Source organism: Actinomycetota bacterium, assembly GCA_005888325.1.
GTDB lineage: Bacteria > Actinomycetota > Acidimicrobiia > Acidimicrobiales > AC-14 > AC-14.
The window spans coordinates 1-56,324 of sequence record VAWU01000031.1 but is presented as its reverse complement, the minus strand read 5'-3'; the positions used below and the strand labels follow the sequence as shown (position 1 = coordinate 56,324).

The window sequence follows — 56,324 nt, the reverse complement described above, 5'->3', positions numbered from 1 at the left end:
GTCGTTGTCGCCCTGGGCGTCGCGCTCCTGCCCCTGCTGCGTCCGAAGGGGCCGGGGCACGTGAGCCCCGACGATCTCGTCATGGCCGCCGGCGTGCTGGCGACGCTTCTCTGGGCGAGCGCGACCCGAGCCAAGTTGCATCTGCCATACGTCATCCCGGTCGGGATCATGGTGGTGGCGGGATGCGTGTCCGCCCTGTTCGGCATCGCGCCGGGCACCGGCACCGTTGCCGTCCTGCAGGACGTGTTCCTGCTTTGCTGGTGTGCGGCGGTGATGAGCGCCTGTCGGAAGCCGGCGTCGCTCGGGGTCGTCCTGCGCACCTGGTCGTGGAGCGCCGTCGGATGGGCCGCGTTCCTGCTCGTCGCGGTGCTCACGCACCGCCACGGGCTCGCGGGAATCAGTCACGCCAACGGCGGGCGCGCCGCGCTGACGTTCGATCACCCGAACATGGCCGCGAACTACTTCTTCATCTCCCTCTTCGTCGTGGTCCTGTCCCGGTCGCCGCGCAACCGCTGGGCGAGGGTGGCCGCGTGCGTGCTGCTGCTCGGTGCTCTGGTCGTCACGGGCTCGAACGCCGCCCTGCTGGGGCTTCCGATCGCCGCCGGGGTCGCGGGGTACGTCGCGATCCGGCGGTACGCCGATTCGGTGACGGCACTGGCGGTGGTGATGGTCGTCGTGCTGGCGGGCGGTCTCGGCGTGATGTTCGTCCAGCAGCGGGTGGTCGAGAGCATCCACCGGAGCAACAACAAGCTCGTTCACTTCTCGGTCGCGCGCAGCTCGAAGAGCGCCTCAGCTCGGGAGCAGCTCTTCGCGCAGGAATACGACTTGTTCCGCACCGGCAACATCCTCGGCCGCGGGCCCGCGAGCACGAGGTTGACGCTCGGTACCTCCACGGCGGCGACGGTGAAGGAGGCGCACGACGACTACCTCGCCACCCTGGTCGAACGGGGCGCCCTGGGCGTCGTCGGTCTCATGCTGCTGATCGGGACGATCATCATCCGTGCCAGCAACATCGCTCCCCGACGATTGTCGCCTGAGTTCCGGCGGGTGGTCCCATCGACCGCGCCCCTCATCGGCGCGCTGGTCGGGATGGCCGTGTCCGCGTTCACACATGAGGTGCTTCACTACCGTCACTTCTGGGCGCTGCTCGGCATTCTCGCCGCGATCTATCTGTTCGGCAGAGAAGACGAGTCGGCCCCCTCAGCTCCGGTGTGGGCCAGGCGATGAATGCGCTCGTGACCGGCGCGGCGGGGTTCGTCGGTTCCCATCTCTGTGGGGAGCTGCTCGATCACGGCTACGCGGTTCGTGGCGTCGACTGCTTCACCGACTACTACCCGCGTGCGCGGAAGTGCCAGAACGTCGAGCCGCTGCTCGGACGGCGCGGTTTTCGGTTCACCGAATGCGACCTGCACGACGTCGAGCTCGGAGAGCTCCTCGACGACATCGACGTCGTCTTCCACCTGGCGGGCCAGCCCGGCGTGCGCCCGTCGTGGGGAAGGGACTTCGGGCACTACGTCCGGCAGAACATCTCCGTCACGCAGCGGCTGCTCGAGGCGGTCAAGCCGCGACCGATCCGCAAGCTCGTCTACGCGTCCAGCTCCTCTGTGTACGGAGACGCGGAATGCTTCCCGACGCCCGAGTCCGTCCGGCCTGCCCCCGTCTCCCCCTACGGTGTCACCAAGCTGGCAGCCGAGCACCTCTGCGAGCTCTACCGCGTGAACTTCGGCATTCCGACGGTGTCGCTACGCCTGTTCACGGTCTACGGGCCGCGGCAGCGTCCCGACATGGCCTTCTCCCGGCTCGTCGAAGCCGCGCTCCGGCAGCGGACCTTCGAGCTGTACGGCGACGGCAGTCAGACCCGGGACTTCACCTACGTGGCAGACGTCGTGAGCGCCATGCGTGATGCGGCTCTCAGCGACTGGTGTGGCGTCGCGAACATCGGCGGTGGCTCTCGTACGTCGATGAAACAGGTGATCGCGGCCGTGGAGGCCCTGTGCGGGCCGGTCGACATCACCGTCGGACGCACTCAGCAGGGCGACGTGCGACACACTGCGGCAGACACGCGTGTCGCCGCGACAAGCTTCGGCTACGCGCCCCGGACGTCGATCACCGACGGCATCCGGGCGATGGTCGCATGGGCGCGCGACGCGCCGCCGTGGGGCAACCAGCCGTCGGGCGAGCAGAAGGAGCAGCGGATCGGCGGCTCACCCGTCATTGCGAGCCACGCCCGTTCTGATGGCTCGTAGACCCGTGGCCGTGATGGAAGGGACGCCGCGTTCGTCCTCGCGGACGGTCGCGGCCAACTCGGTCTGGCAGCTCTTGACGTTCGCAGCTCGGGCGATCTCCGGGCTCGGCGTCGTCGTGATGGTGGCGAGGTCCGGCGGTCCTCGTTCCCTCGGCGTGTTCCAGTTCGCGATGACGTTCACGGCCATGCTGCCCTTCTATTACGGGATACCGAGCCTGCTGGCGCGCGAGGTGGCGCGCCGGCCGGGTGAGAGCAGAAAGTGGGTCGAGGTCGGGACCCTCATCGCACTGCTCGCCGGTGCGCTGTTCACGGCCCTGTTCGTCGTCGGCACACGCGTGGTGGGTGCTTCCTCCCAGACGGCGGTCGCACTCTCGATCGCATCGGTGGGGATGGCGTTCGACGGCGTGGCGAGAGTGCAGTTCGCGGCCTTCTGGGCGTGGGAGCGGTTCCGTCTCGAAACCATCGCGACTGCGCTTCAGGAGCTGGCGTTCCTGGTGGCCACCGCTCTCATTCTCGCGACCGGCGGCGGCGTGCGTGGAGCCCTCATCGCGTTCACCGTCTCTCGTGCGCTCGGTGCTCTCGCGGGCTGGGTGGTGGTCGGTCGACGTCTGGGCGCGATACCCATCCCTCGAGCGCACGTCTCCTTCCTGCGGGAAACCGCCCGCCGCTGCACACCGTTCGCCATAAGCGACACGCTCACGCTGACGTACATGCGCGCCGATTCGGTCATGCTCGGCATCTTTCAGGGCCCCGTGGCGGTCGGCCTGTATCAGGCCGGCACCAATCTCGTGCTCTACATGAACGTGCTCGCTCGCTGCATCAACTACGCGCTCTACCCGCGGATGAGCAAGGCGTGGCCCGGTCGTCGGGACGACTTCGGCAGGTTGCGTGACGCGTCCTTCCGAATCATCGGCCTCATCTCGATGCCGATCACGGTCGCGAGCCTGCTGCTTGCTCCGCAGATCTTTCGCTTCCTGTACGGCCAGAAGTTCGACCGCGCCGTGCTGACCTACCAGCTCCTCGTGCTCGTGATCCCGGTCCGGATGCTGAGCCACACGTTCAGCCTTGCGCTCGCCGCGATGGACCGTCAGACCCGCCGCACGGTGGCCGTCACCACCGCCGCCGCGACCAACGTCGCCCTCAACCTCTATTTCATCCCGCGTTGGTCGTATCTGGGAGCGGCGATCACCACGATCATCTGCGAGACGGGTCTCCTGGCGGTCTACGCCTACATCCTGCGGCGATCCGTCGGCAGTTCCGCGCTGGGTGAGGCGATCGCGGTGCCGGCGCTCGCGACGCTCCCGATGGGAGTCGCCATCCTCCTGACCATCCACCAGCAGCTCTTCGTCTCGATGACCGCCGGCATGATCGCCTTCGGCCTCGCCACGATCGCGGCGACGCGAGTCGCTCCGGAGGAACGTCGCGCACCGAAGGCGATGTGGATGGGCCTCGTCAAGGGCATGACATGACGTCCGACGCCCGCCTCATGAACTGGCGCTTCGTCGTGCCGCCCGCCCAATCGCGCCTGCTCCTCCTGTCCGTGGACCACGAGTCCGTGCCGGATGCAGTCGTACCCACGCGAACCGCGACGGACCTGGCGTTCGCGCTGCAGGAAGGCCCGTACACCGGCATCGTCGTCGGGGACCTCGCGGCCTGGCAGGCCATCCACGCCGACGGCGACCCGAGCTCAGAGCTGCTCCCGTTACTGGTCGCGTCCTTGACCCGCGATGGCTGGCTCTACGCGGCCTTCCCCAACCGGTGGGCGCCCGGCGCCCTGCGGCGACGGACTCGGCTCACCTCGCGCGCTCTCACCCAGGGCCTGCGCGCGGCCGGGTTCACCGGGATACACACGTACTTCGCGCTGCCGAGCCAGCGATGCCCTGCGTACCTCGTGTCCGCCGACCGCCGCGCCGAGTTCGACTACTTCCTCACGCGCCTCTTCTTTCCCTATGTCGGCAGCTCGAGCCCTCGTACCGCGCGACTTCGACAGCGAGTCCTCGACTGGGGACGCTGGATCGCGCTTCGGGTGCCACACCGGCTGCGCGTCGCGCTCAGCCCGGGGATGGCGATCGTGGCGACGAGGTCGGCATGATCGACGCCCTCCTCGCCTGGCTGAACGACGGGTGCACGGAGCCGGGAAACGAACGACCTCGGCTCACGGGCGGCATCGTCGCCGGCCTCTACCGCAACTCGAGCAAGGTGACGTTGATCCTGTTCGACGCGCGCGGAGAGCTCGGAGCGGTGGTGAAGGCGACCCGTCGACCGAGCGCGGAGGCTTCGCTCATGGCGGAGTACGCCGCCCTCAAGGAGCTGACGCACATGGCTCCGGAGGCAATGCGCGGTGCGCCCCGGCCCATCGCGCTGGAGCGCGTCGACGGTCACCTCGTGCTGGTCGAGTCCCCGGTCGTGGGCGAGCCCATGACGGCTCGCTACTACTCCCCGGGCCACACGAGCGACCCGGGTCGGGTCGCCCTCGACTTTCGGGCGGCCGCGTCCTGGCTGGAGCGGTTCCAGCAGACGACGGCAACCGGCGAGGTGCTCGTCGACAGCGTGTCGATCGATGCGTGCGTCGACGGTGTCCGGACCCGATACCAGCGCGAGATCGGCTGGAACCGCGTCGAGGAGGAGCTCTTCGACAGCCTCACGCGTCGAGGGCTCGACTTCGAAGGGACGCGGCTGCCGCTCGTCGGTGTGCACGGCGACTTCTGGATGGGGAACCTCCTCATGGGCGAGGAGGGGATCGAGGGCGTCGTCGATTGGGAGCTGGCCGGGCTGAACGGCCTGCCCTTCCAGGACATCTTCAAGTTCCCGACGTCGTACGGCTTCTACCTGGACCGTGCGTATCCGGGCAACGACGGAGTGGTCCCGGGGCACGTGGGCTGGGGCCGCGGTCACGAGCGATGGGCGCAGTACGGCGACTGGTCGAACCTCGTCGGGTTCAGGTACTCATACTTTGAAGCGGGCTGGTTCCCCGACCTGGTGCGCCAGTTCATCGAACTGCAGTTGAAGCGGGCGGGAGTGCCGGTCGGGCTCGTCGCGGTCTTCTTCCCGTTGTTCCTCGCCGAGCAGGCCATGACGCTCGACGACCCCGAGTTCCGCAATGGCTACCGCGCCGCGCTCAGGGCCTTCTGGCGGGAGCGGGAATCGACGTGGCTGTGGAACGAAGACAAGGCCGGACTCAACGCAAAGACCCCGGGCGGAAAGGACTCGTAGTGGAGAGCAGAAGCATCGGACCTGGCGCCATGCGGCGCCTCCTCGACCTCGTCGTTGCGAGCGTCGCCCTTCTCGTGCTCGCGGTGCCGATGTTGCTCGTCGCGCTCGCAGTCCGGCTGACCAGCCGCGGTCCCGCCCTGTACCGCCAGTCCCGAATCGGCCAAGGCGGCGAGCTGTTCTCGATTTACAAGTTCCGGACCATGGTCGCCGGCGCCGCGGGCTCGACGCTGACTGTCCCCGGAGACCGCAGGGTGACACCGTTGGGCCGATTTCTGCGCGCGACATGCGTCGATGAGCTGCCGCAGCTGATCAACGTCCTCTTCGGGGAGATGACGCTCGTCGGACCCCGTCCGCAGACGCCCGCGCTCGCTGACCGGTACCCGGCGACCCTCGGTACGGTGTTCCGGTACCGCCCCGGGCTGACGGGCCCGGGCGTGCTGCTCCTGAACGACGAGGACGTGCTCTGGGGGGAGCGGGACGATGTCGACGAGTACTACCTCCGCGAGGTCGCGCCGGCAAGGGTGGCGGTCGACCTCGACTACCTGGAGGATCCTGCGCTCGGACGAACGATCGCCATCCTCCTCGAGACTGCCCGTCGCGTCCCCGCCCGCGTCTTCCTCCGCCGGCCGCCGCTCGTGCCGCCCTCGTGTCAGGTCGATGCGGATTGGGAGACGATGGATTCGTCCGCGTCGTCGCCGCGGGTCGGCGTGACCGACGGGTTCACGGACGACTTCCCCCTCGCCGCCGCGGGCGGTGACTGACTTGACCGACGTTCCCTGTGTCCGGGAGGGCCTGCCCAACTTCGTCGTCGTGGGCGCGATGAAGGCGGGGACGACGAGCCTCTATCACTACCTGCGCCCCCATCCGCAGGTGTTCATGCCGAAGATCAAGGAGCTCGACTTCTTCACGGAGGGGATGAATTGGGAGCGGGGGCTCGACTGGTATCGCCACCAGTTCGCGGCCGCCCCCCGCGAAGCGACTGCACTGGGCGAGGCCTCCACCGTCTACACGAAGTTCCCGCGCTATCAGGGCGTCGCGGAGCGGATGGCGAAAGTGGTCCCCCATGCGCGCCTGATCTACGTGGTGCGGCATCCCATCGATCGGATCCGGTCGCACTACGAGCACCGCGTGGCGTCCGGCGCGGAGACGGCTGCGATGGAGGACGCCGTCTTCGACAATCCGATCTACATCGATTACAGCCGCTACGCGCTCCAGGTCGAGCAGTACCTCGAGCACTTTCCCCGTGAGCAGCTCCTCATCATCAGCTCCGAGGAGCTGCGCCACGACCGAGAATCGACCATGCGACGCGTCTATGGCTTTCTCGCGGTCGATGCCGAGTACGTCGCGCCCACCCTGGGCCAGGAGTTCTACCGGACGGGGCAACGGCGAACGTACCCTCCCGTCGTCTGGTCGATCCGCCGAGCGCTCAAGCGCCGCTTTCCTCAGACCAAACGCGCCAAGGAGCTGGTGGACTCGCTCGCGTCGAGGCGCAAGCGTGTGCCCGTTCGCTCAGCCGCGATGATCGACGAGGGTGCGCTGTCGTCGCCGTCCACCGGTGGCAGCCACGATCTGTCCGACGAGGCCAGGTCGAGGCTCGACGACGCGCTCCGCGACGACGTCGCTCGTCTGCGCAACTACATGAGCGACACGTTCGACGGATGGGGCATCGCCTGACGCGTTCGCCCGGCCAGCGGCGGAGACAGGGCCGGCGGCTCGATCAGCCTCGTGCGTCGCGGACGGCACGTGACTCGGGCTCGTCAGCCGGCAGCGGGAGCACGCGCAGGTTCCGCGAGGACTGGCCGAGACCGGTCTGGCGCATGCGGGAGTCCATCAGCCCGTCCTGGTAGGCGATCGCGATCGCCTGCGCCCGGCTGCGGGCGCCCAGCTTCCCGAGGATGTGCTCGATGTGCGTCCCGACCGTCTTGGGGCTGATCAGGAGAGCGTCGGAGATGTCCCGCTGCTCGAGGCCGTCCGCGAGCAGGCAGAGGATCTCGCGTTCCCGGGGCGTCAGCGTCGCCATGATCGGTGACTCGCTGGGAAGGGATCGCTCGATCAGCTTCCTGGTGCGAATGAGGAGCTCGTCCAGGTCGAACGGCTTGGCGAGATAGTCGTCGGCCCCGATCAGGAGCCCGGCCACCCGGTCCAGCGGGTCGGTCCGTCGAGCCGACATCAGGATGACGGGAACCCGCTTCGCGGTGCTCTGCTTGATCTCGTGGCACACCTCGTAACCCGAGATGTCGTCGAGGCACACCTCGAGGAGGGCCAGCAGCGGCGACTCCTGAGCGACCGCTCGCAGCGCCTCGACGCCCGTTTCCGCCTCCCGCGTCCGTATGCCGACGCGGGCAAAGATCGTGCAGATCGCCCGACGCAGCCCCGCGTCCGAGTCGACGACCAACACCGTCCCCGCCGTCTTCGTCTGCTTCATGTCCCCCCCGGGCGCGGTCTTCCACCACAGAGAAGCTGTCAGCGGGAATGCGGAAACCGGCGCTTGCGCTGCCGGCTGCCCTACGTCGTCGATGCGCCTGGGCCGCTTGCGCGACCAATCACATCCTTGACGGACTCCCCCCCGACGCCACCCCTTCCGCTGCGGCGATGCCCAGGCGAAATGTAGATCGATCGACTCCACTGTGTCAATGCTTCAGCACTCAGTGAATACGGGCCGCGTCGCCGTCCGGGCCTCAGCCCGTTGGGGTCCAGGAGGGCCGTGCACGAGGTGAAGGAGGCGCATCAGGAATTGCTTGCGCTGGCTTCGGTGGGCCGATGCCATCGAACACACGTTCGCCTCCCCGTGAGCAGTCGGTTGGGCGTGGAGTCCGTCAATGCGTCTGCAGGAGATGGAAGCGGCGTTGCGTGACTTCGTGGCCGGCCTCGACCCCGAGGCGCTGTAGGTCGACGCGGCTGTCGCATTCGTCGACGCGTTCGTGTCCATGGAGAAGCTGGTGGCTGCGGGCAAGGCGCTGGCCGCCCGAAGGGTGGCCGAGTCCGACCACTGGCGAGGTGCGGGTGAGCGATCCGCCGCGCACTGGCTGGCCCGGCGCAGCGGCACCTCCACCGGCAGCGCGATGGCGACGCTCGAGACCGCGGCCCGCCTGCCCGAGCTGCCCGCGGTGGACCGCGCGGTGCGCGCCGGTGAGCTGTCCGCGGCGCAGGCGAACGAGATCGCGTCGGCTGCCGGCGCCGACCCAGGCGCTCAGGCGGAGCTGGTGCGGGTCGCGCGTCGCGATGGGTTCACGGGCCTGCGCGACAAGTGCCGGCAGGTGCGGGCGGCCGCGCCCGACGAGATGGCGCGTCACCGCGCCATTCATGCCTCGCGGTCGCTCCGACATTGGAGCGACCCCGATGGTGCCGGGCGCCTCGAGGGGCGCTTCACCCCCGACGTGCTGGCCGAGCTGTTGGTGGCGCTCGAGCCCTTCGAGGCCGAGGCGTTCCGTGAGGCCCGCGCCGAGGGCCGGCGTGAGACGTTCGACGCTTATCGCGCCGACGCCCTGCTGGCGCTGGCGCGAGCCAGGCGCGACGGCACCGGCCGTTCGTCCGTGCGAGGCAAGGCAGAAGCGGGTGAGCGCTGTGAGGTGGCGGGCGGGGGTCCGGTCCCGGTGCACATCGTGCGCTCGATGATGGACGACGCCTTCGTCACCGCGGTGGTGAGCGACGGGGTCGACGTCTCCACCGTCGCCCACTTGGGGCGAAGGCCCACCGCGCACCAGCGCAGCGCGCTCGAGGTGCGCGACCCCGAGTGCGTGGTGCCGAGCTGTCACGTGCGGGTGGGGCTCGAGATCGACCACGTCGAGCCGTGGAGCGCGACGCGCGTCACCAAGCTCGACGCGCTGGCCCGGCTGTGTCGGTTCCACCACGCGTTGAAGACGCACGAGGGCTACCGATTGGAGGGCGGGCCCGGGCACTGGCGCTGGCTGAAGCCCGACGGCACCGACGTTGACCCGCGACCACCGCCACCGACGCGATCAGCTGACGACGACACGGGCACGATCGCGGAACGACAGGCGCGGATCTGCGACGCCGCCATCGCAGCCTCGAAAGGCTCGGGTGGTGATGCGGGCGACGTTGAATCGTTCGAGCGCGACCCGTCTGGTCCACTCAGGGACCGTGACTCACGACGAAGCTCGCAGTCTCTCGGTCATCCCCGGGTGATTCGCCGCGCCGATTTCTGCACCGGTAGCTCATGGCTTCGACGAGAGTGGTCGATGCAACCCTTCCGGAACTTCGCGGAAGCGCCCGACGGACGCTCGTCAGAGAGGCCACACGGACTGCCATGTCGAAGATCGCATCGCGCCTGCCGGCGATCCCCTTTCACACATCACCTGCGCGGTGGGCCGACGCGCTCGCGAACCGGCGGCGCTTCGCGCTCGTTGCCCTCGGCGTTCTCGCGGCGCTGATCGGCGTCCAGCTCGCGCTCTCGCCGTGGACGCGCTCGGCGACGACGCGCACCCTCATTCCCCAGGCCGACGCGTTCGTGACCGCGGAAGCGCCGCTGGCGAACTTCGGCGCGCGGCCGCGACTGCGCACCGACGGCTATCCGTTCGAGACCCGCAGTTACATACGCTTCGACGTCTCGACGCTCGCGGGGACCGTCCGGTCGGCCAAGCTTCGTCTCTTCGCCAACCGCACGAATGACACCGGCATTGCCGTGCGCGCAGTCGACGACAACCGCTGGACCGAGAGCGGCATCTCCTACAGCAACGCCCCCGCGATGACACGCTTCGTCCGCCATTCGGCACCGACCACTGACAACCAGTGGGTCGAGATCGATGTGACGGAGGCGCTGCGCAATCAGCCCCGCCGGATCGGTGAGTTGACGCTCGGGCTCACCCGTTCCCCGTACACGCTCCTCGGCCAACACGACTTCAAGCACGCGCATCACGCGCAGGCCAACTTCGCCAGTCGGGAGAACGCCACGGACGCGCCTCAGCTGGTAGTCGTGACCGATGACGGGCCGGCGGTCGTCACCACGACGCCCCCGTCGAGCACGCCCACGACGGCGCCGAACCTGACGTCGACCACCACACCGGCGGTGACCGTCCCACTTTCCGTTCCGCCGCCTCCCGCGCCGGGCCCCGGCTCGAGCTGTAGCGGACCCGTGCTGCACGTGACCGGTCGGACCACTCAGGCCTATGAGCAGGGATCGCCCCCCGCGGGTGTCACCTTCGACCTGTCGGGCTGGTACTCCGATTCCGTGGGCCAGGGCACCAACCACGCCTTCATGGCGGGTGACCAAACCGCTCCGACGGGTGTCTGCGTCCTCGGTGGCGTCGTCAACGGCCACATCCCCCTGAGCTCCGACTGGACGGCGACCCACAGCTACGGCGGTTTCGGCTACCGGACGACGTCGAGCGGTCTCGCGATGATCGACGGGGCACGGGTGCACAACGTCGAGGACGGTTGGAAGCCACGGGAGGGCGCAGCCACGCGGGACGTCAGCGCCAACTACCCGAATGTCGGCACCATGTCGATGCGCGACGTGTACATGACCGGGATTCGTGATGACGCCATCGAAGACGACGAGTTCATGCCGGGTGACATCCAGGACAGCCTGTTCGACGGCGTCTGGTGCTTCTTGTCCGAGCAGAACCAGACGGGCGGGAGCCCCGTGACGATCGGGGCCGGCGAGGACCGGAACATCCGCATCACCCGTGACTACGTCCGGCTCTCCGTCACCAACGGAGGCGAGACCGGCGCGGGGCATTGGTTCAAGTGGCAGGGGCGGGGCAGCGAGAACCACACACTGGTGATCACCGACTCCGTCTTCGCAGTCGACAGCCAGCCCCGGCTCGGTTGGAGCAGCCTCAGCATCCCGGCGGGCACGGTCTGGCGGGGAAGCAACTTCATCCTCTGGCTCGGCGCGCCCGGTGGCTACGGCGGTCCGAGGCCGCCGGGAGTCGGCTTCCTCGAGGGTCAGGCGGCCAAGGACAAGTGGAACCAGGTGCGCAACGGCTGGCTGAGCGCCCACGGGTACGCACCCCGGCCGGCCGATGACTTCGATTCCATGGACGACCCCGTCGTCGCACCCGCGGTGCGGTGAGGACGGGGCACCTCGGATCCGTCGAGGTCAGGTCGCGCGACCGGCGCCGCCCCCGTGGCGAGGCCGCCGACGGCCGACCGGCCGCGCCCGAAGCACGCGGTCGGGTTGGGCTGGCTGCGGCTCCATGGCCACGCTCGCCAGGTCGAGGGTGGCGCCCGTGCGGGACAGCTCTTCACCGGCGAGATCGCCACTGGCCGGCGCCGGCAGCCCGAGCAGCCGGCTGTAGGTGTCGTCCAGCACCGCGCACATGTGTTCGGGCTTGAACACCTCGACCGCCGCGGCGCGGCCCTGCCGGCCCATGCGCTTGGCTTCGACCGGGTGATCCAGCAGCCACAGCACGCACCGCGCCACGGCTTCGGGATCGCCCGGCTCCGCGAGGAGACCGGTTTCCCCCGGGCGCACCAGATCGGGCACACCGTTCACCGCGGACGCCACCACCGGGCGGGCCGAGGCGAGCGCCTCGGTGAGGGCGCGTCCCAGACCCTCGTAGAGCGACGGCATCACGAACACGTCGCATGCGCAGGTGATCCGCGGCGCGTCGTCGCGAAAGCCGGTCAGGATCAGGTCGATGCCGGCCCGCTCTGCCGCGGCCCGGACCTCACCCGTCATGGGCCCGTCGCCGACCATGATGAATCGCGCGTCCGGCCGACGCTCCGCGACGAGCGCCGCCATGCGCACGAAGTCGAGCGGAGCCTTCTGGTACATGATGCGGCCGACGGTGCCGATCAACGGGGCGGTGGGCGGGATCGCGAACTCCCGACGCAATGATCCGTCCGGCTCGAATGGGAGGTCGGAGAGCTCCACTGCAGACGGTGCAACGGACACCCGCCCCGGACGGGCCAGACGATATTCGACCGCCTGCCGTGCCACTCGCGGCGCCACCGCAAGGAACTCATCGGTGAAGGGTCGCATCAGGCGCTCGAGAAGCATGTATGTCCGCCGAACTCGGGCGTCCATGAAGTCATGGAAGCTGAAGGCGTGGAAGGTGTGGACGACGACCGGTGTACCGCACAGACGGGCCGCCACCCGACCGAGAAAACCGGCCTTCGTCGTGTGCGTATGAACGATGCTGAAGCGCTCTCGACGGATCAATCGGATGAGCTGAAAGAGAACGGAAAGGTCCTTCAGCGGCGCGATCTCACGGACAAAGCCGACCAGCCGCCGGGTCTTGACGCCCGCAGCCTCGGCACGATCCCAGAACTCGCCGCCGGGCGAAGACGCGATGAAGACCTCGTAGCGATCGACGTCCATGCCCATCGCCGATAGCAGGGTGTTTCCACCGGCACCGGTCGTGAAGTTCGTGATGACGTGGAGGACCTTGATTCGGTCCGGGACCGGCTGCGGGGGAAGCGCGATGGACGAGACGACGCGGGGCATTCGAGGAAGCCACGCCGCCGTCACAGGGTGCCTTCCTGCTTGCGACACACCGGAAATGTTGCGTGACGTTCAACACCTCGCGGCACGCGTTCTTTGAGCTCCAACAAGCGCACCCTCTGTGGTGACCAGACCCGTAAAGGTCGAAAAGGCATGGTCGGTTCGACGGCGACCGTACAGGTGCATTCGTTACACGAACAGCGGAGTAGACCCGAGACGTCATAGGGGATTTACCCGAGAGCCGGGGGCTCGCCTTCGCGGCGGCGGTGCGGGTCGGATGGTGCTGCCGGTGGAGAGAAGCCCACCTACAGCGGTTGGCTGCCCCCGGGAAACGGACCGCCCAACCCGTCGCCGTCGACCGGGCTCTGGCGAATCCGTCTCGTGGAGCTCGCGATGGCGTCGGCCCGCGCGCGCGCTCCGCTCCGGTGCGGCTTCGGTGCGGTCGCGTCGTCGAGGACGTCGGCGTCGAGCGAATACCGTTTCACCGCCTCGATGCCCTTCATGGCCGACGCCCTGGAGCTGTAGGGCTCGCTCGTCGCGATGATCTTCCCGTTCGTCCCGACCAGGTTGAACCGGAACTTCCCCGTGCTGGCCTTGCGGACCACGAACTTCGCCTTGGCCATCGTGGCGTCTCCTCTCGCCGTGGCTCTCTCGACCCTTCACCGTAGGCCCCTGGAGGCCGGCCGTTCCCGCCGGGGCGAGGTCAGTCGACGAGGGCCTGGTAGACGAGCTGCTTCAGCTGCGATCGGATCGGATGGGTGCTCGACGGGAGGAGCTGGGTGAAGAACAGCATGGTGAGCTCCTCGGCGGGGTCGACCAGCGACGCGGTGCTGGCGGCGCCGCCCCATCCGAACTCACCGACCGTCGAGAGCACCCGGTTGGCGACGTTGTCCTCGACGACCGAGAACCCGAGCCCGAAGCCGACACCCTCGAACGTCGTCTCCGCGAACAGCGGGCGCCCGAACGCCTCGAGGTCGACGCCGCCCGGCAGGTGGTTGCGGGTCATGTAGCGCACGGTGCGTGTGCCGAGCAGGCGGGCGCCGTCGAGCTCACCGCCGCGGAGCAGCATCTGGGTGAAGCGGTGGTAGTCGGCCGCGGTCGAGACCAGGCCGCCACCCCCCGACAGCAGCGCGGGCCGCGTCTTCGCCGTGTCTCCCATGGCGTCCATGCGCACCGGATCGGCGCGGCCCGGGAAGGCCACGTAGAGCGCCGCCAGCCGGTCGTGGTCGGCCTCGGGCGCCCAGAACGCGGTGTCGGTCATGCCGAGCGGCCGGAAGATGCGCTCCGCGAAGAACCGGTCGAGCGTCTGACCGGACGCGATCTCGACCACCCGGCCGAGCACGTCGGTCGACACCCCGTAGTTCCACTCGGTCCCGGGCTGGAACAGGAGGGGCAGCGCGGCCCATGCGTCACAGCACGCCGTCAGTTCGGCGCCGGGCGGGCTGCCCCACTCGAAGCCTGCGGCCCGGTACATCGCATCGACGGGGTGCGCGTGATGGAAGCCGTACGTGAGCCCCGACGTGTGGGTGAGCAGGTGCCAGATGCGCACCGGCTCGCGCGCCGGCTCCGTCACCGGGTTGAGCGCAGACCCGGCGCGGTACACGCGAACGTCCTCGAACGCGGGCACGAATCGACTGACGGGGTCTTTCAGCTCGAAGCGCCCTTCCTCGTAGAGCATCATCGCCGCGACCGACGCGATCGGCTTCGTCATCGAGTAGATGCGAAAGAGCGTGTCGACCTCGACGGGCAGCGCGGCTTCGACGTCGCGCTGACCGTACGTGCTCAGGTGCACGATCCGGCCTCGGCGGGACACGAGTATCAGCCACCCCGGCAGGCGCCCGTCGTCGACGTAGCGTGCGAAGTGGCTGTCGAGTCGTGCGAGCCTTCTCCCGTCGAACCCGGCGTCGTCTGGCTCGATCTCGACCTGAAGCTCTCCCACCGCAGATCTCCTCCGACGAGGTGCGTGCGGAGGCTAGCGGTGATCCCTTGACGCCGCCGGGGCCCACGCGGGACCATCGCCGTCCACCTCTGGAGGTCCGATGCGACGCCTGCTCGTCCTCGTCACTGTCTCGCTCGCGCTCGCCACCACTGGCTGCTATCTGATCACGCCGCCCGGTCCCGCTCCGCTGCGCTACCGCGACGCGGTCTTCAGCACCGTCAACACCACGAGCAACGTGACGTACGGCAGCGCCGTCGACCAGACGGGTCAGACCGTCACGCTCAAGCTCGACGTGTACAGCCCGGCCGGCGACCCCGTGACGAGCCGTCCCGCGATCGTCTGGGTGCACGGTGGCTCCTTCAGCGGTGGCGACAAGACCTCGCCGGAGCTCGTCGACGAGGCGAACACGTTCGCCAAGAAGGGCTATGTCAACGTGTCCATCAACTACCGGCTCGTCGCGGGCGGATGTTCGGCCAGCAGCCCCACCGGCGCTTGCGTGCAGGCCATCATCGACGCGATGCACGACGCGCAGGCGGCAGTGCGCTTCTTGCGCGCGAATGCCGCGACCTACGGCGTGGACGGCAGCCGGATCGCGATCGGTGGCACCTCGGCCGGCGCGATCACCGCGCTGAACGTCGGCTTCAACCCCGACGATGTCGGCAACAGCGGGAACCCGGGCGAATCCTCGGCGGTCAGAGGCGCCGTCTCGCTGTCGGGGGCAAAGATCCTCGGGAGTGCAGGCGCGGGTGACTCTTCGAGCCTGCTGTTCCACGGCACCGCCGATCCGCTCGTGCCGTACCAGTGGGCCGTCAACACGGTCAACGAGGCGCGCGGCGCCGGGCTCACCTCCTACCTCACGACCTGGGAGGGCGCGGGACACGTGCCCTACACGCAGCACCGCACCGAGATCCTCGACCAGACCAGGAACTTCCTGTACTTCGAGCTCGACCTCGCCAACGCGCCTCAGACCCTGCCCCCGCCGGCCGCGCAGCTCGCGGCCTGAAGCGACCCGCTAGGACTCCGCGTCGATCCTGGCTGCTGCTTCGCGGTACTCCGCGGTGAGTGGGCGGCTGAGCTCGAACCGGTTGCCGTCCGGGTCGCAGAACCAGAAGAACTCGTTGTTCGCGCTGCGCCGGAGCTCCCCGACCTCGACGCCGCGGGATTCGAGGGCCCGGCGCGGCGCCTCGAGGTCGCCGTTCACCACCGCGGCGACGTAGGTGTTGTGGTCGGCATCCGCTCGGGGCCGTCGCGATCCCGGCGGGAGCTGCCACAGGGAGATGACGCTTCCCGCGATCGCGAAGGCGGCGATGGGATGGTCGCGACCGTCCGATCCGACGTGCAACGGGTCGAGATCGAGCTTGTCGCGGTACCACTCGACCGAAGCGGCGACGTCGTGCACGCGAATGACGGTCGCCATCATCTCGGCTTGCTCGAACACCCTGGCTCTCATGAGGGTCTCCCGTTCACCTCGAGTACGCCACATCTTGCCCTCCGAGCGCTCGGACGTCATCACCGGTCAGGCCGTGAGCACGACCTGACGCAGGACCCACCGGACCGAGCCGGCACCGGGGTGTGACCGGAGTGTCGCGAGGCCCTCCGCGATCCGATCGAGCTCATCCGGACCGGCCAGCCCGCGCTCTCGCGCGTCCTCCCTCCAGGTCTCCAGGTTCATCGCGTACATCCGAGCGGCAACGGCCGTGTCGACGTGCACGTCGACACACCGCCCACCCCGCGGGGCCAGCAACGGGCCCGCGTACATCGAGCCACCCTCGGCCGCGACGAGGCGCGCGACGAGCGATTCATACTCGCGGAGCACCCCGTCCGGCGCCTCGATCGCCTCAACCTCTTCGAGCACGAGCACACCACCGGCGCGGAGCTGGGTCATCCAGCTCTCGACCCGCGCCAGAGGGTCGCGCAGATGCGCGAGCAGCAGCCTCGCGTAGAGCGCGTCGACCGGCGCTTCGGGGAGGGGCATTGCCGTGACGTCGTGGACGCCGAACGCCACGCCGGGCTCATTCGTGAGCTCGCGGGCGAGATCCAGGAAGCGCGCCGAGCTGTCGAGGCCGAGCACTCGGTGCGGGCGGCTCACCTGGGCGATGAGTCGAGTGGTGTAGCCCGGGCCGCAGCCGAGGTCGAGGGCGATGCGCATGCCGGCGGGCATCGACGACGCGATCAGCCGGCGCGAGGTGGCCTCGAACACCTCTGCGACGGTCGCCAGGCGGCACGCGGCAAGCTCGCTGTCACCGAAGGTGTACCGACCGGTCTCGACCACGATCAGGCCGCGGACGAGCGTGCGTCGCGCCCGAAGTCGGGGGAAGGCAACCGGTGCAAGTCCTCATGTTCCATGGTGGGTGCGCCCGCGTCCAGCAGGCGCCGGCGACGCCGGCCTCAGGGCGCGGCGGCCAGTCTCACTGCATGTGCGTTGGCGCCGTCCGCGTAGGCCGAGTCCATCGCGTTCGGCCGCTCCACCTTCAACAACGCGATCGTCCCGCCGTCGTCGTGGCGGACCACGCACGCGAGGCCCTCGGGCGTTCCCATCGGCCCGACGTCGCGCGACCATCCGGCTTCCTCGAGCGTCTCCAACGAGCTGTCGAGGTCGTCGACCGCGTAGATCGGAAGGATGGATCCCGGCGGACGGTGGTCGGCGAGGAGCACGACGGGAGCCGAGCCGACGTCGATGGCGGCGACGTCGGCTCCGAAGTGGCGGAACCGCCAGCGGGCCTTCGCGCCCGGCACCCTCAGCCAGGCGGCGACGGCCCGCCCGACGTCGGGTGATCCGACATAGAGGTATCGGAGCTCCACGGGCGCGAGGGTCGCGTCAGCCCGGATCGAGCTCGTGGCCCGCGGGCCGAAGCCCGCGGTAGGCGTCGACCGCGCGCATCTCGCCCGTCACCACGCGGTTGATGACATGACAGATCGGCATCTCGACGTCGTGCCGCTCGGCCAGCTGCATGACCGTCACCGCGGTCTTCACACCCTCCGCGACCATGTTCATCTCGGCGAGGATCTCGCCGAGCGGTCGACCGAGGCCCAGCTGCTCACCGACGTAGCGGTTTCGGCTCTGGGGGCTGACGCACGTCGCGATGAGGTCGCCCATGCCCGCGAGACCGGCGAACGTGGGTGCCTCGCCTCCCATGGCCACACCGAGACGCGTCAGCTCGGCGACGCCGCGCGAGATCACCGCGGCGCGCGTGTTGTCGCCGACGCTCACGCCCTGGGCGATGCCCGCCGCGATCGCGATCACGTTCTTGAGCGCGCCGGCCACCTCGCAGCCGATCACGTCGTGGTTCATGTAGATGCGGAACACCCCGCGGCGCAACACCGCCTGGAGGGCCGCCGCCACCGACAGGTCCTCGGTGGCGATGACGCTGGCGGCGGCCTGGCCGGCCATGATCTCCTTCGCCAGGTTGGGCCCGGTCAGCGCGGCCGCCGGGTGACCCGGGAGCAGGTCCTTGATGACCTCGGTCATACGCAGCAGGGTTCCCGCCTCGAAGCCCTTGGTCAGGCTCACGATCGGGATCCACGGACGGACGTGAGGAACGGCCTGCTCGAGCACCTCCCGGAAGCCGTGCGACGGCACGCCCGCGATCAGCACGTCCGCGTCGCGGACGACTTCCTCCAGGTCCGACGACGCATGTAGCTGCTTCGGCAGCTCGAACCCCGGCAGGTACGCGGCGTTCGTGTGCTCGTCCCGGATCTCGGCGGCCACGTCGGGCCCGCGGGCCCAGAGGGTTGTCTCGTTCCTCGCAGCCGCGAGCGACGCGACCGTCGTTCCCCATGAACCGGCTCCCAGCACCGCCACGCGCATCGCAGTCCTCCTCCGTCTGTCGACCAGTCTGGCCGTGACCACGGCGCCACGTCAGCCCAACGTCTTGCCCGGGCCGACGTGCGTAGCGGTGTGATCGCCGCGAATGCGAGAGTAAGGCCGTGACCTCCATGTTCCCGTCGACCGAGGCGATGCTCGGTCGATCTCCCTTTCCGCCGATCGCCGACTACGGGTTCCTGTCCGACTGCGAGACCACCGCGCTGGTGGCGCCCAGCGGCAACGTCGAGTGGCTGTGCCTCCCGCGCATGGACTCGCCGAGCGTGTTCGGGGCGATCCTCGACCGTCACGCCGGTGGCTTCAGGCTCGGTCCGGCGGACGAGACGGTGCCCGCCGCCCGGCGCTACCTCCCCGGCACGATGGTGCTCGAGACGAGCTGGGGGACCGCGACGGGGTGGATCATCGTGCGCGACCTGCTGGTCATCGGCCCGTGGCACCACGAGGACGAGCTCTCGGGCACACACCGGCGCGCGCCGACCGACTACGACGCCGACCACCTGCTGCTGCGCACGGTTCGCTGCGTCAACGGCGAGGTCCAGGTGATGCTCGACTGCGAGCCCATGTTCGACTACGGCCGTCGGCCGGCAACGTGGTCGCACACCGACCGGGGCTATCACGAGGCCGTGGCGCGTTGTGCCGACGTCGATCTGGAGCTGCGACTCACGACCGACCTGCGCGTCGGCTTCGAGGGTGGACGGGCGACGGCCCGGACGTTGCTCAAGGAGGGCGACCACCGGTTCTGCGCGCTCACATGGAGTCAGCACGAACCGCCCTACGACTACGCGGCGGCGTACGAGCGGTTGGTGTGGACCGCGCACCACTGGCAGCACTGGCTGGCCCGCGGCGATTTCCCTGATCATCCATGGCGCAACCATCTCCTACGCAGCGCGCTGACGCTCAAGGGTCTGACGTTCACCCCCACCGGCGCGCTGATCGCGGCGGCGACGACCTCGCTGCCGGAGGCACCTGGCGGCGAGCGCAACTGGGACTACCGCTACAGCTGGATACGCGACTCCGCCTTCGCGCTGTGGAGCCTTCACACCCTCGGCTTCGACTGGGAGGCGGAGGACTTCTTCTGCTTCATCTCCGACGTCGCCGAACGCGACGAGGCGCTTCAGGTGATGTACGGCGTGGACGGTGAGACGAACCTCGACGAGCAGGTCCTCGATCACCTGCACGGCTACGACGGCGCCCGGCCCGTGCGCGTCGGCAATGCGGCCTACAAGCAGTACCAGCACGATGTCTGGGGGGCGGTGCTCGACTCCTTCTACATCCACATCCGTTCCCAGGACCGCCTCGACGATCGCCTGTGGCCGATCCTGCAGCGCCAGGTCGAGTCCGCCCTGACGTACTGGCGGGAGCCCGATCAGGGCATCTGGGAGGTGCGGGGCGAGCCCAAGCACTTCACGTCGTCGAAGCTGATGTGCTGGGTCGCGGCAGACCGGGGCGCGCGCCTGGCTCGGCTCCGCGAGGACGCCACGCGGGCCGGGTCGTGGCAGGCCGCGGCGGACGAGATACACGCGGACATCTGCGCGCACGGTGTCGACGGGCGCGGTGTCTTCGTCCAGCACTACGACACCGACGCGCTCGACGCATCGCTGTTGCTCATGCCCCTGGTGCGCTTCCTTCCACCGGAGGACCCACGCGTGCGGGCGACCGTGCTCGCCATCGCCGACGAGCTCACGGTCGACGGACTGGTCCTGCGGTACCGGGTGAAGGAGACCGACGACGGCCTGTCGGGCGAGGAAGGCAGCTTCACGATCTGCTCGTTCTGGCTCGTCTCGGCGCTGGCCGAGATCGGCGAGCGGCTGCGCGCGCGCCACCTGTGCGAGAAGCTGCTGTCGTTCGCGAGCCCGCTCGACCTCTACGCGGAGGAGCTCGATCCTCGCAGCGGGCGCCACCTGGGCAACTTCCCGCAGGCCTTCACCCACCTCGCCCTCATCAACGCGGTGATGCACGTCATCCGCGACGAGGAGGGTCAGCTGGTCAGCCCGTTCGGGCACTGACCGCCGTCGGGCTCAGGCCGCCTCGGCGTCCCGCAGCGCGATGTGCTCGAGGAAGATGCGCAGGTTGGAGTCGGGCGCGAGGTCGGCCAGCTCGTCGAGGATGCGGTACAGGCTCCTCACCGCCGCCGTGAGCTGCACCGTCGCGCCGACGAGCTCGGCCCGCGAGGCGCCGTGCGCGAGGTCGTTGACGAGCGTCGCCTCGTCGTGCACCCAGGCGCCGAGCAGCGCGGTCATGAGGGAGTGGTCTTCGGCACCTTGCGCACTCATCGTGGGGTCAGGCTACAAAATGTGGTCGACGGCGCCAATGGGCCGAAGGACTCAAAATGGACGGTCAGCGGCAGGTGCCGGCGCCCGCGTCGCTGAACGTGCCACCGGGCACCGGGAGGAAGCGCCAGTCGTAGCCCGCGGGGTGCAGCGTGAGCCGGAGCAGCCCGTCGGTCGAGTTGTCGCGCACCTCGGAGAGCGATGCCGTCTGCGCGAAGCCGTAGTGGGAGTCGCGCCCGCCCGTCCCGACGATGAACGCCCGGATCCCGTCGCGGGGTGCGAAGCGCTCGTAGTTGTGGACGTGGCCGTTGAGCACCACGTCGGCACCTCCCTCGACCAGCGCGTTCCAGATGGCCGTCATGGGCTCGCCGTCGTGACGGTGGGTGTTGCCCGACGTCCAGATCGGCTTGTGCCAGTACGCGAGCGTGCACCGGCTGTGATTGACGGCGAGGTCGGCTTTTACCCATCCGAGCTGCGCGTCGATGTTCGCCTCGCTGTTCAGGCTCAACAGGTGCCATGTGCCGATGTCATAGCTGTAGTAGCCCTTGCCCGGCGGGCCGGCGCGCGAGCCGAAGTAGGCGTAGTAGCCGGCTCCGTTCGCGTCGTGATAGTCGTGGTTGCCCGGGCTCGGGTAGGTCTTGTCCTTCACGCGGCCCCAGGTGGGGTCGTACGAGCGCGTGTACTCCGACAGCCGGCCATCCTCGTACTGGTTGTCGCCGAGCGTGAGCACCGCCGTGTAGTTGCCTTCGACGAGCATGTCGCCGACCGTCTTCGTCGACGTGCACGAGCTCGGGCACGCGATGTCGCCGGCCGCCGCGATCACGGGATCGGGGCCCGCAACGGCCGTCGAGTCGGGGGCGCTCCGGCCGGGGCTCGGCGGCGCGGTCGTGGCGGGCCTCGGGCGAGGCGAGCCGCCGTCCGCGCCCGTCTTGCTGTCGCTCCCGCACGCGACGAGCACGAACGAGACCGCCAGCACCGCGACGACGACTCTTGGGACAGTCCGCGCTACGCGCGACCCGGGCTCACGCATCGAGCTCGTCGAGCTCCTCGAGCTCCTCCCGCGACAGCGTCCACGCCCCGGCGGCCACGTTGGCACGTACCTGGTCGGCCTGCGTGGCCCCGGCGATGACCGACGCCACCGCGGGTTGGCCCGCGAGCCAGGCGAACGCGAGGTCGAGGACGGTGTGGTCGCGCGCTACGGCGAAGGCGGCGAGTCGCGCGAGCCGCTCGAAGTTGCGATTCGACAGGATCCTCGCGGCGCGGTCTTCGGGCATCGTGGAAAGGCGCGTGCCCGCGGGCGGCGGCTCGCCCCGGTCGTACTTGCCGGTCAGCAGACCGCTCGCCAGTGGGAAGTAGGGCAGCATCCCGAGGCCGTTGCGCACGCATGCCGGAACGACGTCGTCGAGCGGCTCGCGGTGCAGCACGTTGAAGTGGTTCTGCGCGCTGACGAAGCGTGCCCAGCCTTTCGTCGCAGACGCCGCCTCGGCCGCGTCGATCTGCTCTCCCGAGAAGTTCGAGTTGCCGATCTCGCGCACCTTGCCGACACGTACGAGCGCGTCGAGCGCCTCGAGGGTCTCCTCGATCGGCACCGCGGGATCGGGCATGTGCTGCTGGTAGAGGTCGATGCGGTCGGTGCCGAGACGCCGCAGGCTGCCATCGACCGCCTCGCGCACCCAGCGCGCGCTCGCTCCCGCATGCTGGGGGTCGTCGTCGATGGGAGCTGCGAACTTGGTGGCCACCACCACCTCGTCGCGGTTGCGTCCGAGCGCCCGGCCGAGCAGCTCCTCCGAGCGCGTGCCGCCGTAGATGTCGGCGGTGTCGAAGAAGTTGATCCCCGCGTCGAGGGCGGCGTGCACGACCTTGGGGGACCGCTCCTCGTCGCAACGCATCCCGAAGTTGTTGCACCCGAGCCCCACCACGGTGACCTCGAGCGACCCGAGCTTGCGCATCTCCACTGGCGTCTCCCTCGTCGTCGGGCTGGCGGTGCGATTCGGGACCGGTCAGGGCCGCCAGGTGACGCGGACCCACGCACGGCGCTCGCACGCAGGGCACCTCATCAGCCGCGAGAAGTGGCGGCCCGGCAACCAGAGCCACATCGGGAGATGACGGCGCACGAACTCGATGTACGACACCTGCGACCGGGCACGGCACGCCGAGCACTCGAGCGTGATCGCGCCGGGCTGGCGGTCGGGTGCCGAGAAGAGCGCGCGCTTGCCGGGAACCGGCCCCTTCGACTCGAAGGGCTTCGGATCGGCGCGCTCGCCGGGCACCCAGAACAGCGCATGTTTGCCGAGCGGATCGCGCGAGCTCGGCATCAGGTCGCGTCGTCGGCGTTCGTGAGATCGCCGTGCAGCGTGCGCGCGATGGCGCGGTAGGCCTCCGCGCCGGCCGAGCCCGACGCATGCCGGAGGATCGAGTGGCCCTGCGCGGGAGCCTCCGCGAACCGAACCGACTTGGGCACCGGTGGCTCGAGCACGTTCAACGCGTAGCGGCTGCGGACGTCGTCGAGGATGGCGCGGCTGTGGCGGGTGCGGCCGTCGTACATGGTCGCGATGATCCCCCGGACGCTCAGCGCAGGGTTCGCGAACAGACGCACGTCGTCGATCGTCTCGAGGAGCTGCGCGACGCCGCGATGGCTCAATGCCTCACACTGGAGCGGCACGAGCACCTGCTCCGCGACCGTGAGCCCGTTGATGGTGAGGACACCGAGCGACGGCGGGCAGTCGATGATCACGGTGTCGTACATCGGCCCGAGTGGCGCGATCGCCCGCGCGAGCGCGTGCTCTCGCCCGGTTCGCGTGAGCAGGTGCACCTCCGACCCGGCCAGGTCGATCGTGGCCGGCAGCAGGTCGACCCCCTCGACGTGCTGGATCACCTTCGCGGCCGGCGTTCCCCGCACGAACACGTCGTGCACCGACGCGTCGAGTGAGTCGGGGTCGAGTCCCATCGAGAACGTCAGGCAGGCCTGCGGGTCGAGGTCGACGACCAGCACGCTCTCACCCAGTTCGGCCAAGGCGACGGCGAGTGCGTGCACGGTCGTGGTCTTGGCCACGCCGCCCTTCTGGTTCGCCACGGCCAGGACACGCCCCATCGCGGCGCAGTGTAGGCCCGCTCCGCCCTCCGTCCAGGGGTAGCGTGCGGCGACCACGGAGGGAGCGCGATGCGGCGAAGCGGGGCGACGGTGCGGGCGCGGGCCGCGGCCGGGCTGGCGGTGCTCGCGCTGGTGGCCGCCGCGGGCCCCGCGACCGCCACCGCGGAGCGCCGAGGGGCGGTCGCCGCGAGCTGGGGGGTGCACCCGGGGGTCGAGCAGGTCACGGTCACCGGGGCGAGCCCGGGCCAGCCCTTGACCCTCTACCACGACGGGCACAGGCGCCTCACCTACCGCGCCGATGCGTACGGCCAGGTGAACTTCGCCTACCTGCCTGCCAGGCACGCGGTGCTCCAAGCCGGTCCCGACGCGGCGATCCCCGAGGTCAGGGGAGGCGGGGTGGTCGAGCCCGGCCGCTACGTGATCCGCGACGACAGCGCCCGTCCGCCGCTCACCACCGCGTCGTTCCGGGTGCTGGGGCGCGACGACGTCCCCGACCAGTCGCTGTACGCGCGCCAGCACCTCGACGGCGCCCGGCTCGACGTCCTCGGCAACGTCCTGCCGGGCTCGTCCCTCGAGAACGGCTTCCGGTATCTCGAGATGCGTGACGGGGTGACGCTCTCCGCGATGATTCGCTTCCCCGACCCCGCGTTCTACGGCAGCGGGCCCTACCCGACCGTGATCGAATACTCCGGCTACTCGCCGTCGAACCCCGCGTCGGAAGAGCCGGGGGTCCGGCTCGCGCGCGCCTTCGGTTACGCCACTGTCGCGGTGAACATGCGGGGCAGCGCCTGCGCGGGCGGCGTCTTCGACATCTTCAACCCCGCGCAGCAGGCCGACGGCTACGACATCGTCGAGACCGTCGCCCGCCAGCCGTGGGTGCTGCACAACCACGTGGGCATGGTGGGGCTCTCCTACTCGGGGATCTCGCAGCTCTACGTGGCGTCGACGCGCCCACCTCACCTCGCGGCCGTGTTGCCCCAGTCGGTGATCGCCGACCCCTATCTCGAGCAGTGGCCCGGCGGTATCTACAACAGCGGGTTCGCCAAGCAGTGGCTGGCCGAGCGCGACCGCGCTGCGGCACCGGGAGGTTCGAGCTGGGTGGCGGATCGCATCGCCGGCGGCGACACGACCTGTGCGTCCAACCAGCGCGCCCACAACCTCAACCCCAACTTCGAGAAGTTCGGGCGCGCCATCGAGTTCTACCCCGAGACCCTGGAGGCGCGCGATCTGCGCCGGCTCGTGCGCGACATCGACGTGCCCGTGTACCTCACCGGTGCGTTCCAGGACGAGCAGACGGGAGCGCAGTTCAACACCATGGTCGACAACTTCGACCGTGCGCCGGTGCTCCGCGTCGCCCTCTGGAACGGTCGACACCCCGACGGGTACGCGCCGTCGAACATCAACCGGTGGTTCGAGTTCCTCGAGTTCTATGTGGCCGAACGCGTGCCCAAGATGAACCCGATCATCCGGGTCGCAGCCGCGCCCGTCCTGGCAGCCGCCTTCAACCTGCGCGACACGGTGATCGAGCGAGATCGCTGGCCCTTCTGGTTCGGCAACGACTACCAGGCGGCGCGGCGCGGCTACGAGGCCGAGCAGCCGGTGCGCGTGATCTTCGAGAGCGGCATCGGGGGCAACGAGCGGGGCGAGCCGATCGGTACCTTCGAGTTGACGTTCCCCACGTGGCCGCCGCCCCACCAGCAGGCCGATCGCCGGACTTGGTTCTTCGGGCCTGCGGAGAGCCTCACCGATGACCGGCCCCCGAGATCGGGCCCCTCCGAGCGGGGCGGTGTCGATGCGTTCCAATTCGATCCCGCCGCGGGCGACAAGACGATCTTCGAGAACAAGCCCTACGGGCTGCTCGACCGCCTCTGGGACTTCGACTGGACCCGTTTCGACGAAGGCAAGCAGCTCTCCTACCTCACCCCTCCGCTGCCCGACGACCTCGTGGTCGCCGGCCCGGGCTACGTCGATCTCCATGTCGCGAGCGACGCCACGGCCGCCGACGTGCAGGTGTCGATCTCCGAGGTGCGACCCGACGGCATCGAGTACCTCGTGCAGAACGGGTGGCTCCGGCTCGGCCACCGCAAGATCGACGAGAGCCGCACGAAGGGCTTGGAGATCGGTCACTCGTTCGAAGAGGACGACTTCGAGCCGTTGGTGCCGGGGAAGTTCGTCCGCGCCAAGATCGAGATCCCCGCGTTCGCCCACGCGTTCCGCGCCGGCTCCCGACTCCGGTTGACGGTTGCCACACCGGGCCGCAACCACGCGACCTGGGAGTTCGAGGCCCCGGACTACCACGGGGCGATACCGACGCACCGGGTGGCGCGCACGCACGACATGGCCTCCGCGCTCGTGCTGTCGGTCGTTCCCAACTACCACGTGGGGCCCCGACGGCTCCCGCCCTGCCCTTCGCTGCGCGGGATGCCCTGCCGTCCGTTCGTGCCGGTCCACAACCTGCCGGGGTAGACGGCAGGTTGCCCTTCTCGTCGCGCGCAACCACCGTCGCGGTGGATGAGCGCACCAAGAAGCCGTGACGGCAGGGAGGTGACATGGCCGTCCGCATCACGGGTACCTACACCGACTGGCGCTGGCCGGACGCGCCCGACGGCTATGCGAGCTTCGAGTGGGAGCTCACGCCGCACACCGACCCGACGCCCGACGGCTACTTCTGGAGCCACCAGTTCTGGCTGGTCGGCGGCGAGGCGGGCTACGTGGGTCTGCAGACCCTCGGCTCGGAGCCGACCGGAAAGATCGCCATCTTCTCCATCTGGGACGCGGTGACCGCAGGCGGGCCCGTCTACATGTCGCGGTTCGACGGCGAAGGTGAGGGCTACAGCGTCCGCATCCCCTTCGAGTGGGAGGTCGGATCGACCTACGAGCTGCGGGTGGTCACCGGCGGGCCCCACCTGTGGGAGGCGTTCGTCGGCGGGCGTCTCATCGGCCGCATCGAGGTGCCGCCGCGGTGGAAGGGCCTCCGCGACGTGTCGATCATGTGGACCGAGCGCTACCCGGGACGAGTCTCCACGTGCGCGGACCTCGCGCACGCGGTCGCGCGCTTCGGCGTGCCAACCGCCGACGGGGGGACGGTCGCCCCTGTCGGACGCCGGCATCACCTCAGCGAGCCACCCGGCTGCCCGGGCTCCTCGGTCGGGGATGTGCCCGACGGCGTCCTCCACGTGATGGGCGGGCCGTGACGGCAGGGAGGTGACATGGCCGTCGCCGTGCTTGACGCACCCGACCTCGTCCTCCTATTCTGCACCTATTCTATAGGAAAGCTTCATAAAGGGAGCGTGACCGAGCCTGACGGAGGGCGTACCGACGATGACTTCCGATCCCATCCGACGACCCTCGTGGCGGCGCCTCACGTCGCTGCTGGCATTGGCGCTGACGCTGGTGCTCCTGGCCGCCGGTTGCGGCGACAGCAAGAACAAGACCGCCGCGAAGTCGACCGGCACGACCGCCGCGGGATCCGCGGCGAAGGCGCTCCCGGCGGCGCAGCTGACGCTCGTGGCGTACTCGACGCCCCAGGAGGCCTACGACAAGCTCACGGAGGCCTTCCGCCAGACGCCCCAGGGCAAGAACATCACGTTCACCAAGTCGTTCGGGGCCTCCGGTGACCAGAGCCGGGCCGTGGAGTCGGGCCTGACCGCCGACGTCGTCGCCTTCGCGCTCGAGCCCGACATCACCCGGTTGGTGAAAGCCAACCTGGTGGCCGCGGACTGGAACAGCGGTCCCGAGAAGGGGATGATCACCGACTCGGTCGTGGCGTTCGTCACCCGCAAGGGCAACCCCAAGCACATCAAGACCTGGTCCGACCTGACCAAGCCCGGAGTCGAGGTCATCACGCCGAACCCGTTCACGTCCGGCGGTGCCCGGTGGAACGTGATGGCAGGTTGGGGCGCGCAGTTGAAGCAGGGCAGGTCCGAGGCCGACGCCAAGGCGTACCTCGAGGCGCTCTTCAGGAACGTGCCCGTGCAGGACGACAGCGCCCGCAAGGCGCTGCAGACCTTCACCTCGGGCAAGGGCGACGTGATGCTCGCCTACGAGAACGAGGCGATCTTCGCCCAGCTCAAGGGCCAGGCCATCGACTACACGATCCCCGACCAGACGATCCTCATCGAGAACCCGATCGCGGTTACGTCGAACTCGAAGTACCCGGAGCAGGCCAAGGCGTTCATCGAGTACCTGCGCACACCGGCGGCCCAGGCGATCTTCGCCGAGAACGGCTACCGGCCCACGACCCAGGGCGTGACCAAGGCGCGGAAGTTCGAGACTCCCAAGACGCTCTTCACCATCGCCGATGTCGGCGGGTGGGCCGACGTGAGCAAGAAGTTCTTCGACCCCACGACCGGCATCGTCGCCGGCATCGAGCGCGGGCTCGGAGTGTCGATTGACAAGAAGTAGCGACGCCGTCCTGCTGGGCCCGCTTCACGCACCGGCGGGCCCCGCGGCACGCCGGCCTCACGCACCGGCGGGCCCCGCCGCACGCCGCCGGAGACTGTCACCGGGCGTGGGCATGGGCGTGGGACTGGCGATGGTGTACCTCAGCCTCATCGTGCTCATCCCGCTGGCCGCCGTGGTCTGGAAGTCGACCGACGGCGGCCTGTCCGGCTTCTGGCGCTCGGTCTCCAACCCCGAGGCGTGGGCCGCGCTCCGGCTCACCGTGGTGGCGTCGCTGCTCGTGGCCGTCATCAACGTCGTGTTCGGCACGCTGATCGCGTGGGTGCTGGTGCGCGACGACTTCCCGGGCAAGCGGGTGGTGAACGGCCTGATCGACCTGCCGTTCGCGCTCCCGACGATCGTGGCGGGTCTCGTGCTCCTCGCGCTCTACGGACCACAGACGCCGATCGGGATCAACCTGGCGTACACCCGCCTCGCTGTGCTGGTCGCGCTGTTGTTCGTGACCCTGCCGTTCGTGGTCCGCACGGTGCAACCGGTGCTCATGGAGCTCGACCGCGACATGGAAGAAGCCGCGGCGTCGCTGGGCGCCGGCAACCTGACGATCTTCCGCCGCGTCGTGCTGCCCAACCTGGTGCCCGCCATCCTGGCGGGAACCGCGCTGTCGTTCGCGCGTGCGATCGCCGAGTTCGGCTCCACCGTGCTCATCTCGGGGAACATCCCGCTCAAAACGCAGGTCTCGGCCGTTCAGATCTTCGGCCAGATCGAGAGCGACAACCGCACCGGTGCCGCGGCGGTGGCCACGGTCCTCCTCGTGGTGGCTCTGGCCGTGATCGTGGCGCTCGACGTGATCAAGCGCTGGAGCGCGCGCCGTGGCTAAGTGGGGACTGCGACTGGCGGCGCTCGCGTACCTGCTGTTCCTGCTCGTGCTGCCCGTCGGGCTGGTCTTCTGGCGCACCTTCCAGCACGGGCTCAGCCCGGTGTGGCACCAGTTGACGGAGCCCGACGCGCTGCATGCCTTTCAGGTCACGCTGAAGGTCGCCATCCTCGCGGTGATCCTCAACACGGTGTTCGGGGTGCTCGTCGCCGTCCTGGTGGTCCGGCACGAGTTCCCGGGGAAGCGTCTCCTCAACGCATTCATCGACCTGCCCCTGGCCGTGTCGCCGGTGGTCGTGGGGCTGGCGTTGATCCTCGTCTACGGCAAGTTCTCCAGCTTCGGCGGCTGGCTCGCCGATCGCGGCATCCAGGTGATCTTCTCGCTTCCCGGCATGGTGATGGCCACCATCTTCGTGTCGCTGCCCCTCGTCGTGCGCGAGGTCGCGCCGGTGCTCGAGGAGATCGGCATCGAGCAGGAACAGGCCGCGTGGACGCTGGGCGCGGGGCCGGTACAGACCTTTCGCAGGGTGACCCTGCCCGCCATCCGCTGGGCGCTCGCCTACGGAGTGGTGCTCACGTTGGCGCGCTCCCTGGGCGAGTTCGGCGCCATCGCCGTGGTGTCGGGCCGCTTCGTCGGCAAGACCCAAACCCTGACGCTCTATGTCGAACAGCAGTTCCAGAACTTCAACGTGGCCGGTGCGTACGCCGCCTCGTTCGTCCTGGCGTTCATCGCCGTCGTGATCCTGGTCGTGATGAACGTGCTCCGGCCCAAGGAAGAGGAGGCCTGATGGCCATCACCGCGCGCAACGTGACGAAGCGCTTCGGCGACTTCGTCGCGCTCGAGGACGTGTCCGTCGATGTTCCGTCGGGGTCGCTGACCGCTCTGCTCGGCCCGAGCGGCGGTGGCAAGTCGACCCTGCTGCGCATCATCGCCGGGCTCGAGCAGCCCGACTCGGGGGTGGTCGAGATCGCCGGCACCGATGCCACCCGGCTCCCTCCGCAGAGCCGCAACGTGGGTTTCGTGTTCCAGCACTACGCCGCGTTCAAGCACATGAGCGTGTACCGCAACGTCGCCTTCGGCCTCGAGATCCGCAAGCGGCCCAAGGACGAGATCAAGCGCAAGGTCGACGAGCTGCTCGAGCTCGTGCACCTCGAGCAGTTCGCGCACCGTCGCCCGGCGCAGCTGTCGGGCGGCCAGCGTCAGCGCATGGCGCTCGCCCGGGCGCTCGCGGTCGAGCCGCAGGTGTTGCTGCTCGACGAGCCGTTCGGCGCACTCGACGCCCAGGTGCGCAAGGAGCTCCGCAAGTGGCTGCGCCGCCTGCACGACGAGGTGCACGTCACGACCGTCTTCGTCACCCACGATCAGGAGGAGGCGATGGAGGTGGCCGACAGCATCGTCGTGATCGCGGGTGGCCGGATCGAGCAGACGGGGTCGCCGAGTGAGCTGTACGAGCAACCCGCGAACGACTTCGTGATGAGCTTCCTCGGGCCGGTGACGCAGCTGGGCGACCGGCTGGTCCGTCCGCACGACCTCGAGCTGCACGAGGAGCCCGACGCGACGACGGTCGAGGCCACGGTCGTGAGGGTGCTGCGACTGGGCTTCGAGGTCCGCGTCGAGGTGGTGGTCGACGGGGTCGATGTGTGGGTGCAGCTCACTCGCGAGCAGGTGGACGGCCTGAACCTGGCGCCGGGCAGCGTCGTCCACGTCGGCCCCGTCCGCCGGACGCCGGAACGGACGGTCGTGCCCGCCGCCAACGCCGGCCCCTGACGGACGGGCGGCACGCGACTTTCGGCGCCGACCACGTGCACGATGTGGTGAACCTCGGTGACGAGCCGGCCCTCAGCATCCACGTCTACGCTCCGCGGCTGGTGTCGATGACCTTCTACGACGACCGACCGGCTTGCTTCCTCGACGTGGTCCGCCACGAGACGCTGGATGGCACGGCCTCCAGCGCCCACCCGTGAGTATTGAGCGCGTGCTCGCGGCGGCGCGGGCACGACTCGAGCGGGTGGGCCCGGCCGAGGCGGCGCGGCTCATGGCCGAGGGCGGCCTGCTCGTCGACACCCGGCCCGAGGCGCAGCGCGTGCGCGACGGCGCGGTGCCGGGGGCGTTGGTGATCGAGCGCAACGTGCTGGAGTGGCGACTCGACCCCGCGAGCGACCATCGCATCCCCGAGGTGACCGGCTACGACCAGGCGATCGTCGTCATGTGCTCCGAGGGCTACAGCTCGAGCCTGGCGGCCGCCGCGCTCCAGGACGTCGGGCTCGTCCGGGCAACCGACCTCGAGGGTGGGTTCCAGGCATGGGCAGCGAGCGGGCTGCCGGTCAGGCGCGGCGCGCGCTGACGATCGGCTCAGCTGGTCGTGCGTTGCTCGTCGAACCAGCCCGCGGCGCTGCGGATCGTGTCGAGAGCGGTGCGCATCTTGCCCGTGAGGGCGCGGTTCTCGGCCGAGGACCTCAGGAAGTCGGCGAACGCGCAGACGGCCTTGGGATCGTGCCAGTTGTGCGAGTGGACGAACTCCGGGAACTCGGCGAACGAGATGCCCGGCCGGAAGTCGTCGACCTCTTGCTGCTCCGACTCCTCCAGGCGCTCGAGCACCCGCATGGCTCCGGCCAGCCCATCCGCTTCGAAGCCGAGCAGCTCGTCGGAGCAGGGGATTGCGCTGGAAGAGGTCGCAGGAGCAGGCGAGCGCCTCCGCGATGGCGTCGACCGCCTTGGTCTGCGAGGACACGTCCACCTCCCTTTCGTCGAGCCCGCCCCCTCAGATGTCGGCACGCCAAGCGCCCGCTTGAAGCGAGTCGTGGGACTTCGCGGCGCGGACGTGCCCAGCCGTCCGTGCCTTCTTGGTGCGCTCAGCCACCGTGACGATGGGTCAGTGCACCAAGAAGCGAAGGGTGTCAGGCCGCGAGCAGCGGTTTCAGCACCGACCCGGCGAGCGCCACCGACTCGAGATCGTGGGCGTCGGGGAGGTTGAAGATGAGCCCGTCGAGGCCGGCGTCGAGCAGCCCGTGCACCTGCTCGGCGATCTCGTCGGGGCCGCCCACGTGGAACATGCCCGCGATCGCGTTGCGGCTGGTCTCGTCCATCGACGCGAGGTCCATGCCTCGCTCGGCGAGCTGGGCGCCGAGCTTCGCCTCGGCTGCCTCCTGCGACTTGGCGATGAAGAGCGTGCCGAGTCGCGTCTTGTTGATCGACTTCGGATCGCGGCCGACGGCCTCGCAATGGCGCGCGAGCACGTCGAGCTTGTGGCGCACCTCGTCGGGCTGGCCGAACAGGTTGCACGCGTCAGCGAAGGCGGCGACGATCCGCAGCGTGCGCTTCTCGCCCCCGCCTCCGATCATGATCGGGATGCCATCGGGTCGGATGGGCCGCGGGTTGTTGATGGCGTCCTTCACCCGGTAGTACCGCCCGTCGAACGTCGCCGTCTCCTGGGTGAACATCGCCCTGCAGATCTGCACCGCCTCCTCGAGCCGGTCCATCCGCTCGCCGGTCGATGGGAACGGCACGCCGTAGCCCTCGTGCTCCTGGTCGAACCACGCGGCGCCGATCCCGAGGATGGCGCGACCACGCGAGATGACGTCGAGCGTCGTCACCTCCTTGGCGAGCACCGCCGGGTTTCGATACGTCACGCCGGTGACAAGCGTGCCCAGCTGCACGCGCGCGGTGCGGGCGGCCAGCGCGGCAAGCAGCGAGTAGCTCTCCATCATGTTGAGCGTCGGGGGGCCGAGGAGGGGCAGTTGGTAGAAGTGGTCCATCACCCAGATCGAGTCGAAGCCCGATTCCTCGGCGGTGACGGCAATGTCGCTCACTCGCTCGAAGAGGGCGTCGTCCGCGACGCCGGGATAGGTGAACGATGGGATCTGGAGCCCGAGGCGGATCATGGGACACGCTACCGCCGCCTCAGCGACTGCGGTCACAGCGACCACTGTCACAGGCAGGGAGATGCCCTCCCGGTCGCGAAAGACCTGTGCAACTGCTGCGAACCGGCCATGCTGGGCGCGATGAATCGCGCGTCAGTGGTCCTGGCGGGCTTCGGAGCGGGCTCGATCCCGTTCTCGAACATCGCGTCGCGCCGGACGGGCGGCGTCGACCTGCGTGAGGTGGGCAGCGGCACCGTGTCGGGCACCGCCCTCTACCGGGTGGCCGGGTTCACGCCGCTGGCCGTGGCCGGAGTCCTCGACGTCAGCAAGGGCGCGGTCGGCCCGCTCCTCGCCGGCCGCCGCCGGCCCCTGCTCGCGGCGGTCGCTGGTGGCGCGGCGGTCGCCGGGCACAACTGGTCGCCTTGGCTCCGCGGCGCGGGAGGGCGCGGCATCGCGCCGGCGTTCGGCTCACTGCTCGCGACCGCGCCGACGGGCGTCCCCGTCCTCGCCGCGGGTCTCATCGCCGGGCGCCTCGCGCGCCAGACCGGCCTCGGTTCGTTCGTGGCGCTCGCCGCGCTGGTGCCGGTGCTGGCGCGCACGAGCGGGCGGCGCGGCGCGGCCGCCGGCGCGTGCGTCGCGTTGCCGATGGCTGCGAAGCGCCTCGCCGGCAACCGGCGCGTGGCCGGGCCCGCACGCCGTCGCGCCTACGTGCGACGCCTGTTGTTCGACAACGACGGCGGAGTCGTGTGAAGGACCTGCTTCGACGCAAGGGCTTCCGCTCGTTGCTCATCGGTCAGGGCGTCTCCGCGCTCGGCGACTGGATGGGCACGATCGCGCTGATGGTCCTCGTCTCCCAGGAGACCGGATCGTCGACCGCGGTCGGGGGCATACTCGTGCTGCGCCTCATCCCCGCGGCGGTCGCCGGTCCGCTCGCGGCACGCCTCGCGCAACGCTGGGACCGGCGGCGCACCATGCTCACCATGGACCTCGTGCGCGCCGGGATCGTCGCCGTGGTGCCGCTCGTGAGCGCGCTCTGGTGGGCCTACCTCTGGGCCTTCATGCTCGAGCTCGCGAGCCTCGCGTTCCTGCCCGCGCGCGACGCGTCGATCCCCGAGCTGGCCGGCGACGACCTTCCCGTCGCGAACGGCCTCGTGCTGGGCTCGTCCTACGGCACCATCCCGTTGGGCGCGGCTGCGTTCGCGCTGGCAGCCGCGCTCACGCACGTCCACATCGGCATCCCCGGAGCCTGGAGCGCGAACTTCGCCCTGGCGTTCTGGATCGACGCGGTCACCTTCCTGATCTCGTTCGCGTTCGTGCGCGGCATCGCCGACTTGGGGCGCGGGAGACGGGCCGACGGCGCGCCGGTCGAGGGTGGGCTGGGCAGCCCGCGCACCTTCACCGAAGCGCTGCACATCCCGCTCATCCGCGCGGTCATCCCCGCCACGTTGACCGCCGCCCTCGGCGTGGGCGCGCTCTTCTCGCTCGGCATCGTGTTCGTCCGCGACCTCCTGGGTGCCACGAATGCCGAGTTCGGGGCGATGATCGCGCTCTTCGGCGTGGGCGCGGTCGGCGGCCTCGGCCTCCTCTCGCGGCGTCGCGAGGCCGACCTGCTGGTCACCGTGCGGACGGGTGTGGCGGCACAGGGCATCGTCATCGTGGTGTTCAGCCTGGCGCCGACGCTCGCCGGTGCCTTCCTCGGAGCCGTCGGTTTCGGCGGGGCGGCCGCCTTCACCCTGGCGGCAGGGATGAGTGCGCTGCAGAGTCGCCTCGAGGACGAGGAGCGCGTGCTCGCGTTCACCGTCTTCCACGTGGTGATCCGCGGCGGACTCAGCCTCGCCGCCCTCGGGGCAGGCATCGCGGCCGACCTCGTCGGCGGCGTGAGCTGGCCGCTCGTCGGCCACCTCGAGCCGGAGCGAATGGTGTTGTTCTGCGCCGGGGCGCTCGTTTTCGTCAGCGCCGGCTTCGTCCGCGAGTCCGCGCCCGAGCAGCCGGCGCGAAGGGAGGCGTGGCGTGTCCGTCTCCATCGTCACTGACAGCGCGGCGTCGCTCCCCGCCGACCTCGCTGCCTGCCACGACATCACGGTCGTGCCGATGTCGCTGACGCTCGGGGGGATCTCGTACCGCGACGGTGACCTCAGCCTCGCCGAGCTCCTGTCGCGCCTCGACGAGGGCGTCACCACGTCGGCGCCGTCGCCCGGTGAGGTGGCCAAGGCGGTCGAGGAGAGCTTGGGAGACGACGGCGTGCTCGTGCTCACGATCGCGGGGACGATGAGCGGAACGTTCCATGCCGCCCACGTCGCCTCCTCGTTGGTCGACGGCGCGGTGCGGGTGTTCGACACCGAGACCGCGGCGGGCGCCGAGGGACTCGTCGTGCTCGCGGCGGCGCTGGTGGCACGCGACGGAGGTCGGCTCGATGAAGTCGAGGCGACGGCGGCCCACGTGCGCGATCGAGTCCGCCTGGTGGCGACGGTCGACAGCCTCGACCACCTCGTCCGCAGCGGGCGCGTGCCCGGCATCGCGGGGCGGGCCGGGCGCAGCCTCGGTCTCAACCCCCTGTTCGAGTTCCGGCGGGGTCACCCCCGGCCGCTCCGCCCCGCGCTCAGCCGGCCGACGGCGCTCGACCGCATGACCGCGGCGCTGTTCAACTCGCGGGTGGCCGGGGCGCGGCTCCATGTGGCGGCGCTGCACGCGGGGGCGCCCGAGCCGGCCGAGCGGTTGCTCGAGCAGGTGCGCGCCGAAGTCGATCCGGCCACCGAGTTCCTCGGCTCGTTCAGCCCGGTGATGGTGGTGCACACCGGGCCGGGCCTGGTCGGCCTCGCCTGGTGGTGGGACGAGCGCCCGCTCAGCTGACGGAAGCGACCCGCATCGCCAGCGCCCATTCCACGGCGGCGCAGATGGCGGGGATGCCGGGCGCGTCGAAGGCGTGGCCCATGCCCGGCACGAGGTCGATCCGGCGCGGGTCGTTGGCCGCCGCGTAGAGCAGCGGCGCCTCGCGTGGGGAGATGAACCGGTCGATCGTGCCGTGCACGATGGCGAGGGGCGCGGTGATGCGCGCCGCGAGCCCGTCGGGCGCCTCGGGACGGGACCAACCCCGCGCCAGGCGCACGCCCATGTAGCGCGCCGCCAGGTGGCGCCCCGGGGGCGTCTGGGTGAGGCCCGCGGCGAGCAGGCTGCGGAGGGTGCGGGGGATGCGCCAGCCGGCCGGGCTGCTCACCGCGACCACTCCCGCGAGGTCGGCATCGCTCGCTGCATAGCGCATCACCGCGATGGCACCCATGGACGCGCCGAGCACCACGACCCGATCGGACTGCTCGCGCGCGAGGGCCACTGCCGCGGCAACGTCGTGACGTTCGGCGTCGCCCAGGGTGCAGTGGCCGCCGGAATCGCCCTGGCCCCGGCCGTCGTACGTCAGCACGGCGTGCCCGCATCCTCGGAGCGCATGGGTCACGGCGAGCACGGCGGCGTCGTCCTTCGAGGCGGCGAAGCCATGGGTGACCACGACGGTCGTCGCCGACTCTCCGCCGCTCGACGGCCACTGCCGACCGGCGAGCGTGACCTCGTCGACGGTCGTGAGAGTGACGGCGGAGCTCACCATGGCCCCCGCAAACATACCGGCCGGACAGCTCACGCGGAGGTGACGATGGCGCGGCGGCCGCGCAACACCCCGATGCGGCGCATCGAGCGCTTGAACCAGACGGTCGAGATCACGATCGCGCTGCCGGTGAGAGTCCATGAAACGAAGGTCTTGGCCAGGAGGTAGATGGCGAGGTCCTGGCTCACGAGCAGCCAGATGGTGACGGCGGCGTTCAGCATGTTGGTGAGCGCCCAGAGCAGCGAGATGCGCATGAAGAAGCGCCGCATCGCCGGGTTGGCCAGCAGCGACTGGGGGAGTGGGCAGAAGTCGGCGGCCAGGCGCTCGGCGAGGGGTCGGCCCGCGGGTACCGACAGGAGGAACGCGGCGGCGACGGCGATGGTGCCGAGGGTCGGCTGCAGGAAGTACACGAAGACGCTTCCGCTGCCGAACGCAATGATGCTGCGGACGGTGAGCGCCGTCGCGCCGAGGAGGAGGACGCCGGGAACCCGGCGCCGCGTGATGAGCCGGCAGGCGACCGCCCCGTAGGACCAGGCGATCGCGGCCAGCAGCGCTCCCCAGACGCCGATGAGCCACAGGCTCAGATAGAAGATCCCGAGAGGGATCACGGTCGCTTCGACGATGTGCGGCAGGGCGTGACGTGCCAGGTTGCGGAAGCGGGGGATCTCCCAGGTATCCGAGTGCATATCGTTCTTTCTCGGCCGGAGAGCACTGGAACTGCAGGCCGTTCTCTGACCTGCCGGCGAACGTCACGCTAGCCGGACACGAGCTCGCTGCCCGGCCACCCCCCGAGCGCAGCCCGCGCCGCCGCCGTGATCGACGTCACGTGGCCACGGCTCCCACGCCGTCGTACGGTGACAGCCGTGGGACGCGGCTCCTGGATCGCTTGCGACGAGCAGAAGGTCAAGGCACCCGTGCTCATCTCGTTCCTGCTGGCGAACGCAGCGGGCGCGGTGCTGTCCTTCATGAGCGGGCAGCTCGCCAATCCGCCTGCTCGCGGTGCGGCCGGCGACATGCGGTACCTCCACGTCTTCATTGCGTATCTCGCGGTCATGGGGATCGTCGGGCACAGCATCGGGCATCGCATCTTTCGAAACGCGTGCGGCTGGCTGGTCCAGCAGCGACGTCCCGACGAGGAGGAGCGCCGCGCTGTGCTCGCAGTGCCATGGCGCTACGCAGTGGTGTCATTCGGCATGTGGCTCGGCGCGGCCGCGCTGTTCGGTGCGCTCAACGTCCGGTGGGAGTCCGACGTGATCACCGGCGTGCGGGTAGCACTGTCCATCGTCCTCGCCGGCCTCGCGGCTTGCGCGGCGACGTACCTGCTCGTCGAGCGGTGCATGCGTCCGGTGTACGTCCACGCGCTCATGGCGAAGGATTTCGACCATCGTCACGCGAGGTTCGGCATCCGGCCCCGCTTCCTGCTCTCGTGGGCCTTCGGGTCCGCGGTCCCGCTGCTGCTCGTCGGCGTCGAGCGCCTCGGACGGCCCGCGGGCTTCGTGCAGCCCGTCGCCAGCCTGGTGTTCCTCATCTCGACCGGCGTGGTGACCGGCGGTCTCGTCATCTACGCCGCGGCGCGCTCAGTCGCCGATCCGATCGACGCCGTCCGGGACGCGCTCACGCGCGTGCGGGCCGACGACCTCGACGTGCAGGTCGCGGTCGACGACGGCGGCGAGATCGGGTTGCTGCAGATCGGGTTCAACCAGATGGTCGAGGGGCTGCGCGAGCGGCGCACGCTGCAGGACCTGTTCGGTCGCCACGTCGGGCCCGGGGTCGCGCGCCAGGCGCTCGAGCGGGGGGTCGCGCTTGGAGGGGAACGACGCGAGGTCAGCGTGTTGTTCGTCGACATCGTGGCGTCGACGGGGCTGGCCGAGAGCCGGCCGCCCGACGAGGTCGTCACCGTCCTCAACGTCTTCTTCGACTCGGTGGTGCGCCGGGTGGGCGCCGAGGGCGGCTGGGTGAACAAGTTCGAGGGCGACGGTGCCATGTGCGTGTTCGGCGCACCGGAGCCGCAGGTCGATCACGCGAACCGCGCGCTGCGGGCGGCGCGCACGCTGCGACGCGACCTGCTCGCGCTGGCGGCCTCCAATCCCGGTCTCGACGCGGCCGTCGGGGTGTCGTCGGGCATCGTGGTCGCCGGCAACGTCGGCACCGAGCTGCGCTACGAGTACACCGTGATCGGCGATCCCGTGAACGAGGCGGCCCGCCTCACCGAGGAGGCGAAGCGGCGTCTGGGCCGGGTGCTCGCGAGCGACGAATCGGTGGAGCGGGCCACGAGCGAGGCGGTCCGGTGGCGGGTCGTCGACGAGCTGTCGCTGCGCGGGCGGCAGCGGCCCACGCTGGCCTACGAGCCCGCGCCCGACGACAGCGCGTCGGCCAGCACGGCGTCCGCCGCGCCTCGCTCGGCGTCCGAAGCGGGCTCGCCGGAGTAGGCGTCCCATTCGACGATCCGCACCGCGTCGCCCCACCGCTCGTGGGGCATCGGAGCCCGCCGGAGCACGTCGACGTACTCGCGCACGCTCTCGCTCGGCCTTCGGGGCCGGCCCCGCTCCTGGCCCGCTCGCTCGAGGCGATCGACCCAGGCCTCGCCCCACGACGCGGGGCGCGCCGCGCGTCGTCGCGCCCGGAGCACCCGCACCCGCCGGGTGCCGGCCAGGGCGATGCCGGCGACGACGAGGATGACGAGGGTCTCCGGGGCGCGGTCCGGCAGCGAGGGAAGCCGCGCCGCGACGAACGATGAGAGACCTGCACCCGCGGCATGCCGGCCCTGCTCGCCCGCGAGGGGCACCTCGGCGGTGGGGTCGAAGCTCTGCCAGCCGACACCGGGGAACCAGACCTCGGCCCACGCGTGCGCGTCGCTCGCTCGCACCTCGTAGAGGCCGGTGAACGGGTTGCGCTCACCGGGTGCGTAGCCGACCGCGAGCCGCGCCGGGACCCCGAGGGAGCGCAGCATCACCACCAAGCTCGAGCCGATCTGCTCGCAGAAGCCCTTGCGGGTGACGAACAAGAAGTTGTCGACGGCGTCCTCACCGGGGGGAAGCGGGGGCGCGTCGAGCGAGTACGCGGTGTGCGTCGCCATCCATCGCTCGAGCGCCCGCACCTTGTCGTAGCGCGTCGGCGCGCTCGCGGTGACGGAAGACGCGAGAGCGCGCACCCGCTCGGGCGTCGTGGGCAGCTGGAGGTAGCGCGCGGTGAACGATGACGGCGGCGGCGGGAAGGGTGTGTCCGACTGCCGCAGCCGCGCCGCGGTCACCGGGGGACGCCGGCTGACGACGGTGTAGACCGCACCCTGCTGCAGCTCCACGCCCGCACGGATGGTCCCGTCGGAGAGCTGGAACACACCGCGGTCGGGGAAGTAGAGCTGGGTCGGCACGTAGGCGCCGAAGATGCGATTGGGCCCCGGCCGGGCGACGTAGAACGTCTGCACCAGCTCCTGGGCCGCGTCGTCGAGCGAGTCCTCGGGGCCGATCGGTAGATCGAGCGGCGCCGGTCCGCGTAACGGTCGTGGGCGCTCGGGGCTCGTCGTCCACCGGTGGCCGTCCCAGTGGTCGAACGTCTGCCCCCGCCAGCGGTCCGGTGCCGACGCGCGCACGCGCATGACCAGGGTGTCGTCGGGGCGACCGCGCACCGCGGTGTCGAGGCTGGTCGAGAAGCCGAAGTAGCCGAAGGACGCTCGCTTCCCGCCGCTGCGACCACGACGAGCCGGACGAGCCGGGTCGTCGTCGCCGAGGGACGGGTTGCTGAGGCCGCCGGGCACCACGCTCGGCACCACGTGCGGCAGCTCGGCGGGGAAGGTGATCGCCCGGGCCGCGCCGGCCGCGGGCACGACGAGGAAGGCGCCCGTGCCGACGAGGGCTACGAGCGCGATCGCCAGCGCGACCGGGCGAGCCACGTCGAGTGCGACGTTTGCGCGTGCTGCCATCGCCTTGGCGGGCAGCCGGGGCAGGTCGCGCAGCTCGCTCCGGTGGGCGAGCACGAGCGCGGCCAGCGCCGCGGGGGCCCACAGCAGTAGGTGCACGCCGTAGGTCAGTGAGATCGACAGCACACCGGCCACCGCCATCAGCACGAGGCTGGAGACCAGAGAGAACAGGAGATCGCGCCGGGCGGGCACGTCGAGTGAGTGCAGCACCTGGACCCAGAGGAACAGCTCGGCGAGCGGGATCTGCACCTGGTCGAGCGAACCGCCCCCGACACCGGTGGCGGCGTGCAGAAATCGGCTGAAGGCGATCATGACGCCCACCGCGAGGCCCGCCTTGAGCAAGAAGCCGTCTCGGTGGCGGGTGACGTGAGAGAACGCGAAGGCCGCGGGGATCCCGGCGACCACCGCGAGCTGCAGGGCGAGCCCGCCGACGCCCTCGCCCGTGACGGCGAGGCCGGCCACGACGACGGCGACCATCACCGCGACGCGCAGGGCGATCGACTCCTCGGCGGGAAGCCGGGCGTTCACGCGCTTGAGGGCGGCGAGCACTCAGACCGCGCAGGCGTCGACGCGCACGACCGCGCTGCCGGCTGCGACCGCGACTTCGGCGGGCGGGCCCCCGACCGCCCGCGCCAGGCGCCGGCTGACCTCGACGGGCGAATCGACACGACCACCGACGGGGCCGCCCCGCTCCGCAGTGCACATCGTGACCGGTGCGCCCGCCGCCAGGGCGGCATTGGCGATACCGGCCGCCCGCCCGGCCGCCGTCTCCGCGGCCGCGCCGCCGCCCCGCAGATCGACGACGAGCACCACGCCCGGTCGGTGGGGAGCGTCGAGCTCCTTGACCATCAACGTCCCCGTCCGGGCCGTCGCCGGCCAGTGGACGAGCTTCACCGGATCACCGGGCACGTACTCGCGCGCGCCGCGCACGACGTCGCCGTCCCGCCATCCTGGTGCCGACTGTTCGTCCGCCCCGCTCCCGCGGGCGCCGGGCGGCGTCATCTCCGTGTCGATCGGCGCGGGGCCCACCTCGACGGGGCGGGTGAGGGGGATGTGCACGCGCCGCCGCCACCGCACGAGCCCGAGCGGCCACGCGCTCGTCACGTCGACAGCGACCTCTCGGAGGACACTTCGGCGCGCTGGCACTGCGATGGTCTCACCCTCTGCGGGCCCGTCGCACGCGAACCACGACCCCTCCGGCTCGACGAGACGGGCACGCAGGTTGCGCACCCGGACCGGCACCGAGACCGTGACGCTGAGGGAACGACCCGCCGTCGCGTCGCGCGGGGCACGGACCTCGAGGCGGGCGCGTCGCAGCGCGAGCGGCGGCAGCACCACGCTCACCGCGAGCACGCCGACGAGACCGGACAGCAGCACCATCAGCCAGCCCGAGCCGGTCGTGCGGGCGATGACGAAGATGGCTGCGCCGATCAGCACGAGGACGGCCACGGCTCGGCTGACCGCGGGGCGCGGCACGCCACGCGCACCGGTGCCGGCGCCGGCGGCGCTCACGCGCGCGGCACCGCGACCGACTCGACCACCTGTCGCACGACGGCGCGCCCCGCGACGGCATCGGAGCCGCCATTGAGCATCAGCCGGTGTGCGAGCACGGGCGCGGCGAGCGCTTTCACGTCGTCGGGCACCACGAAGTGGCGACCGGCCATCATCGCGGTCGCCTGCGCCGCGTGCAGCAGCGCGAGCGCGGCGCGCGGGCTGGCTCCGAGGCGCACGTCACGGTGGGCCCGCGTGGCCGCGCCGATGTCGATGATGTAGTCGGCGACGGCCGGCGCGCAGTGCACGCGCCGCACGACGGCGATGGCCCGGCCGAGGCTTGCAGGGTCGGTGACGGTGGGCAGGCCGACGAGGGCGTCGACACCGCCGAGCCCGAGGAGCAGATCGCGTTCGGCGTCCCGACCCGGGTGCCCGAGCTCCAGCACCAGCGCGAAGCGGTCGCGCTGGCCCTCGAGGAGCGGAAAGGTGCCCGCGTGGTCGAACGGGTTCTGGGTGGCGATGAGCACGAAGGGATTCGGAAGGGGATGACTCGTTCCGTCGACCGACACCTGCCGTTCCTCCATCGCCTCCAGTACCGCGGACTGGGAGCGCGGCGTCGCCCGGTTCACTTCGTCGGTGAGAACCACGTTGGCGAACAGCGGTCCCGGGCGGAACTCCCAGGTCTCCGATGCCTTGTGGAACACGGACACCCCGGTGAGCTCGCTCGGCAACAGGTCCGGGGTGGCCTGGATGCGCCGGAACGTGCCGCCGACGGAGCGGGCGAGCGCCTTGGCGAGCAGCGTCTTGCCGTGCCCGGGGACGTCCTCGATGAGCAGGTGGCCGCCGGAGAGCACGGCCGCCACCGCCAGGCGGAGGGCCTCGGGCTTGCCCCGGATCACCCGGTTCAGGTTGTCGACGACGGCCGTGGCGAGCCGGCGCGCACCCTCGATGTCGGTGGACGGCGGGTCGTCGAGGGCGTGGTCGGCTACCGCCGCGTGTGGGTGCATGAAGCGATTGTCGGCCCAGGCAGGCTCGGGGTTTAAGCCCGCCGGCAGCGACTACCTTGCACCGCATGGACGTTGCGCTGACTGTCGGTGATTTCCTCACGCGTGCCGCTCAGGTGCATCCCGACCGGGTGGCGCTGGTCGACGAGCCCGGCACGCCCGGCTCGCTCGGCTCACTCACCTACGCGCAGCTCCACCGCCGGGCTCGGGGGATGGCGCTCGGTCTCGAGGCCATGGGGGTGGGCCACGGGGAGCGGGTGGCGATCGTCAGCCCCAACGCTGGTCGCCTTCTGGTCTCCTTCTGGGGCGTCAGCGGCTTCGGCCGCACGGTGGTGCCGATCAACTTCCGCCTCATGGCCGACGAGGTGCGCTACATCGTCGAACACTGCGGCGCATCGGTGCTGCTCATCGACCCCGACCTCGACGAGGCGCTGGTGGGGGTGCAGGCCAAGCACCGCATCCTCCTCGACGGGCGCGCCGACGCCGGGCTGTTCGCCGAGGCGCCGGAAGGGACCGAGCCCGAGCGCTGGGAACCCGACGAGCAGGCCACGGCCAACGTCAACTACACCTCGGGTACCACCGCCCGGCCCAAGGGCGTGCAGATCACCCACCGCAACGCGTGGCTCAACGCCACCAGCTTCGGCTGGAACGCCGGCGTCTCCGACCGCGACGTGTACCTCCACACGCTGCCGATGTTCCACTGCAACGGCTGGGGCATCCCCTACGCGATCACCGGCATGGGGGGGCGCCGCGTGGTGCGCCGCAAGGTCGACGGCGAGGAGATCCTGCGGCGCATCGAAGCCGAAGGGGTGACCCTGCTGTGCGGCGCACCGGCAGTTGTGTCGATGATCCTCGACGCGGCCGCGGCGCGACGCGAGCGGGGCGAGGCGGTTCCCGGGCGTGACCGCGTGCGCATGGTGGTGGCAGGCGCGCCGCCGCCGTCCAAGGTCATCGAGCGATTCGACGAGCTGCTGGGTTGGGAGTTCATCCAGATCTACGGGCTCACCGAGACCTCGCCCCTGCTCACGATCAATCGTGCGCCCTCCGAGTGGGACGGCATCGAGCGCGGCGAGCGGAGCCGTCTGCTCTCGCGCGCCGGTGTCCCCGCCATCGGGGTGCGTATCGAGATCGACGACGAGGGCGAGGTGCTGGCTCGTTCGAACAACGTGTTCGCGGGCTACTGGAACCAGCCCGACGCGACTGCCGAAGCCATCGTCGACGGGTGGTTCCACACGGGCGACGGCGGCCACCTCGAGGGCGCCTACCTCGTCATCTCCGACCGCAAGAAGGACGTGATCATCACCGGCGCCGAGAACGTGTCGTCGATCGAGGTGGAGGACACGCTCTACCAGCACCCTGCGGTGGCCGAGGCGGCCGTGATCGGTGTGCCCGATGAGAGGTGGGGCGAGACGGTGAAGGCGCTCGTCGTGCTGAAGCCCGAGGCGGAGGCGAACGAGGGGGAGCTGATCGAGTTCTGCCGAAGCCGGTTGGCCCACTTCAAGTGCCCGACCTCGGTCGAGTTTCGGGACGCGCTCAGCCGCACCGCCACCGGCAAGCTCCAGAAGTTCAAGCTGCGCTCGCCCTACTGGGAAGGCCGAGAGCGCCAGGTGAACTGATCGCTTCTTGTCGTAGAAAGCCGTCCCCAGGACGGCCGGGTACGACAAGAAGGCAGGGACTTCGGGTTAGACGATCCGGTAGACCTGCACCGCGTGGGCCACGACGGCGCCCGCCGCGTCGGTGGCGGTGATCTCGGTGAACGTGAGCTCCTTGCCCCGGCGCACGGTGTGGGCGTGGCAGACCAGGTCGGACTGCTTGGCGGCCCCGACGTACTGCACGGTCAGGCTGACCGTCGAGGCGCGTGCGCCCCTGTCGAAGTCGTGGTTCGACCAGGCCGCGCACGCGCCGGCGGTGTCGACGGCCGATGCGATCACCCCGCCGTGGTAGTAGGTGCCGTCGTTCGTGAGGTCGGCCCGGAACGGCACCCTGAGGGTGATGTCGTCGGGTTCGTAGCGCTCGATGACGATCCCGAGGCCACCGATGAAGGGCGTCGTCGGCATGAGATCGCGCACCGCGAGGCGTCTCCGCCGCTGTTCGTCCTCGCTGAGCGGTGGACGGGGGGTCGGGTCGGGCACGGGCGGGATTCTGGTCGCTTTCCCGCGTAAGGAAAAGACCGCACGATCCGATACTTTCCAAGCGTGCACCTGCTCGCCCGCTTCGTCACCTCGGTGGTCGTGGCCGGCCTCGGACTGGCTGGAGCCACGCTCCTGCTCGCGCCGCAGGTCCGCGACTTCTTCACCGCGGGCAGCGCCGGGGCGAGCGTGAAGGTGAACCTGCGTCCCCTGTCCGAGCGGTCGGTCGTCTACGCCCGCGACGGCAGTGTCCTCGCGGTCCTGGCCGATGCCGAGTACCGCGAGCCGGTGCCGCTCTCCCGGGTCCCCGCGCACCTCGTTGCCGCGGTCATCGACACCGAGGACGAGCGGTTCTTCGACCACGGCGCGCTCGACTTCCGCGCGCTCACCCGCGCGTTCTTCACCAACGTCTCCGAGGGCGGTGTGCTCGAGGGAGGATCCACCATCACGCAGCAGCTGGTGAAGAACGCGGTGCTGACGCCCAAGAAGGATGTCAACCGCAAGATCAAGGAGGCCGCGCTCTCGTTCCGGCTCGAGAACCAGATGACGAAGCGGCAGATCCTCGAGCGCTACCTCAACACCGTCTACTTCGGCAATCAGGCGTATGGCGTGCAGGCGGCCGCGCGGCGTTACTTCAACCTCGACGTCAAGCAGCTCAGCACCGGCCAGTCCGCGCTGCTCGCCGGCATCATCCGCAACCCGGTGGGCTACGACCCCTTCGCGTTCCCCGAAGCGGCCCGCGCCCGTCGCAGGCAGGTGGTCGAGCGCATGCTGCGGCTCGGCGACATCACCGAGGCCGAGGCCGCTTCGATCGACGCCGAGCCCCTCCCTGCAAAGAGCACGGTGCCGAAGGCCCCCGACGACTACTTCGCCGAATACGTGAAGAACTCGCTGCTGCGCGACACGCGGCTGGGCGACACGCCCCAGGAGCGCTATCGAGCGGTCTTCCAAGGGGGGCTCGCCATCCACACCACGCTCGACCCGAAGCTGCAGGCCTTGGCGAAGATCGACGTTGCCGCCAAGCTGCCCGACACCGGCGGCCGTTACAACGCCGCGCTGGTCGCGGTGGAGCCCGACACCGGCGCGGTGCGCGCGCTCGTCGGCGGCCCCCAGTTCCAGCAGTCGCAGTTCAACCTCGTCACCGACGGCATCGGCCGGCAGCCGGGCTCTTCGTTCAAGGTTTTCACGCTCGTGGCTGCCTTCGAGCAGGGCTACGGCCCGCGCGACACGATCAACGGCTCGTCACCTTGTCCGGTCTCGATCCCGGGCCAGAAGCCCTACTCGCCCGGAAACTACGAGGGCTCGCGCGGCGGCACGGCCACGCTCACCACCCAGACCGCCCGCTCGACGAACTGCGCGTACATCCGTCTCTCGCAGATCGTGGGCCTCGACAAGGTGGCGGAGACCGCGCACCGCATGGGGATCCCCGAGGGGGTGCCGATCGACCCCATCCCGTCGATGCCGCTCGGCAGCAAGGAGGTGCACCCGCTCGACATGGCGTCGGCATATGCAACGCTTGCGGCCGATGGCATCCACCACGCGCCGTACTTCGTCGAGAGGGTCCAGGACGCGGACGGCAAGACCTTGTTCGCAGCGAAGCATGACGGTGAGCGGGTCATCTCCCAGCAGGTCACCCGGATGGCGACCCAGGTGCTGCAGGAAGTGGTGAAGCGGGGCACCGGCACCAAGGCGCGCCTCGTCGACCGTCAGGTCGCGGGCAAGACCGGCACCGCCGAGAACAACTCCGATGCCTGGTTCGTCGGCTACACGCCGCAGCTCGCCACGGCGGTATGGATGGGCAACCCCCGCACGAATGCCGACCGGATGGTGATCCGGGGCACGGAGGTGACGGGAGGCAGCTACCCCGCGACCATCTGGGGCGCGTTCATGAAGGACGCGTTGGCCGATCAGCCCTCGATCGACTTCCCCGCGCCCGACCCGAAGGAGATCCCGCGCGCGCGCTATCTCGATCCGCGCCGGCTGCGGAAGGGGTACACCGAGCCCACGACCCTGCGCCGGCGCACGCTGCCCTACACTCCGCCCAGCACGGTCACGAGCCCGCCGACGCGCTCCAGCCAGGTGCCTCCGCCCGTCATCCCGCCCGCGCCGACCGTGCTGCCGGGCGCCACACCACTGGGGGGGACACCACCGTGACCGCCTTCGACGAGCTTCTCGTCGTGCAGCAGCACGACACCGCGGTCGAGCAGCTCCGCCACGGTCGCGCCACCTTGCCCGACCGCGCCCGGCTCGACGCAGTGGGCGAGAGGCTGAAGGCACTCGAGGCGACGGCCGCCGAGGTCGGGGGCCAGCGCGACGGGGTGGCCCGCCATCAGCAGAAGCTGGAGGACGAGCTGGCTTCGCTCGAGGAGAAGCTGGTCATGCTGGAGAAGCGCATGTACTCGGGTACGGTCACTGCGCCGCGCGAGCTCCAGGCCATGCAGGCCGATTCGGAGGCGTTGAAGCGGCGCCAGTCCGCTCTGGAGGACCAGGTCCTCGAGACGATGGCGGAGCGCGAGCCGCTCGATGCGCGACTCAACGAGCTCGACACCGACCGTCGGGCGCTCGACGCGGAGTCCGGTGAGCTGCGGGTCGCCATCGCCGAAGCCGAGTCCGCAATCGACGCCGAGCTGGCCTCCGAAGAGGCGGCGCGGACCGACGCCGTCGCGTCCATCCCACCCGATCTGCTCACCCTCTACGAGCAGCTGCGGGCGCGGCTCGGCGGCATCGGCGCGGCCCGACTGGTGAAGGGCTCGTGCACCGGGTGCCACCTCGCGCTCCCGGCCACCGAGGTCGATCGCATCAAGCGTGAACCGCCCGACGCGATCATCCGCTGTGACCAGTGCGGCCGCATCCTCGTGCGCTGAGGGCGACCCCCATGTCGTGTTGATCCTCGTGCGCCACGGGCAGACCGCGGCCAACCGTTCGCGGGTGCTGCTCGGTCGGTCCGACGTTCCCCTCACCGACCTCGGACGCGCCCAAGCGGCATCCACGAGCGCGGCTGTGCGTGCCACGGGCAACGTGGTGGCGGTCGTCGCCAGCCCGCTCATCCGGGCGCGTGAGACGGCCGCGTGCTTCGACCTTCCGGTGGAGATCGACGAGCGCTGGATCGAGCTGGACTACGGCGGCTTCGAGGGCCGACCCCTCGCCGAGGTGCCCGCGGACCTCTGGGCGCGGTGGCGGGCCGATCCCGAGCTCGTGCCCGACAGTGGCGAGTCGTTGGCGGCGTGTGGACGCCGCGTGCGGAGCGCCTGCGAGGACCTGTGCACCCGCGCCGCGGTCGACGACGTCGTCGTCGTGACTCACGTCTCACCGATCAAGGCGGCTGTCGCGTGGGCCGTCGGCGCGGATGACGGCGTGACCTGGCGCCTGCACTGCGACCTTGCCTCCGTCACGCGCATCGCGGTTGGCGCCCGTCTACCCGTGCTGCACTCCTACAACGAGGTGGGCCACCTCGCACCCTGAGGGTGTGAGCCGTCGGCCGGGGAGCTGCGGACGCTGGGAGAGTGCGGGTGGGGCGAAGACCGATCCCGTCGGGGGGGTAGGGCACGAGACCAGTCCTTCGCCCTCACCCAGCAGTAGGGGATCGGCGCTCGGCAGGGGCACCTGTAGCGAATTTGGTGCTTCACTCGTAGACTCGGGCGGGGATCGACGACCGATACCGTGTCGGGGGCTGGAGTGGAGCGCAGCCTGGGGAGAGCACAGCCTGGGGAGGCGGCATGCACCGTGCTCGGGTCGTGGCTGCCGGCGCCGTCCTCGGCGTCGCGCTGCTGGAGGGCCCGGCCGCGGTCGGCGCGACGCAGCCGTTGGCGGCGCTCTGGAAGATGGACGAGACCTCGGGCACCGTCATGCGCGACTCCGTCGCGAGCCACACCGGCACCCTCCATTCCGTCCAGCTCGGGGTGTCCGGCTTCAAGGGGACCGCGTACGGATTCACCGGCTCGAGCTACGTCTCCGTCCCCTCGGCGGGTGACCTCAACCCGGGGAGCGCGAACATCTCGATCACCGTGCACCTCAAGGCGACCAGCGCCCCCGCGTCGCCGGATTGGGACCTGATCCGGAAGGGTCTCTACGAGACCGCCGGAGGCGAGTACAAGATGGAGTACCAGCCCTCCGGGCAGGTCTCTTGTGGCTTCAAGGGCTCGGCCGGGTACGCCGAGCTGATCGCGGGACCGGCGGTGAACAACGGCCAGTGGCACACCGTGCGCTGCGTCAAGACCTCCTCCAGCATCCAGGTGGTGGTCGACGGACAGACGTTCTCGATGGCCGCCACCATCGGTTCCATCGCCAACACCGCGCCGGTCGTCATCGGCGCTCGACCCGGCTCCGAGTTCTTCAAGGGCTCGCTCGACCACGCCAGCATCCGAGTGGGCTGAGGCGCCGCAACTCGCGATAGGCCGGACGGCTCAAATGCGCTCAAGGTTTTGAGCTGGGTGCCGACAAACCAGGTGTTGGGACCCCCCTCCCAGCTTGCGCCCGGGCCCTTGGGTCGCCGGGTCGCGCCTCGCGCTTCTTGTCGCGCTCGACCACCGTGACGGTGGTCCGGCGCGACGAAGAGGCCGTCGCACGCGTCGGCGACGTCTGACCCGTCCCGGATCTCGCGTAGCGTCGCTGGGACCGGAGCGCCCGCACGATCTGGAGCCATCGATGACGACCACTGAGCCCGGCCCGCTCGCGATCGACGAGATGACACGCATCGACGCCTGGTGGCGGGCGGCCAACTACCTCTCGGTCGGGCAGATCTACCTGCTCGACAACCCCTTGCTGACCGAACCGCTCCGCCCGGAGCACGTGAAGCCCCGTCTCCTCGGTCATTGGGGCACGACGCCGGGCCTCAACCTGGTCTACGCGCACCTCAACCGGTTGATCCGCGAGCACGACCTCGACGTCATCTACATCACCGGACCGGGTCACGGCGGCCCCGGCCTGGTGGCCAACACCTGGCTCGAAGGAACGTACAGCGAGGTGTACCCGTCGATCGGACGCGACGCCGCCGGCATGGCGCGCCTCTTTCACCAGTTCTCGTTCCCGGGCGGCGTGCCCAGCCACGTCGCGCCCGAGACGCCCGGCTCCATCCACGAAGGCGGTGAGCTCGGCTACTCGCTGGCCCACGCGTTCGGCGCGGTGTTCGACAATCCCGATCTGCTCGCGGTGTGCGTGGTCGGCGACGGCGAGGCCGAGACAGGTGCGCTCGCGGCGAGCTGGCACGGCACCCAGTTCCTCGACCCGGTGCACGACGGCGCCGTGCTCCCCGTCCTCCACCTCAACGGCTACAAGATCGCCAACCCGACCGTGCTCGCCCGCATCGAGCCCGAGGAGCTGCTGGACCTGTTGCGGGGCTGTGGCTGGGCGCCGCGGATCGTGGCGGGCGACGAGCCCGAGGTGGTGCACCAGGCGCTGGCCCAGGCGCTCGACGACGTCGTGGCCGCAGTGCACGACATCCAGCATCACGCGCGTACCGGGGGGCGCGGTCCGCGACCGCGGTGGCCGATGATCGTCCTGCGCACGCCCAAGGGGTGGACGGGACCGAAGGAGGTCGACGGCCTTCCGGTCGAGGGAACGTGGCGCGCCCACCAGGTCCCCCTGTCCGAGGTGCGCACGAACCGCGACCATCTCCGCGCCCTGGACACGTGGATGCGCAGCTACCGGCCCGAGGAGCTGTTCGACGAGCACGGGAGGCCGCGCGTCGAGGTCGTCGCGCTCGCGCCGGCAGGGGCGCGACGCATGGGCGCGAACCCGACCGCGAACGGTGGCCTGGTTCTGCGCGACCTCGTGCTGCCCGACTTTCGGGAGTACGGCGTCGAGGTGGGCCGGCCGGGCACGACCCCGGTCGAGCCGACTCGGGTCCTGGGCGCGTGGCTGCGCGATGTCTTCGCGCGCAACACCGAGCCTCGCAACTTCCGGCTGTTCGGCCCCGACGAGACCGAGTCGAACCGGCTCGGCCGGGTCTACGAGGCCACGGGCAAGGCGTGGCAGGCCTCCGTGCTCCCGGTCGACGTCAACCTGAGCCCCGAGGGCCGTGTCATGGAGGTGCTCTCTGAGCATCTGTGCCAGGGGTGGCTCGAGGGTTACCTGCTCACCGGCCGCCACGGTCTGTTCTCGTGCTACGAGGCGTTCATTCACATCGTCGACTCGATGTTCAACCAGCACGCGAAGTGGCTCAAGGTGACCCGCCACCTCGAGTGGCGCCGCCCCATCGGGTCGCTCAACTACCTGCTCACCTCACACGTATGGCGGCAGGACCACAACGGCTTCAGCCATCAGGACCCCGGCTTCATCGACCACGTCGTGAACAAGAAGGCCGAGGTGGTGCGCGTCTACCTCCCACCCGATGCCAACACGTTGCTCTCGGTCGCGGACCACTGTCTTCGGAGCCGGGACTACGTGAACGTGATCGTTGCCGGCAAGCAGCCGAGCCTGAGCTGGCTGAGCATGGAAGATGCCGCCCTGCACTGTGCCCGGGGTCTGGGCATCTGGGAATGGGCGGGCAGCGACGACGGTGAGCCCGACGTGGTGCTCGCCTGCGCGGGCGACGTGCCCACGCTGGAGACGCTCGCCGCGGCCGACATCCTGGGTCGTCGGCTGCCGGCGCTGAAGGTGCGCGTCGTGAACGTCGTCGACCTGATGCGCCTGCAGCCCGAGACCGAGCATCCCCACGGCCTGTCGGACCGCGACTTCGACACCGTCTTCACCGTCGACCGACCGGTGATCTTCGCCTATCACGGGTACCCGTGGCTCATCCACCGCCTGTCGTACCGCCGGTCGAACCACGACAACTTTCACGTGCGCGGCTACAAGGAGGAGGGCACCACGACCACGCCGTTCGACATGGTGATGATGAACGACATGGACCGCTACCACCTGGTGATGGACGTCATCGACCGGGTGCCCGAGCTCGGCGAGCGAGCCGCGCACCTGCGCCAGGAGATGATCGACCAGCGGGCGCGGGCCCGGGCATGGACGCGTGAGCACGGCGAGGACATGCCCGAGGTGCGCGACTGGACCTGGCCGGCCTGAGCCGGGCGCGCGTGCGCATCCTCGTCGTCAACGCGGGCTCGAGCAGCCTGAAGCTGCGCGTCCTCGACCGCGACGACGCGGTGGTGGCGGCGTCAGATCTCGGCCCGATCGACGACCTCGTCGCCGAGGTCCTCGGCGACGAGCTCGAAGCGCTGGGTCCGGTCGATGCGGTCGGCCACCGCGTCGTGCACGGCGGCGCCCGCTTCACCGCACCGGCGCGGCTCGACGACGACGTCGTCGCCGCGCTTCGAGGTCTCGCGGAACTGGCTCCGCTGCACCAGGCGCCCGCGCTGGCGGCGATCGACGCGGTGCGCCAGGCGCTGCCCGACCTGCCCGCGGTGGCCTGCTTCGACACCGCGTTCCACGCGTCGTTGCCCGTCGCGGCCCTCACCTATGCCGTGCCCCGGCGATGGCGCGAGGAGCTCGGCGTGCGCCGGTACGGGTTCCACGGGCTGTCGCACGCTTACGCCGCCCGACGAGCGTCTCGCCTGTTGGGGCTCCTGTCGAACGAGCTGCGCATCGTGACGTGCCATCTCGGTTCGGGTGCGTCGCTCGCCGCCGTCGCCGGCGGTCGCTCGGTCGACACCACCATGGGTTTTACTCCACTGGAAGGGCTGGTGATGGCGACCCGGTCCGGCACGGTCGACCCCGGCCTCGTGCTCTGGCTCCAGCAGCACGCGGGCCTGCCGGCGGCGGAGGTGCTCGACGGCCTCGAGCACGGCGGCGGCCTGTTCGCCCTCGCGGGCACGGCCGACATGCGCGCGGTGCTGGCCGCGGTCGTGGATGGTGACGTCGCCGCCCGACTAGGGCTCGACGTGTACCTGCACCGGCTGCGCGCGGGCATCGCCGCGATGGCGTCGGCCATGGCGGGCATCGACGTCCTCGTGTTCACCGGTGGCGTGGGGGAGCGTTCTGCTGCGGTGCGCGCCGGCGCCGCCGATGGCCTGGAGTTCCTCGGGGTGTCGATCGACGCGGGCCGCAACGAGACCGGGAGCGGCGACCGCGAGATCGGCACCGACGACGCACGGGTGCGCACGCTCGTCGTCGCGGCCCGAGAGGACATCGAGATCGCCAACGGCGTCCGCGCCGTCGTCGAGCGTCACTGAAACCGACGGGTCGGACAAGGCATCTCGTCGCTCAGTGGCACGACCCGACACCCGAGTCGGTGAACGTCGATCCGAGGACCGACACGAACCGCCAGTCGTAGCTGCGCTTGTGCAGCGTCATCTCGAGCACGCCGAAGGTCTTGTCGTTGCGGACGACGCTGTTGGCGTCCACGCGGTCGATGGGGTCGTGGCTTCGCCCTCCGGTGCCGACGACGAACTCCCGGATGCCACGCGCCGGGTCGGCCCGTCCCCTGGGATCTTGCGGAGCGAAGCGCTCGTAGTCGTGGTCATGACCGACCAGCACGACATCGGCTCCGGCCGCGTACAGCTCACGCCAGAAGCCGTCGGACAGCTTCTCGTCGCCGTGGCGCCCGGAGCTGAACCTGGGGTGGTGCCAATAGGCGAGCGTGCACTGGTTGTGGTGAGACGCGAGATCGGCCTTGAGCCAACGGCCCTGCGCGCTTTTGAGGTTGCAACCGCCGATCGACCGACAGTTCGAGTTCAGCGCGACGAAATGCCAGTCACCGATGTCGTAGCTGTAGTAGCCGCGGTGGTCCGGACCGGCCTTGCCTCCGAAGTACTGGAAGTACCCCCTCGCACCGGCGCTGTTGTACTCGTGGTTGCCCGGCGCGGGATGGAGCTTGGACCCGAACCGACCCCACGTGGATGCGAAGGAGCGCTTGAAGTCGCTCAGGGTGCCGTTCTCGTACTGGTCGTCGCCCAGGAGCAGGATCCCCGCGAGCTTGGTGTCGAGCATCAGGTTCGACGTCGCCCGCTCATCGCAGGCCCGCGGAACCCCGGCGCCGCCGTTGTAGTTGTGGTCCGAGGGAGCGCAGGCGATGTCACCGGCAGCCGCGATCACCGGGGTATCGCCATTTCCGGACGACCGCACCCACACGAGGGCGACCGTCGCCATGGCGATGACCACGACGCCCGTCCCGACGACGAGCATTCCCCCCGTCGGCCGGCGCGTTGACGGCCAGGACGTTCTCGTCATCCGCGGGTCCGCTTCCTTCACGTTTCCTCGATAGTGATAGTCCGCCCCGATAGCCGACACGCGGTACACAGACGGGACGAACCGCGTGTCCGACTCCCGGGGCGGACGCGAGGAGCGTAACGCCCGGACTCTGAGAGGACGATGAAAGGGCGCCGGCCTCAACGACCACGTGAGACGCGGTATTGACCACGCATGCGACGATCGGGCAGCGTCGCGACATGGCATCGTACAACGACGCCGAACCGACCCGTGGCGGCACCGAAGCGCGACCCGAGTTGCGGGTCGCGCGACCCGACGAATCGACTCCTGCCGACGAGATGACCATGGCGCGGGGCTGGCTCACCCACCTCCGCGAGAGCGCGATCTTCAAGCTCGAGGACCTCGACGAAGCGCAACTGCGTTGGAAGCCCGCCTCGACCGCCAACTCCCTCGGCGCGATCGTCGTGCACCTCGGGTACGCCGAACGGCTGTGGCTGCGCGTCATCTTCGACGGCGAGGCGATGGACATGTCGTGGAGGCAGAACATGTTCGTGATACCACCGGCGTGGTCTGTCGACGATGTCGTCCGGTTCTACCGGAGCGAGACTGCCGCCGCCGACGCCGTCCTCGAACGCGCCGCCTCGCTCGACCTTCCCTCTGCGGCGGTGATACGACCCACCACCCTTCGATGGATCGTGAACCACCTGCTCGAGGAGACAGCTCGACACGTCGGCCACATGGACATCACGCGTTAGCTCCTCGACGGCAGGACCGGGCGCTGAGCAGAGAGGCGGTTCGACAGATGACGATCCGGGTCGCATTCCTCCGCGCGGTGAACTTGGGCAAGCGTAGGGTCAGCATGGCCACTCTCGTCGAGGTCGTGGAGAGGCTCGGCTACGACGGGGTCTGGACGCACGTCAACAGCGGCAATGTCGTGTTCGACGCCACCGGCGGTCGCGACGCGATCGAGCACCGGCTCGAGCGCGGCTTGGAGACCGCGGTGGGGTTCGAGGTGACGACGTTCGTCCGCACGGCCACCGAGCTGCGACAGGCCATCGCCGTCGAACCCTTCCCGGTGGGAACGGGCGACACGTACTTCCTGACCTTCCTGAAATCGGCCCCGACGCCTGCACAGCGGCGCGCCCTCGAGGGACTCACCAACGAGTTCGACACGCTCGTGGTCAAGGGCCGAGACGTGCACTGGCGGATGCGTGGCAAGTCGACCGACACGAAGCTGAAGACGAAGGACTGGGAACTCATCATCGGCCGACACCAGAGCACGAGCCGTAACATGACGATGCTCCGCCGGCTCGTCGCGAAGGTCAACGCTCGTGGGTCGAGATCGAACCGGTAGGCGTTCAGACCTTCAGCACGTCGACGTTTCGGAGGAGCTCTCGACGCAGGTGGTCGGGAGCGTTCCCGCGCTGTTCTTCCGCGGCGACCTCAATGCGTTCGGCAGCGACGATTGGTTGCATCGCATCCAACGCGGTCTGTCGCACGTGAACACTGTCAAGTTCCCGACCCTCGGGGGCGGGCTCCTCACGGGCGGTCCACCGTGTCTCAGCGACTTGCGGCGGCGGTTCCTGACCAACCCGACCGCGAGGCTCGACACGGGCGCGTGCGCCAAGGCGTCCCCGCCGATTCGTTTCGTGACGCGCAGCGACTGAGACTTCCCGGGAGCCCGACCACTCACTGCGAAGTCGTTTGCGCCGTGGGTGAGTGGATCGCAGTCGTGTTTGACATGAGCCACGGCGGTGAGAACACTGACCACACTCCGTTGGGTCTTGTCTCACGTCACGTAGTCGAGACCAGTCGCGGCGGTGGCAGCTTCGCTCGGTGACGCCTTGGGGGGTGCCGCGGCAAGAAAGGTTGGTCCGCGTGGGTCAGTTCAGCGAACGGGCAGGGCGAGACGACATCCTCCCGGACCGGCGACGACGCGCGCCACGAAGGACGGTCTCGGTGATCGCCATCG

Annotated in this window: 55 protein-coding genes (1 of these 55 running past the window's edge); 33 read left to right on the top strand and 22 right to left on the bottom strand. The window is 70.0% G+C overall.

What is annotated here, in order from left to right; genetic code table 11:
* The 7 genes in view from E6G06_12720 to E6G06_12690 are tightly spaced (at most 29 nt apart) and all read left to right on the top strand, a layout consistent with a single transcriptional unit that may run on beyond the window.
* A protein-coding gene (locus E6G06_12720) for a hypothetical protein (GenBank protein ID TML90401.1) crosses the window boundary here: on the top strand, positions 1–1,227 show its 3' portion. Its footprint begins 75 nt before the window's first position; 1,227 of the gene's 1,302 nt are visible here — the last part of the coding sequence; its start codon lies beyond the left edge, outside the window; it ends in the stop codon at positions 1,225–1,227.
* On the top strand, positions 1,224–2,246 hold the full coding sequence (locus E6G06_12715; GenBank protein TML90400.1) for an NAD-dependent epimerase/dehydratase family protein: 1,023 nt from the start codon (positions 1,224–1,226) through the stop codon (positions 2,244–2,246). Before E6G06_12720 ends, E6G06_12715 begins: the two co-directional genes overlap by 4 nt.
* Positions 2,236–3,714 carry a flippase gene (locus tag E6G06_12710; protein TML90399.1) on the top strand — a complete coding sequence of 493 codons (1,479 nt, stop codon included), beginning with the start codon at positions 2,236–2,238 and terminating at the stop codon, positions 3,712–3,714. The genes E6G06_12715 and E6G06_12710 overlap by 11 nt, the downstream gene beginning before the upstream one ends.
* A complete protein-coding gene (locus E6G06_12705) occupies positions 3,711–4,337 on the top strand; it encodes a hypothetical protein (protein TML90398.1) in 627 nt (208 codons plus the stop codon). The genes E6G06_12710 and E6G06_12705 overlap by 4 nt, the downstream gene beginning before the upstream one ends.
* Complete coding sequence (locus E6G06_12700) at positions 4,334–5,458, top strand: aminoglycoside phosphotransferase family protein (GenBank protein TML90397.1); 1,125 nt, start codon at positions 4,334–4,336, stop codon at positions 5,456–5,458. Before E6G06_12705 ends, E6G06_12700 begins: the two co-directional genes overlap by 4 nt.
* A 29-nt stretch (positions 5,459–5,487) precedes the next feature.
* Positions 5,488–6,219 carry a sugar transferase gene (locus tag E6G06_12695; protein TML90396.1) on the top strand — a complete coding sequence of 244 codons (732 nt, stop codon included), beginning with the start codon at positions 5,488–5,490 and terminating at the stop codon, positions 6,217–6,219.
* A gap of 1 nt (position 6,220) precedes the next feature.
* On the top strand, positions 6,221–7,132 hold the full coding sequence (locus tag E6G06_12690) for a sulfotransferase domain-containing protein (protein ID TML90395.1): 912 nt from the start codon (positions 6,221–6,223) through the stop codon (positions 7,130–7,132).
* A gap of 43 nt (positions 7,133–7,175) precedes the next feature.
* On the opposite strand, the gene E6G06_12685 is transcribed toward E6G06_12690, so the two are convergent.
* A complete protein-coding gene (locus E6G06_12685) occupies positions 7,176–7,883 on the bottom strand; it encodes a response regulator transcription factor (GenBank protein ID TML90394.1) in 708 nt (235 codons plus the stop codon).
* A 502-nt stretch (positions 7,884–8,385) separates the two neighbouring features.
* Here E6G06_12685 and E6G06_12680 point away from each other — a divergent pair.
* Together E6G06_12680 and E6G06_12675 are read left to right on the top strand one after the other, a co-directional pair.
* Entirely contained in the window at positions 8,386–9,849 is a 1,464-nt protein-coding gene (locus E6G06_12680) for a DUF222 domain-containing protein (GenBank protein ID TML90393.1), read from the top strand.
* Entirely contained in the window at positions 9,636–11,492 is a 1,857-nt protein-coding gene (locus E6G06_12675) for a DNRLRE domain-containing protein (protein ID TML90392.1), read from the top strand. Before E6G06_12680 ends, E6G06_12675 begins: the two co-directional genes overlap by 214 nt.
* A 27-nt stretch (positions 11,493–11,519) precedes the next feature.
* On the opposite strand, the gene E6G06_12670 is transcribed toward E6G06_12675, so the two are convergent.
* The 3 genes from E6G06_12670 to E6G06_12660 form a co-directional block, all read right to left on the bottom strand.
* Entirely contained in the window at positions 11,520–12,869 is a 1,350-nt protein-coding gene (locus E6G06_12670) for a glycosyltransferase family 4 protein (protein TML90391.1), read from the bottom strand.
* Positions 12,870–13,171: 302 nt separating this feature from the next.
* Positions 13,172–13,489: a DUF1508 domain-containing protein gene (locus tag E6G06_12665; GenBank protein ID TML90390.1), complete on the bottom strand. Its 318-nt coding sequence runs from the start codon at positions 13,487–13,489 to the stop codon at positions 13,172–13,174.
* An 80-nt stretch (positions 13,490–13,569) separates the two neighbouring features.
* Complete coding sequence (locus tag E6G06_12660; GenBank protein TML90389.1) at positions 13,570–14,805, bottom strand: beta-lactamase family protein; 1,236 nt, start codon at positions 14,803–14,805, stop codon at positions 13,570–13,572.
* A gap of 100 nt (positions 14,806–14,905) precedes the next feature.
* Between E6G06_12660 and E6G06_12655 the strand changes: the two genes are divergently transcribed.
* Positions 14,906–15,808 carry a hypothetical protein gene (locus tag E6G06_12655; GenBank protein TML90388.1) on the top strand — a complete coding sequence of 301 codons (903 nt, stop codon included), beginning with the start codon at positions 14,906–14,908 and terminating at the stop codon, positions 15,806–15,808.
* 9 nt (positions 15,809–15,817) lie between these two features.
* Here E6G06_12655 and E6G06_12650 read toward each other — a convergent pair whose 3' ends face one another.
* From E6G06_12650 to E6G06_12635, 4 genes are all read right to left on the bottom strand, one after another.
* On the bottom strand, positions 15,818–16,315 hold the full coding sequence (locus tag E6G06_12650; GenBank protein ID TML90387.1) for a VOC family protein: 498 nt from the start codon (positions 16,313–16,315) through the stop codon (positions 15,818–15,820).
* A gap of 6 nt (positions 16,316–16,321) precedes the next feature.
* Positions 16,322–17,077, bottom strand: a complete 756-nt coding sequence (locus tag E6G06_12645; protein ID TML90386.1) for a class I SAM-dependent methyltransferase — start codon at positions 17,075–17,077, stop codon at positions 16,322–16,324.
* 116 nt (positions 17,078–17,193) lie between these two features.
* A complete protein-coding gene (locus E6G06_12640; protein TML90385.1) occupies positions 17,194–17,607 on the bottom strand; it encodes a hypothetical protein in 414 nt (137 codons plus the stop codon).
* A 16-nt stretch (positions 17,608–17,623) separates the two neighbouring features.
* Positions 17,624–18,613 (bottom strand): NAD(P)H-dependent glycerol-3-phosphate dehydrogenase, encoded by a 990-nt coding sequence (locus E6G06_12635; GenBank protein ID TML90384.1) that lies wholly within the window; start codon positions 18,611–18,613, stop codon positions 17,624–17,626.
* Positions 18,614–18,762: 149 nt separating this feature from the next.
* On the opposite strand from E6G06_12635, the gene E6G06_12630 reads away from it, so the two are divergent.
* Positions 18,763–20,634 (top strand): glycoside hydrolase family 15 protein, encoded by a 1,872-nt coding sequence (locus tag E6G06_12630; protein TML90418.1) that lies wholly within the window; start codon positions 18,763–18,765, stop codon positions 20,632–20,634.
* A 12-nt stretch (positions 20,635–20,646) separates the two neighbouring features.
* Here E6G06_12630 and E6G06_12625 read toward each other — a convergent pair whose 3' ends face one another.
* The 5 genes from E6G06_12625 to E6G06_12605 all read right to left on the bottom strand — a co-directional run bounded on the left by E6G06_12625 (position 20,647) and on the right by E6G06_12605 (position 23,989).
* Positions 20,647–20,901, bottom strand: a complete 255-nt coding sequence (locus E6G06_12625; GenBank protein TML90383.1) for a hypothetical protein — start codon at positions 20,899–20,901, stop codon at positions 20,647–20,649.
* 64 nt (positions 20,902–20,965) lie between these two features.
* Positions 20,966–21,928: an alkaline phosphatase gene (locus E6G06_12620; GenBank protein TML90382.1), complete on the bottom strand. Its 963-nt coding sequence runs from the start codon at positions 21,926–21,928 to the stop codon at positions 20,966–20,968.
* Entirely contained in the window at positions 21,921–22,853 is a 933-nt protein-coding gene (locus tag E6G06_12615; GenBank protein TML90381.1) for an aldo/keto reductase, read from the bottom strand. Before E6G06_12615 ends, E6G06_12620 begins: the two co-directional genes overlap by 8 nt.
* A 45-nt stretch (positions 22,854–22,898) precedes the next feature.
* Positions 22,899–23,213, bottom strand: coding sequence for a hypothetical protein (locus E6G06_12610; GenBank protein TML90380.1), 315 nt, complete (start codon positions 23,211–23,213; stop codon positions 22,899–22,901).
* Entirely contained in the window at positions 23,213–23,989 is a 777-nt protein-coding gene (locus E6G06_12605) for a ParA family protein (GenBank protein ID TML90379.1), read from the bottom strand. Before E6G06_12605 ends, E6G06_12610 begins: the two co-directional genes overlap by 1 nt.
* Before the next feature lie 69 nt (positions 23,990–24,058).
* Here E6G06_12605 and E6G06_12600 point away from each other — a divergent pair, with 69 nt between their 5' ends.
* From E6G06_12600 to E6G06_12565, 8 genes are all read left to right on the top strand, one after another.
* Positions 24,059–26,455, top strand: coding sequence for a CocE/NonD family hydrolase (locus E6G06_12600; GenBank protein ID TML90378.1), 2,397 nt, complete (start codon positions 24,059–24,061; stop codon positions 26,453–26,455).
* Positions 26,456–26,538: 83 nt separating this feature from the next.
* A complete protein-coding gene (locus E6G06_12595; GenBank protein TML90377.1) occupies positions 26,539–27,183 on the top strand; it encodes a hypothetical protein in 645 nt (214 codons plus the stop codon).
* A 127-nt stretch (positions 27,184–27,310) separates the two neighbouring features.
* Positions 27,311–28,393 (top strand): sulfate ABC transporter substrate-binding protein, encoded by a 1,083-nt coding sequence (locus E6G06_12590; protein TML90376.1) that lies wholly within the window; start codon positions 27,311–27,313, stop codon positions 28,391–28,393.
* Between the two features lie 112 nt (positions 28,394–28,505).
* Positions 28,506–29,267 (top strand): sulfate ABC transporter permease subunit CysT, encoded by a 762-nt coding sequence (gene cysT / locus E6G06_12585; GenBank protein TML90417.1) that lies wholly within the window; start codon positions 28,506–28,508, stop codon positions 29,265–29,267.
* A complete protein-coding gene (locus E6G06_12580; protein ID TML90375.1) occupies positions 29,260–30,051 on the top strand; it encodes a sulfate ABC transporter permease in 792 nt (263 codons plus the stop codon). The genes cysT and E6G06_12580 overlap by 8 nt, the downstream gene beginning before the upstream one ends.
* Positions 30,051–31,031 (top strand): sulfate ABC transporter ATP-binding protein, encoded by a 981-nt coding sequence (locus tag E6G06_12575; protein TML90374.1) that lies wholly within the window; start codon positions 30,051–30,053, stop codon positions 31,029–31,031. The genes E6G06_12580 and E6G06_12575 overlap by 1 nt, the downstream gene beginning before the upstream one ends.
* On the top strand, positions 30,905–31,228 hold the full coding sequence (locus tag E6G06_12570; GenBank protein TML90373.1) for a hypothetical protein: 324 nt from the start codon (positions 30,905–30,907) through the stop codon (positions 31,226–31,228). Before E6G06_12575 ends, E6G06_12570 begins: the two co-directional genes overlap by 127 nt.
* The gene (locus E6G06_12565; GenBank protein TML90372.1) at positions 31,225–31,608 is read left to right on the top strand and encodes a sulfurtransferase; all 384 of its coding nucleotides are present in this window, start codon (positions 31,225–31,227) and stop codon (positions 31,606–31,608) included. Before E6G06_12570 ends, E6G06_12565 begins: the two co-directional genes overlap by 4 nt.
* An 8-nt stretch (positions 31,609–31,616) precedes the next feature.
* Here the strand turns inward: E6G06_12565 and E6G06_12560 are convergent, their stop codons facing one another.
* Together E6G06_12560 and E6G06_12555 are read right to left on the bottom strand one after the other, a co-directional pair.
* The gene (locus E6G06_12560; protein ID TML90371.1) at positions 31,617–31,868 is read right to left on the bottom strand and encodes a hypothetical protein; all 252 of its coding nucleotides are present in this window, start codon (positions 31,866–31,868) and stop codon (positions 31,617–31,619) included.
* Between the two features lie 293 nt (positions 31,869–32,161).
* Entirely contained in the window at positions 32,162–33,145 is a 984-nt protein-coding gene (locus E6G06_12555; protein ID TML90370.1) for an LLM class F420-dependent oxidoreductase, read from the bottom strand.
* A 108-nt stretch (positions 33,146–33,253) separates the two neighbouring features.
* Here E6G06_12555 and E6G06_12550 point away from each other — a divergent pair, with 108 nt between their 5' ends.
* From E6G06_12550 to E6G06_12540, 3 genes are read left to right on the top strand one after another with little or no spacing between them, the layout of a single operon-like run.
* The gene (locus E6G06_12550; protein ID TML90369.1) at positions 33,254–33,874 is read left to right on the top strand and encodes a glycerol-3-phosphate acyltransferase; all 621 of its coding nucleotides are present in this window, start codon (positions 33,254–33,256) and stop codon (positions 33,872–33,874) included.
* Positions 33,754–35,157: an MFS transporter gene (locus E6G06_12545; protein ID TML90368.1), complete on the top strand. Its 1,404-nt coding sequence runs from the start codon at positions 33,754–33,756 to the stop codon at positions 35,155–35,157. Before E6G06_12550 ends, E6G06_12545 begins: the two co-directional genes overlap by 121 nt.
* A complete protein-coding gene (locus tag E6G06_12540; protein ID TML90367.1) occupies positions 35,135–35,974 on the top strand; it encodes a DegV family protein in 840 nt (279 codons plus the stop codon). The genes E6G06_12545 and E6G06_12540 overlap by 23 nt, the downstream gene beginning before the upstream one ends.
* Here E6G06_12540 and E6G06_12535 read toward each other — a convergent pair.
* Together E6G06_12535 and E6G06_12530 are read right to left on the bottom strand one after the other, a co-directional pair.
* The gene (locus E6G06_12535) at positions 35,967–36,857 is read right to left on the bottom strand and encodes a lysophospholipase (protein ID TML90366.1); all 891 of its coding nucleotides are present in this window, start codon (positions 36,855–36,857) and stop codon (positions 35,967–35,969) included. The two genes, E6G06_12540 and E6G06_12535, sit on opposite strands and share 8 nt — an antisense overlap.
* A complete protein-coding gene (locus E6G06_12530) occupies positions 36,749–37,402 on the bottom strand; it encodes a DUF3159 domain-containing protein (protein ID TML90365.1) in 654 nt (217 codons plus the stop codon). Before E6G06_12530 ends, E6G06_12535 begins: the two co-directional genes overlap by 109 nt.
* A gap of 177 nt (positions 37,403–37,579) precedes the next feature.
* On the opposite strand from E6G06_12530, the gene E6G06_12525 reads away from it, so the two are divergent.
* Positions 37,580–39,145 (top strand): adenylate/guanylate cyclase domain-containing protein, encoded by a 1,566-nt coding sequence (locus tag E6G06_12525; protein ID TML90364.1) that lies wholly within the window; start codon positions 37,580–37,582, stop codon positions 39,143–39,145.
* Here the strand turns inward: E6G06_12525 and E6G06_12520 are convergent.
* Genes E6G06_12520 through E6G06_12510 form a run of 3 tightly spaced genes read right to left on the bottom strand, consistent with a single transcriptional unit; the run spans position 39,058 to position 43,130 of the window.
* Positions 39,058–41,181 (bottom strand): DUF4129 domain-containing protein, encoded by a 2,124-nt coding sequence (locus tag E6G06_12520; protein TML90363.1) that lies wholly within the window; start codon positions 41,179–41,181, stop codon positions 39,058–39,060. The genes E6G06_12525 and E6G06_12520 overlap by 88 nt on opposite strands.
* A complete protein-coding gene (locus E6G06_12515) occupies positions 41,182–42,144 on the bottom strand; it encodes a DUF58 domain-containing protein (protein ID TML90362.1) in 963 nt (320 codons plus the stop codon).
* Positions 42,141–43,130 carry an AAA family ATPase gene (locus tag E6G06_12510; protein ID TML90361.1) on the bottom strand — a complete coding sequence of 330 codons (990 nt, stop codon included), beginning with the start codon at positions 43,128–43,130 and terminating at the stop codon, positions 42,141–42,143. Before E6G06_12510 ends, E6G06_12515 begins: the two co-directional genes overlap by 4 nt.
* 65 nt (positions 43,131–43,195) lie before the next feature.
* On the opposite strand from E6G06_12510, the gene E6G06_12505 reads away from it, so the two are divergent.
* Entirely contained in the window at positions 43,196–44,743 is a 1,548-nt protein-coding gene (locus E6G06_12505) for an AMP-dependent synthetase (GenBank protein ID TML90360.1), read from the top strand.
* A gap of 66 nt (positions 44,744–44,809) precedes the next feature.
* Here E6G06_12505 and E6G06_12500 read toward each other — a convergent pair whose 3' ends face one another.
* The gene (locus E6G06_12500; GenBank protein TML90416.1) at positions 44,810–45,184 is read right to left on the bottom strand and encodes a PaaI family thioesterase; all 375 of its coding nucleotides are present in this window, start codon (positions 45,182–45,184) and stop codon (positions 44,810–44,812) included.
* 120 nt (positions 45,185–45,304) lie between these two features.
* On the opposite strand from E6G06_12500, the gene E6G06_12495 reads away from it, so the two are divergent.
* The 6 genes from E6G06_12495 to E6G06_12470 all read left to right on the top strand — a co-directional run bounded on the left by E6G06_12495 (position 45,305) and on the right by E6G06_12470 (position 53,376).
* Complete coding sequence (locus tag E6G06_12495) at positions 45,305–47,410, top strand: PBP1A family penicillin-binding protein (protein TML90359.1); 2,106 nt, start codon at positions 45,305–45,307, stop codon at positions 47,408–47,410.
* Positions 47,047–48,120 (top strand): hypothetical protein, encoded by a 1,074-nt coding sequence (locus tag E6G06_12490; protein ID TML90358.1) that lies wholly within the window; start codon positions 47,047–47,049, stop codon positions 48,118–48,120. Before E6G06_12495 ends, E6G06_12490 begins: the two co-directional genes overlap by 364 nt.
* Positions 48,050–48,718: a histidine phosphatase family protein gene (locus E6G06_12485; protein TML90357.1), complete on the top strand. Its 669-nt coding sequence runs from the start codon at positions 48,050–48,052 to the stop codon at positions 48,716–48,718. Before E6G06_12490 ends, E6G06_12485 begins: the two co-directional genes overlap by 71 nt.
* A 254-nt stretch (positions 48,719–48,972) precedes the next feature.
* Positions 48,973–49,629 carry a LamG domain-containing protein gene (locus E6G06_12480; protein TML90356.1) on the top strand — a complete coding sequence of 219 codons (657 nt, stop codon included), beginning with the start codon at positions 48,973–48,975 and terminating at the stop codon, positions 49,627–49,629.
* A 271-nt stretch (positions 49,630–49,900) separates the two neighbouring features.
* Positions 49,901–52,270 carry a phosphoketolase family protein gene (locus E6G06_12475; protein TML90355.1) on the top strand — a complete coding sequence of 790 codons (2,370 nt, stop codon included), beginning with the start codon at positions 49,901–49,903 and terminating at the stop codon, positions 52,268–52,270.
* Between the two features lie 11 nt (positions 52,271–52,281).
* Complete coding sequence (locus E6G06_12470; GenBank protein TML90354.1) at positions 52,282–53,376, top strand: acetate/propionate family kinase; 1,095 nt, start codon at positions 52,282–52,284, stop codon at positions 53,374–53,376.
* A 31-nt stretch (positions 53,377–53,407) separates the two neighbouring features.
* On the opposite strand, the gene E6G06_12465 is transcribed toward E6G06_12470, so the two are convergent.
* A complete protein-coding gene (locus E6G06_12465) occupies positions 53,408–54,238 on the bottom strand; it encodes an alkaline phosphatase (protein TML90415.1) in 831 nt (276 codons plus the stop codon).
* 353 nt (positions 54,239–54,591) lie between these two features.
* On the opposite strand from E6G06_12465, the gene E6G06_12460 reads away from it, so the two are divergent.
* The 3 genes from E6G06_12460 to E6G06_12450 are packed head-to-tail and all read left to right on the top strand — an operon-like array spanning position 54,592 to position 56,019.
* On the top strand, positions 54,592–55,107 hold the full coding sequence (locus E6G06_12460; protein TML90353.1) for a DUF664 domain-containing protein: 516 nt from the start codon (positions 54,592–54,594) through the stop codon (positions 55,105–55,107).
* Positions 55,041–55,706, top strand: a complete 666-nt coding sequence (locus E6G06_12455) for a DUF1697 domain-containing protein (protein TML90352.1) — start codon at positions 55,041–55,043, stop codon at positions 55,704–55,706. Before E6G06_12460 ends, E6G06_12455 begins: the two co-directional genes overlap by 67 nt.
* 49 nt (positions 55,707–55,755) lie before the next feature.
* Positions 55,756–56,019, top strand: a complete 264-nt coding sequence (locus E6G06_12450; protein TML90351.1) for a hypothetical protein — start codon at positions 55,756–55,758, stop codon at positions 56,017–56,019.
* Positions 56,020–56,324 lie beyond the last annotated feature (305 nt).

Excerpts from the sequence above, each read along its gene's own strand:
- E6G06_12705 (TML90398.1), top strand. The coding sequence starts at position 3,711 with ATGACGTCCGACGCCCGCCTCATGAACTGGCGCTTCGTCGTGCCGCCC.
- E6G06_12500 (TML90416.1), bottom strand. The coding sequence starts at position 45,184 with ATGCCGACGACGCCCTTCATCGGTGGCCTCGGGATCGTCATCGAGCGC.
- E6G06_12460 (TML90353.1), top strand. The coding sequence starts at position 54,592 with ATGGCATCGTACAACGACGCCGAACCGACCCGTGGCGGCACCGAAGCG.
- E6G06_12505 (TML90360.1), top strand. The coding sequence starts at position 43,196 with ATGGACGTTGCGCTGACTGTCGGTGATTTCCTCACGCGTGCCGCTCAG.
- E6G06_12510 (TML90361.1), bottom strand. The coding sequence starts at position 43,130 with ATGCACCCACACGCGGCGGTAGCCGACCACGCCCTCGACGACCCGCCG.
- E6G06_12455 (TML90352.1), top strand. The coding sequence starts at position 55,041 with ATGGATCGTGAACCACCTGCTCGAGGAGACAGCTCGACACGTCGGCCA.
- E6G06_12555 (TML90370.1), bottom strand. The coding sequence starts at position 33,145 with ATGATCCGCCTCGGGCTCCAGATCCCATCGTTCACCTATCCCGGCGTC.
- E6G06_12685 (TML90394.1), bottom strand. The coding sequence starts at position 7,883 with ATGAAGCAGACGAAGACGGCGGGGACGGTGTTGGTCGTCGACTCGGAC.
- E6G06_12695 (TML90396.1), top strand. The coding sequence starts at position 5,488 with ATGCGGCGCCTCCTCGACCTCGTCGTTGCGAGCGTCGCCCTTCTCGTG.
- E6G06_12655 (TML90388.1), top strand. The coding sequence starts at position 14,906 with ATGCGACGCCTGCTCGTCCTCGTCACTGTCTCGCTCGCGCTCGCCACC.
- cysT (TML90417.1), top strand. The coding sequence starts at position 28,506 with ATGGGCGTGGGACTGGCGATGGTGTACCTCAGCCTCATCGTGCTCATC.
- E6G06_12535 (TML90366.1), bottom strand. The coding sequence starts at position 36,857 with ATGGACTCTCACCGGCAGCGCGATCGTGATCTCGACCGTCTGGTTCAA.
- E6G06_12480 (TML90356.1), top strand. The coding sequence starts at position 48,973 with ATGCACCGTGCTCGGGTCGTGGCTGCCGGCGCCGTCCTCGGCGTCGCG.
- E6G06_12630 (TML90418.1), top strand. The coding sequence starts at position 18,763 with ATGCTCGGTCGATCTCCCTTTCCGCCGATCGCCGACTACGGGTTCCTG.
- E6G06_12670 (TML90391.1), bottom strand. The coding sequence starts at position 12,869 with ATGCCCCGCGTCGTCTCGTCCATCGCGCTTCCCCCGCAGCCGGTCCCG.
- E6G06_12610 (TML90380.1), bottom strand. The coding sequence starts at position 23,213 with ATGCCGAGCTCGCGCGATCCGCTCGGCAAACATGCGCTGTTCTGGGTG.
- E6G06_12680 (TML90393.1), top strand. The coding sequence starts at position 8,386 with ATGGAGAAGCTGGTGGCTGCGGGCAAGGCGCTGGCCGCCCGAAGGGTG.
- E6G06_12675 (TML90392.1), top strand. The coding sequence starts at position 9,636 with ATGGCTTCGACGAGAGTGGTCGATGCAACCCTTCCGGAACTTCGCGGA.
- E6G06_12650 (TML90387.1), bottom strand. The coding sequence starts at position 16,315 with ATGACGTCCGAGCGCTCGGAGGGCAAGATGTGGCGTACTCGAGGTGAA.
- E6G06_12605 (TML90379.1), bottom strand. The coding sequence starts at position 23,989 with ATGGGGCGTGTCCTGGCCGTGGCGAACCAGAAGGGCGGCGTGGCCAAG.
- E6G06_12710 (TML90399.1), top strand. The coding sequence starts at position 2,236 with ATGGCTCGTAGACCCGTGGCCGTGATGGAAGGGACGCCGCGTTCGTCC.
- E6G06_12490 (TML90358.1), top strand. The coding sequence starts at position 47,047 with ATGGATGGGCAACCCCCGCACGAATGCCGACCGGATGGTGATCCGGGG.
- E6G06_12590 (TML90376.1), top strand. The coding sequence starts at position 27,311 with ATGACTTCCGATCCCATCCGACGACCCTCGTGGCGGCGCCTCACGTCG.
- E6G06_12600 (TML90378.1), top strand. The coding sequence starts at position 24,059 with ATGCGGCGAAGCGGGGCGACGGTGCGGGCGCGGGCCGCGGCCGGGCTG.
- E6G06_12595 (TML90377.1), top strand. The coding sequence starts at position 26,539 with ATGGCCGTCCGCATCACGGGTACCTACACCGACTGGCGCTGGCCGGAC.
- E6G06_12700 (TML90397.1), top strand. The coding sequence starts at position 4,334 with ATGATCGACGCCCTCCTCGCCTGGCTGAACGACGGGTGCACGGAGCCG.
- E6G06_12575 (TML90374.1), top strand. The coding sequence starts at position 30,051 with ATGGCCATCACCGCGCGCAACGTGACGAAGCGCTTCGGCGACTTCGTC.
- E6G06_12550 (TML90369.1), top strand. The coding sequence starts at position 33,254 with ATGCTGGGCGCGATGAATCGCGCGTCAGTGGTCCTGGCGGGCTTCGGA.
- E6G06_12665 (TML90390.1), bottom strand. The coding sequence starts at position 13,489 with ATGGCCAAGGCGAAGTTCGTGGTCCGCAAGGCCAGCACGGGGAAGTTC.
- E6G06_12620 (TML90382.1), bottom strand. The coding sequence starts at position 21,928 with ATGCGTGAGCCCGGGTCGCGCGTAGCGCGGACTGTCCCAAGAGTCGTC.
- E6G06_12635 (TML90384.1), bottom strand. The coding sequence starts at position 18,613 with ATGCGCGTGGCGGTGCTGGGAGCCGGTTCATGGGGAACGACGGTCGCG.
- E6G06_12530 (TML90365.1), bottom strand. The coding sequence starts at position 37,402 with ATGCACTCGGATACCTGGGAGATCCCCCGCTTCCGCAACCTGGCACGT.
- E6G06_12625 (TML90383.1), bottom strand. The coding sequence starts at position 20,901 with ATGAGTGCGCAAGGTGCCGAAGACCACTCCCTCATGACCGCGCTGCTC.
- E6G06_12715 (TML90400.1), top strand. The coding sequence starts at position 1,224 with ATGAATGCGCTCGTGACCGGCGCGGCGGGGTTCGTCGGTTCCCATCTC.
- E6G06_12560 (TML90371.1), bottom strand. The coding sequence starts at position 31,868 with ATGCGGGTGCTCGAGCGCCTGGAGGAGTCGGAGCAGCAAGAGGTCGAC.
- E6G06_12475 (TML90355.1), top strand. The coding sequence starts at position 49,901 with ATGACGACCACTGAGCCCGGCCCGCTCGCGATCGACGAGATGACACGC.